A 49,673-nucleotide genomic window follows, 5' to 3' on the forward strand; every position below is an offset into this window, starting at 1 on the left:
TCAAGGGTATAGACAGTTAAAGCAGCCTCATAAAACTCGATTGCCCGTTCCAGATTTTCGGCCCGCGAACCGTTTATTCTGTTTCTGTAGGCCTCTCCTAGGTTATTTTGAGTATCTGCCCAATATTCAGGGAAATCCTCAAGGGTATAGACAGTTAAAGCAGCCTCATAAAACTCGATTGCCCGTTCCAGATTTTCGGCCCGCGAACCGTTTATCCTGTCACTGTAGGCAATAGCTAGGTTATATTGAGTCGTTGCCCAATCTTCACGGAAATCCTCAAGGGCATAGACTGTTAAAGCAGCCTCATAAAACTCGATCGCCCGTTCCAGATTTTCGGCCCGCGAACCGTTTATCCTGTTACTGTAGGCATTAGCTAGGTTATTTTGAGTTTGAGCAAACTTTTCGCTTCCCGGTTGCCGATTGTTTAAAACTATTTGATAACCAGTAATGGCAATTTCAATATTATTCGATCTACTGCCACGGGGAAATTTTTTAATATGAATACTCAAATTTTCAATGAGGGCGACAATTAACTCAATTGTTTCTAGATTTTGGGCAATTAAATTCTGGGCTACTTGCTGTAAAGTCTCGGCAAAACGGGCATTGAGGAGATGTTGCCGTTGAGCAAGCATTGAGTAAATTAATTGAATATCGCTATGTTGTTCTGCTTGCAATAATTCTAGGATGAATTTTGCATATTCTTGGGAATCTTCACCTGCGGAGTGGACTCGATCGCGGTTTTCGTCCATTGTGGGGAACTCTGAATAACACCGAATTTTATTTTATCATAGTTGGGATTGGTTTGATGGGTGGCAAGAAACCGGGTTTTTGCGAAGATATTCGATTTGATGCGAAGATATCGGAAAAAACCCGGTTTCTGAGATGGTGCGTGGTGGCGAGAAACCGGGTTTTTGCGAAGATATTCGATTTGATGCGAAGATATCGGAAAAAACCCGGTTTCTGAGATTTGGCAAAAGTGCGATCGACCGTTTTTTGAATTTTCCAACAACGGCGCTCGATCGTTGCTAAATCTGCAATAATTCAATGCTATTATCCGCGCCACAATTCCCACGTTCAGCCACGAGTCCGCCGGGGGTTGAAAACCCCCGTCTCATAGCGTAAGTCCTCTAAAAGAGGACTGAAGCATCTATTTTTTAATCAAAATTCTCATGATTTTATTCAGTCGGTTTCAACCGACTTGCGCTATGAGACGGGGATTTAAATCCCCGGCGGGCTTGAGGACAAACCGATCGATTCTAGGGGGCCAAACAACCGGCAAACCAATTTTACTACAAGTTAGTCAATACCGAGAAACCGGGTTTTTGCGAAGATATTCGATGCGAGGCGAAGATATCGGAAAAAACCCGGTTTCTGAGATTGTTAAAGCAGCCTCACATTAGGCATTAGCCAGCTTCTTTTGAATCATTGCCCAATATTCAGGGAAATCCTCACGGGTATATACTGTTAAAGCTGCTTCATAAAACGATCGCGCCTTTGCGAGATTTTCATCCCGCGAACCGTTGATTCTGTCATTATGGGCATTACCTAGGTTATATTGAATCATAGCCCAATCTTCAGGAAACTGTTCAGGGGTACGAACAGTTAAAGCAGCCTCAAAAAATGCGATCGCGCGATCGATATTTTCCGCCCGCGAACCGTTGATTCTGTTGGCGTAAGCAGCAGCTAGGTTATTTTGAGCCATTCCCCAATCTTCCGGGAAAGCCTCAAGGGTGTAGACTGTTAAAGCAGCGCCATAAAGGGCGATCGCCATTTCCACATTTTCCGCCCGCGAACCCTTTTTTCTGCTAATATAAGCAGCAGCTAAGTTGTTTTGAGTTTGAGCAAATTTTTCGCTTCCCGGTTGCCGATTATTCAAAACAATCTGATAAGCAGCAATGGCAATTTCAATATTATTCGCTCTATTCCCACCCGAAAAATTGCTAATATTAATCGTCAAGTCTTCAACGAGGCCGATCATTGACTCAATGGTTTGGGCATTTTCGCCACCAATTAACCTCTGCACTACTTGCTCTAAGATGTTAGGAAAACGAGCATTTAGGAGATGTTTTCGTTTGGCTAGCATGGGGTGAATTACTGCTGCATTGCTATTGCTAGCATCTTCTGCTTGCAATAATTCTAGGATAAAGTTTGCATACTCTTGGGGATTTATATCTTCGGAGTTATCGCCATCGTTGATGTCGATTAATTGTGATAGCTGACTAATCAGATTTCGCAGGAAGCTAGCGCCGTTTTCTCCTCCTTGCTGTGCCATTTTTTCTGCTACTTTCTCGCAAGTTTCCAGAAATTCGACATCCAACAATTCTATATTATCTTGCAATATCTGCGGTTCGTCTCCGCTGGCGCAATTCAGCAGGGTGTGAATTAGTTCTAGGTAGGCTTGGGCGCGGTTTTCTTCCATTGTGGGGAGTTGTGAATAAGATCGGATTTATTTTATCATGGTTGAGGGTTATTTTGTAGGGGCGGGTTCACCAACAATATATAACAATTATCAACCATTTAGATAAACCCGCCCCGCCACCACCGATAACCTACATTAACCTGAAATTTGCATCGCATCGCAAAAATGTACATGATGATTTATCGTTGGGTGGGGGCGGGTTTTTGAGATTGTTGGTTTCAGGCAATTATTGTTGGTGAACCCGCCCCTACAGGATGTATGAAAGAGATGGGAAAAAACCCTATATTTGTGCTTTGGTTAATATCTACGCAAACAATGTGGCTACTGACACGCTAAAATCTGGTAACAAAGGACTGCTTAAGTTATCTTCTTTAAATAAAGTCATCGCTAATTTCAAAACTCCGTTTTCCCGACGGTAAATTTCTACTTTTTGCTGTATGCGATCAAATATCCAATATTCGCGCACGCCTTGAACTGAATATAATTTTAGCTTGGATTGGCGATCGCGCTTTTCATTCTCTTCACCGGGAGACATCACCTCTACCACCAACTCCGGTGCACCCGCCAAATGTCCGGCTTCATCTAATATTTGTGCTAAACGTTCATAGCTTACCCAAACTACATCAGGAATCACATTATCACTATCGGTGAAGATCAGACCGGCAGTTGTTGCAGCCTTACCTAAACCTGTCTGTCTCGACCAAATGTTTAACTCTGCACAAACATTGTCAACAATATTTTGATGTCCCCAGTGAGGTGCTCTTGTCACAACCAATTCTCCTTCGATTATTTCATAACGGTTGCCGTTATCAGGTAATAATTCTAAATCAGCGCTTGTCCAGCGAACTTTTTCTGTGGTTGACATAGCTTTGACTCCACTCTGTTCTATTTTAATTATATACGAGTCTTTTCATAATTTGACCGCAGATGTTGGCGGATTTACGCGGATGGACGCGGATGAAGAATGGGTGGGTACCGAGAAACCAGGTTTTTGCGACAATCTTTGGTGAGATGCGAAGATATTGGAAAAAACCCGGTTTCTTAGATTGTTTCTAATGCCTGCACAATGCTACTTTGGGCATTAATCTATCTAATATTTGCCCGATCGCAATTACCGTCCAATCAATATCAGCTTCCGTGGTTTCGCGTCCCAGTGTCAAGCGAATTCCACCAACCGCGCCACTTTCATCATATCCCATTGCTAATAATATCGGACTGGGTGTGAGTTTGCCGCTGCTACAAGCCGCACCGGAACTAATGCCAATTCCGGCTAAATTTAGCTGTCTCACCATAGTTTTACCTGTAATTCTCTCTGTGTCTCTCTTTTGGTAAGGGCGACAGGATGGGGAGACGATGCAAAAACTGGTGTGGTGCGGCAGTCGGTAATATCGATCGCCCGTGGGGACTAAACTGGGTATGTCAGATAATTGGTCAAAAAGTCGATCGCGCAATGCAATTAACCTCGGCGTTTCCACATCCATTTCCTGCAAAGCCAACTCCGCCGCCACTCCAAAACCCACGATTGCGGGCAATGCTTGCGTCCCTGAACGCAGTTTCAACTCCTGCCCGCCCCCGCCGAACATTGGCACCAATTCGAGTCCTGGACGCACGTACAGCGCCCCTGCACCTTGCGGCCCGTAAAGTTTGTGACTGGAAAGCGAAAGCAAGTCTACGGGCAGTTTCTGCACGTCAATCGGTAATTTGCCGGCAACTTGAACTGCATCGGTGTGAAACAGGATATTGCGATCGCGCGCAATTTGTCCTAAAGTCTCTATTGGTTGCAGTGTACCAACTTCGCTTTGTCCGTAGATAATCGAAATTAGCACTGTGTGCGATCGCAATGATTCTTGCAAATCCAAAGGATGAATTCGCCCATATTTATCGACTGGTAATCGCGTTATTTCCCATCCCAATTCTTCTAGTTGTCGCGCCGTTTCTGATACTGCCGAATGCTCTACGCTGGAAATAATGATATGCTGCGGTTTTGTATAAAGACGGGCAACTCCCATAATTGCCAAATTGTCGGCTTCCGTACCGCCCGAAGTAAAAATCATCGATTCTGGTAGCGCATTAATCAAGCTAGCAACCTGCATTCTGGCTAATTCTAAAGCAGTCGCCGCCCTTTGTCCCCACTCGTGCAAACTAGAAGGATTCCCCCAATGTTGAGTTAGAGCTTTTTGCATAGCATCAATTGCTTCTGGGCGTGTGGGTGTTGTGGCACTATAGTCAAGGTAAATTTGCATGGCTTTAATTAAATGATGAACTAATAATGAATGACTACCTAATGAATAAGGCACTTATCCTAAAGGCATTAATGATTATTGACTAATGACTCATGATTGTTAAATTATGACTGATAACAACTGCCAAATGCCAACTCCCAACTCCCAACTGTCCACTATCCACCGTCAACTCCCAACTATCCACCGTCAACTCCCAACTGTCAACTGTCAACTATCAACTGTCAACTGTTTAATGACTTCCTGGTTTACAAACGTTGTACTCTTCGTGGGACAAAACTTTTTGGGGAATTAAGAAAGTGCCGCAATCTTCACAAAGCATTCTGTAGTTGCGTGTTACAGGAATACTCACAATCCAGCGGTTGTGACGCAGACGTTTGCCTCCGAAATCTCTGTAATTCTTATTTTCCCCCAAAGCTGCTATAATAGCGCGAGCTTTAGTAACTACATGGTCTGGCAGACCTCTGAGATCGATCGCATCTCTAGCAAATGATGCTTCCCTCTCTTGTTTTTTGGTTTGTTTTTCTGCCAGCATTTCAACATATTGCTGCTGCGCCATCAACTCTTGCGTGCAGCGATGGCACGCTTTACCATATCCTTTGTGACCGCAATCAAAAATTGTTTTTCTTTTAGCCATAAAGCAGCAGTATCGGGTTTGATCCACGCCCCTGAATGCTGCTACCCTACCAGTGATGCTTCCGGCATCGTGGCAGTTCTACAAGACGCAAAATCTATTCCGTTTCATAAATTTAATAGTTTTAACTTTGCTTGATCGAATATCTTTGAACTGTGAATAGACCGATGACCTCAATAAAATTTAAAATTTTTGTGACTGTACTTTATGATAATTTACCAGGTTTTTGCTGTGCTGGACTGCTGGCGATCGCCCTGACGGCCTGCGGACAAGCCAAGCATGACGTGCAGAATTTACCTCCCAGTCCGGCTCCGTTGCCTCAAGACCCCTTATTGCAAGTATACTTCAATCAGTCCCTCACTTCTAGTTATACGGAGCCTTATCGCGCGCAAACTAGACCTGGGGATGATTTAGAAAAGTTGGTCGCCGAGGCAGTAGCCAGTGCTGGATCGACGGTAGATGTGGCGGTTCAAGAGTTTCGCTTGCCCGGTATTGCGCGACAAATGGCCGATCGCGCGCGATCGGGAATTAAAGTCAGATTAATTGTCGAACATCTGTACAATCGTCCTTGGAGCGATTATACAGCCCAGGAGTTAGTGAAGTTACCCGATCGAGAGCGCGATCGCTACAGCGAATTTTTGCAACTCGCCGATACCAATAAAGACGGCAAATTAAGCCCGGAAGAAATCAAGCAAAATGATGCTTTTGTAATTCTCAAAGATGCCGGAATTCCTGTAATTGATGATACTGCTGATGGAAGTAAAGGTAGCGGTTTAATGCACCACAAATTTGTAGTAATTGACGGCAAAATAGTTATAGTAACTTCTGCTAATTTTACAACTAGCGATATCCACGGCGATTTCAAAACAGCAGCCAGTCGCGGCAATGCGAACAATTTGCTGCAAATTGCCAGCCCTAAATTAGCGCAAATATTTACTCAAGAATTTAACATCATGTGGGGTGACGGGCCAGGAGGTAAACCGGATAGCAAATTTGGGATCAAGAAACCGTTTCGCCCAGTCCAAAAAGTGATAGTTGGTAATGCAACTATTGCGGTGCAATTTTCACCAACAAGTGCGACTTTGCCTTGGGAACAAAGCGTTAACAGTTTGATTAACAAAAACTTGGGCAGTGCGAAAAAGTCGGTTAATTTGGCACTGTTTGTATTTTCTGCTCAACGGTTGTCAAATACTCTAGAACTTGAATCTAGGCGCGGTGTGGCGGTGCGAGCTTTGATCGACTCAAATTTTATTTATCGCCCTTACAGCGAAGGTTTAGACATGATGGGGGGGACTTTGATGCAAGATTGCCGGTTGGAATCTGACAATCGCCCGTGGAGAAAGCCGATCGCTACGGTGGGAGTGCCGCTGTTGCCAATGGGCGATCGCCTGCACCACAAATTCGGTGTGATCGACGGCAAAACGGTGCTTACAGGCTCTCACAACTGGAGTGAGGCTGCAAATCACGGGAATGATGAGACATTATTGGCGATCGACAGCCCGGTAATTGGGGCCCATTTTGACCGGGAGTTCGATCGGCTGTACAAAGGTGCAATCTTGGGAATTCCCCACCGCATCAAACAGAGAATTGACGCGAAAAAAAAAGAGTGCGAATCAGTGCAAGCAGCATCAAAATCTGCCGATGCTAAATCTCAAATTTCTGGCAAAAAGTTAGTTAATTTGAATAGCGCAACTCAGGAAGAATTAGAAACTTTGCCAGGAGTAGGCCCGAAGTTAGCCCAGAAAATTATTGCAGCGCGGGAAAAACAGCCTTTTCAGTCTTGGGAGGATGTGGAAAACTTGCCAGGAGTCGGAAACAAGACTGTAGACAAGTGGCGCGATTTAGTCGCATTTTAAACATTATAAAAGATTGCAAAAATAGCTAGGACGGGCAAGATGCCCATCCCACAAGATTTTTACATTAGGGGAAAATTTTTTAGGACGGGCAAGATGCCCATCCCACAATTTTTTTTCTTGTGGGATGGGCTTCTAGCCTGTCCCAAAATTTGATGCAAATAACTTCTACAATCTTGTCTATTACTTCAAGTAACTGGGTGAAAGTAAAATGCCGCAGCTAACACAATATATGTTGCTAAAAGTAGCACTCCTTCCAGCCAATTAGAACGTCCGTCGAGACTAATTAGATTAGCGATTGTCACAGCAATGGCAACCGCAACCACCTCAAACGGATTAAAGTTTAAATCCATCGGCTGATGAATCACTATACCGATAATCACCAACACCGGCGCTACCAGCAAAGCAACTAGCAAACTCGAACCCATTGCGACAGAAACTGACAAATCCATATTGTTTTTCATCGCAACTCCCACCGCAGTTACATATTCGGCCGCGCCGCCCACAATCGGCAACAAAATAACCCCTGTAAACAGCGGTGTCAATCCCAATCCTTTGGTAGTTTCTTCGACAACACCCACGAAAATTTCTGATTCAAAAGCAACGGCAATAGTTGAAGCAACTAGCACCCCTATCCACAGCCACAAATTCGGTTTGTGCGCGGTGGATTCATCATTTTGAGGATTTTCTGACTCTAGTTCTAGCAAGCTGACTTCGTAAAGATAGCTGTGAGTTTTTAAGGAAAATAGCAGTGTTAGCGCGTAAACTGCAATTAGGACGATCGCAGTTATCAACGAAAGATTCTGAATCGCTGCGGGTTCGACTCCATTGGATGTGTAAATTACCATTGTCGGCAGCAGAATCGCAATCACTGCGAGAGTCATGGTGGAACCGTTCACCCGCGCGATAATTGGCTTGAATTCTTGTTCTTTGTAACGGATTCCTCCTAGCAGCATGGAAAATCCCATAACTAAGAGTAAGTTGCTGATAATTGTGCCGGTGATGCTGGCTTTCACGATGTCAATTAAGCCAGCTCTTAGGGCAACTATGGCAATAATTAATTCCGTAGCATTGCCGAAGACTGCATTTAATAAGCCGCCTATGGATGGCCCTGTGACGATCGCCACTTCTTCTGTTGCCGTGCTCAACCAAATCGCCAGAGGTATAATGCCTAAAGCGGATGTGATGAAAACTGTGAGGGAACCCCAGTGCAAATACTCAGCGGCGATGGAAATGGGGATGAAAACTAACAGGGCTATGGAAAGAATTTTTTTGATTGACATAGCGCATCGGATGGTGTATTGAAGGGTGAGGTCGAGTTAAATTGGCGATCGCAAAATTGATTTTACACTATTCAACTATTTTCTGACAATTCTGGTGGCGAGTGCGATCGATAATTGGGAATTTTTAACCGCAAATGCACACAGATCGAGGCAGATTGAATATAATAGAATTATATCGACATCGGTGAAAAGATATGTCTCAATCTGTAGTGCCAGTTGTTGAATCAAAGCAAATTGATACTTCACCCACCTTGACGTTTGAAGAATACCGATTTTATCAAACTGATTCCGATTTACAATATGAACTGTACAAAGGCAAATTAATTCCGATGCCAACAGCAACAGTTTTACACATCAAAATTTGCGAATATTTAGTTTATAAGTTGCAGCGTTATCTAGCTGAACATAATCTTGATTTAGTAGCAAAAACAAGCTTGGGAGTGAGGACAGAAGAAGATAAATCCCGCATTCCTGATGTAGTTGTTTGCACTCAAACTCTTTTGGAACAAGCTGCTGCTAGACCAGGTGCTGGCATCCTCGATTTTGAAGAAAAGCCGCTGTTAGTGATAGAGGTAGTGAGTCAAAATCGGCGGGCAGATTATATTATTAAACGAGCCGAGTACGAACTAGCTAACGTGCCAGAATATGTGATTGTTGACCCGACACCTAACAAGCAAGTGGTGCGAGTTTTAGCCTTTATTGAAGGTGAAGAAATTTATACGCAAACAGATTTTGTGCCGGGGCAACAAATGGTATCTGTAGTATTTCCCGATCTGATATTGTCAGTGAATGAAATACTGTTTCCGCCATTAGTTGAAGGGTTGATTAAAGAAGAACAAGCTCGATCGCAGGAACTTGAACAGCAAGCTGCGGTGGAGCGCCAACGGGCTGACGAGCAGCGCCAACGGGCTGAAAGATTGGCGGCGAAGTTGCGAGAGTTAGGAGTCGATCCTGATATTATTTAGGATCAACGCTTTTCTGTGAGATCCCCGACTTCTTAAAGAAGTCGGGGAGGTGGGTATTCTGTTTGTTTAGCCGTTGCTCACTTGCTAACCATCGCATTAATTCCAGATTTATCGTTCGAGCCGCTGGCCGTCGCGGAACACTCCCGGAAAACGCTTGCCACGGGTATCAATAATTGTGCCTTTGCCGTGGGGCAATCCCTTCCGCAACTCTCCCTCGTAGCGAATACCATTAGAAAACGAACAAGTACCCCTAGCATCGAGTTCTTGACTAAAGAACTGTCCCGAACACCGGGTACCGTCGGCGCGGGTAAACACTCCTGCACCTAAAGGCTTGCCCCCCAAGAATTGACCGACAAATCGATCGCCATTAGCAAAAATGAATTGCCCCTGTCCAGTTGGCACACCCACCTTTCGATCGAGAGAAAACGGCCCAATATAGCGATCGCCATTAGTAAAAATAGCTGTCCCGGAGCTAACTTTGCCATCTCGGAAGACACCCTCGACGCGGGCATCGTCCTTAAAGATAAATTGTCCTCGACCGTTTGGCTGCCCCATACGGAACTGCCCCTCATAGCGATCGCCACCGGAGTATACATATACCCCAGTGCCGCTGGGCAAACCGTTCACGAAGCTTCCGATGTAGCTGTCGCCATTATCGTAATCGCACCTAACTCTACCCGTAGCGATCGCAGGCACACAACGACCGCTGTTAGCTCCTCCTCCTGCTTGCGCCATTGAAGGCAAGGGATAAGTCGCGTAACTACCAATTCCCAACACTGATGCAACTAATAGAGCGATTCCACTGGTTTTAAAAGGGGAAATCATTAATCAATTTTCTCCTATGCGTTTCTGGATATTATCTTGCTTTGTCCTTTGCCTTTTGTCTGATGTCCTGTCAAAACTTGCCTTGACAGCTCAATTTATCCTTTACGACAGTCCGGGTTTGCCGTTACGGAATACCCCTGGAAAGCGCCTGCCATTAACATCGATCATCGTCCCGACACCATGAGGCAGTCCCTTTCGCAATTCTCCTTCATAGCGCGTGCCGTTAGGATAATTGCAGGTAACAGAAGCATCAAGTTCTGGATTAAAAAACCTACCAGAGCAGCGAGTACCGTCTTTGCGTACTAATACCCCAGGCCCAAAGGGCGAGCCTGCAAAGAATTGTCCTTCGTAGCGATCGCCGTTAGAGTAAAAAAACTGACCCCGCCCAGCAGGTTGACTACTAATGACTTTAGTTGTCACGTTGATCACGACTGCGAACTCTCCAACGTAGCGCTCGCCGTTGGCAAAAACGACAGTCCCCGATCTCATCGTGCCGTCTTGGAACACGCCTGTGTAGCGGGCATCATCTTTAAAAATGAATGTCCCTCTACCATTAGGAACTCCATTCCTAAACTGTCCTTCGTAGCGATCGCCATTAGCGTATACATAGAGCCCCCTGCCGTCGGGCAAGCCGTTCACGAAGTCTCCCTCGTAGTTGTCGGCCCCCTCATAATTACATTTCACTCTCCCAGTAGGAGGGTTGCCTTGGCAGACGGGAGGGCGTTTGCCTTCTTCTTTTTTTGCTTCGTCTTTTGGTTGAGCCATTGAGGGCTGGGGATTAAAGAGATTAGCGACGCCGCCGATACAAGAAGCAACTAATATCGCCATCCCTAATTTTTGAATTGAACCGAGCATGGGAAATCTCCTTTGACTTCAAAATAGTAATAGAGATTTTAGAGAAGCTAAGACTTGCTGAAATATCCCATATTTTTTCATACCTAATGGTGATTTTTCAGAGCTTCACTAACTCTATATTAAGTTTACTTTCAGACTCGGATATCAGACCTGGATACAAAAAGGCAAAAATTAAGAGTTTTTGCCTTTAGCATTTTTCCGGCTCGATCGTCAATTTTTAGCGCCCCGTCACCTTATTAGCATTTGGCATACGGCTAATCACGGCATTCACAGGTTTTTGATCGCGACTTGGGGCTTTTTCCCCAACTGATTTGGCTACCTCAACGCCGTTTTGCTCCAGAATCACGATCGGATCTCCTCCTGACTTAAGATCAACCCGCTTCACCAAAACTTGCCCGTTAGACAGTCGTTGTCCTACTTTGACATATCGACTTGTTGGTTCACTCGGTACTCTAACAATCACTTGGGTCTCGTTCCCAACTTTTACTACCCCGCTGACTTCAGTACCTGTAGCGAGGTCGGTAGAAGGCGGTGGAGGAACTGCCGGCGCTTGCTGGATCGGAGGCGGATTGGGGTCTACCCACTGGGGCGGGCGCTTATCTACTGGCAGCGGTGGCAGATTCGGCACTCCTAGGGGTCTAGCTGCAATTGGCTGGGGCGGCCGCGGGGGTGCTGGACGGCGCGGATTCGTAGCGGTACGCGGATTCGTAGCGGTACGCGGATTTGTACCGGTACGCGGATTTGTACCGGCAGTTGTTGCTGGAGTTTGACGACGACTGCCCAAGTTCGGCGTATTTAGCCCCGGAACTTGGCGCGGCGAGCCTATTTGCGAGCCATCTCCTCCGGGCAGGCTAGGCTCGCCGGCGGCGCGACGGCCCAAATTCGGAGCATTCAGCGCTGGAACTTGGCGCGGCGAGCCAACTTGCGCGCCTTCGCCTCCCGGCAGAGAAGGATCTCCTAATTGTCTGGCTGCTATTAGCGGATTTCCTGCTGGGCGGCGTCCTACTGGCGGGGGGTTTAGCCCTGGTAGTTGTGGCAACGAGGCTACTTCCCGACCTAGGGCCTTCTCGCCTGCGGGCTCAGGATTTGTCGGGGTTTCGGATAGAACTGGCAGAATAGGTGCTTTTGCTATGGTTCGCCCCTCATAGTCTTGATCGCGGACGGCTGCATCAAGTCTATTCTTGCCCTGCCGCCAAACTGCTTGCAGCAAATTTATTCGCGTCACGCAGGACAGTTCCCCCCTTCTTTCTGTCGGCGGTCGATATACCTCAATTGCCTCTGCAATTTCGGGCACGATGGAACACCGGAGAGCATCAGCAGGTGATTTGTCTCCGTAAAGGTTCCACAACCTAGAGGCTGTCACATATTCATCCAGGGTCTTTTCTATTCTTCGGAAGAATGGCCGGTTAGTTAGGAGTAACTCTCGTCTGGTTGAATTCTTTTCTCCTTCTTTTCCGTAAATAGTCCTGACTAATGTCCCCAGATCCGTACCGTACTCAGAATATTTTGTGGTGTCATCCAGCAGAGCCTGAAGCGTCCTGAACTCGCTGACAACGCCTTTTGCTGTCGGGCTGAGATTGATTTGGGGAGCGGCCGGGCCTCTGAGCTTAGTTCCTCCAATTTGGACTGGGCGGGATAGCTCTGGCAGTGTAGGGATCGTGGCAACCAGTCGCTGTGGCAGTTTGGGCAACAGATTGACTGTCATCGGCCCTGCTGCGACTTCGGCAGATCCGGCTGGGTTTTGAACTGCGATCGGGGGAAGGACTGCAAAGGGGTCTGACAGACCGGTATTGGCTGGCGTCAATGGGCCTTGGGATAGGGGCTGACCAGCGGGTGTTTTTTTAGCCTGGTTCTTGTTGTCGCCAATGCCTGTTTGAGCTTGTCTGGCGCGTTCGTCGGGATTGGTCGATCGAATTAACCCTGGTGGCTGGGCCGCGACGATGGGGGACGAGAAAGTCTGAGTTCCTGGGGTGGGGCTGCCGGAGGCTGCCGGAGACGGAGAAGCTGTACTGGGACTGGGGCTGGGACTGGCTGTGTTGCTGCCCCCGTCGCCGCAGCCTCCGATCGAGAAAGCTAGTAGTCCTATAGTCGCAAAATATAAAAGTTTGTGCATTGCCGATCGCCCCTAAATGCTTAATTTCCGCGCCAACCAGACTCTACAATTAAAGCAGGTTGTCGTTTTAAGTTTATCTGTTCGATGTTATGCGATCACTTGAAAATTGCCAAGTTAATCTTGACGATTTGATATTGGAGGGGCGTTGGGTTTTTGCAACCGGTTAGGATTTTAATGCCGAGCGCTTTTCGACATTATTGAATCAATCAAGGCATTTCTATGGTATGAAAAGTGATTCTCCAGCGGATGAGCGCGATCGCCCAAATTATTTCTGCGGCCGCTGCGGTGGCAGTTGGCTCAGTGGGGCGGTGATGTGCAGGCTCAATCAAATCAGCCAAAAACTAAGTTGATGAAATTCTTGCCCGATGTGAGTTCTCAGCACCTCGATCGCATAACAGCATCGGAGTCAAAACAGGCAATTTGTAGTTGAATTTATTTCTTGAGGCAGTAGCAAAACGCAGCCAAGTGTGGTATCGTTTTGAGTGTTTCAAGACCCACAGACCGTTAAACTCTATGTGAAAATCCGCCCGCTGTTGATGCGATCGGGTAACAGTCTCAGAGTTTAGATTCACAGTTCAAGGCAAGGCAATCAATTAAACAAACAGCAAAGCAGCTTGAAATTAGTTCCCAAAATGCTGCGGCTGAGGGAATTTTGGTTGGGATTGTTGGGCCGAAGCGTCAAAAATCTGTAAACTGATGAGCGGAAGATGTTCCGCAAAATCGGAAATCATGACGATCGAGAAATTAATTATTGTAAATAGGTATTCGCATGGCACAAACCTCTGTATCTCCTGTAGTGCTGATTATTCTAGACGGCTGGGGTTATCGTGAAGCAAAAGACGGAAATGCGATCGCCTTAGCGAAAACACCCGTGATGGACAGTCTCTGGGCAGCTTATCCCAGAACTCTGATTCACACATCGGGCCGGGCGGTAGGGCTTCCAGACGGGCAAATGGGCAACTCGGAAGTCGGTCACTTAAATCTGGGCGCAGGCCGCGTGGTTCCTCAAGAGTTGGTAAGGATCTCGGATGCTGTCGAAGATGGTTCTTTGCTCGAAAACCGGGCGCTGGTTAAACTTTGCAAGGAAGTGCGCCGTCGGGGCGGCAAGTTGCACCTGACTGGTCTTTGTTCCGAGGGCGGAGTACACTCGCATCTGAGTCATATTTTGGGTTTGCTAAAGCTAGCAAAGGCACAGGGAATTTCTGAGGTTTGTATCCACGCGATTACAGACGGCCGCGATACTACTCCGAAAGAGGGCGTGGAAGCTCTAGGCAAGATTGAAGGTTATATCAAACAGGTAGGAGTGGGTAGGATTGCTACCATCAGCGGCCGCTATTACGCGATGGACAGGGACAAACGCTGGGATCGGGTGCAGCGGGCTTACGAGGTGATGACGATTGAGGGCGCACCTGATGGTCGATCGGCAGTTAATGTGTTGCAGGCATCCTATGCTGAAGGAGTGACCGACGAGTTTGCGATTCCGACTCGGATTACCCCAGGATCTGTGGCATCCGGGGATGGGATGATTTTCTTCAATTTTCGCCCGGACAGGGCTAGAGAGTTGACTCAGGCCTTTGTAGCGCCCGATTTCAATGGGTTTGAACGGCAGTTAATTGAGCCACTGGCGTTTGCGAGTTTTACTCAGTACGACCCAAAACTGTCGTCGGTACTCGTGGCTTTTGAACCGCAGAATTTGAACAATATTCTGGGCGAGGTGATTTCTAAGCACGGTTTGCGGCAGTTGCGGACGGCGGAAACTGAAAAGTACGCTCATGTGACTTATTTTTTTAATGGCGGTCTGGAAGAGCCTTTTGAGGGGGAAGACCGGGAGTTGGTGCAGAGTCCGATGGTGGCGACTTACGATGAGGCGCCGGAAATGTCCGCCGCTGAGGTGACGGATGTGGCGCTGGCGGCTTTATCCAAGGGGATTTATTCGTTTGTGGTGCTTAACTACGCTAACCCGGATATGGTTGGTCATACGGGGATGATCGATGCGACGATAATTGCGGTTCAAACTGTGGATAAATGTTTGGGGCGGCTGTTGACGGGCATTAGTAAAGCTGGAGGAACGGCAATTATTATTGCTGACCACGGAAATGCTGAGGTGATGTTCGACGAGAATGGGAATCCTTGGACTGCTCACACTACTAATCCGGTGCCGTTTATTCTGATAGAGGGCGAAGGTCTGAAGATTCCGGCTCATGGAACTGAGATTCCTCTGAGGGCGGACGGCTGTTTGGCTGATATTGCGCCGACGATTCTGGAGCTGTTGAGGTTGCCTCAGCCGCCGGAGATGACGGGACGTTCTATGATTGAGCCGGCTGAGTTTGAAGTTCGCGCTAATCGCACTCCGGTGCGGGTGCGGCTGTAGCAAGTCAGGATACACGCAGGGACACAGCACCGTGCCCAGAGGTGTCAAGTTAAGGCTGAAAACCTTTGTATCTCTGGTTTGTATCCAAGTCTAGATCCCCCTAAATCCCCCTTAAGAAGGGGGACTTTGAGAAAACTCCGGTTCCCCCCTTCTTAAGGGGGGCTAGGGGGGATCTGGCCTTGGCTGCGAACGAGATATACAAAGATTTCCAGGCGATTGTTGACACTTTCGGAAAGGCAGTGCTGTGTCCATAAGTGATGTTGTGTGCGATCGACCAAATTTGATATAATCATAGATTACCGATTACTAATTACCAATTACCCCGAATTGTCAGGAACTCAGGGCTAAAGCCACTGAGCTTGAAAGAGAAATCTAACAAGCTATTCTGACCAGCCTAAGTCTTAACTGACTACGTTATTTAGGTCACGACACCAGCGAATGCGAAGCTAGTTTTCTGCTCTGTCGCTTGTGATTAAACAGTTCTAAAGTCCCTGGAACAGTGTCACAAGCCCAACAAGCCCTTATAACATTGGCGAAGCTAACATCACCCCCGCAAGGGAGAGGCAGAAATGCCAAACATTATGCGTACAGGATTGGGAGATTTGAAACGGTAACTGTCCCGTTGAAAGTGTAGTACAAAAGCACACCGAACCAACCAATCCCAAGGCGGTAATGGAAAGATTCAACGCGATTGAAATCGCCGAGCCGCTTCCCTCTCAGGACTAAAGTCTCTGAGTTTCCCTCTCAGGACTAAAGTCTCTGAGTTTCCCACTTACCGAGTTTGTTTATGAATATTGTTGCTGTGTTACAAGTTATCTGGTCTTTGTCTGCTTTCGGACTTGTGATTTTGGTGTTGCTACACAGTCCTAAAGGCGATGGCATTGGAGGGATTGGTGGCCAAGCTCAATTGTTTACGAGCGCCAAGAGTGCGGAAACGAGTCTGAACCGAATTACTTGGGGTTTGTGTATTGTTTTTATGGGTTTGACTGTAATTTTGAGTGCTGGTTGGTTGACTCCTAAGTTGTAAGATTAGGATTTTTAACGGCAGATGTAGGCAGATAAACGCAGATGAACGCAGATGAAGTTGATATAATCTGAATTTATCTGCGTTTGTTTTTGTGTATCTGTGGTCATAAAAATGCGGTTGTGGAAAGTTACGATAAAAGCTCGATTGCTGCTCGGTTTTGGATTGGCTTTATGTTGTTTTAGCCTGATAATTTTTACTCAGGTTAATACTCTGGCGGTGAGTCTTTCTCCTCTGGCGAATAGTTGGCCGGCTGCACAGGTTCACGCTTTGCCGCCAATGCTGGCCAATTGGCAAGATGCAACGGATAGCGGTGATTATTTTGACCAGGTTAAACCGCCGACTGTCGGTCATTTGCTGTGGTCGAAGTTTCCGATTCAGGTTTATGTTGATCCGGTTGATGCTAATAAGTCTCAAGCATGGATAACGGCTGTTTTGGATGTTGTCCGGGAATGGGGGGTTTATTTGCCTTTGGAAGTGGTGGATAGTTCCGAGGTGGCTGATATTAGAATTTTACGTCAGGTTCCGCCTTTGCGTCAAGGGGTTTTGCGATCGCGCTCTGGGGAATCTACCTATGAGTTGTACAATCGTCGGGATGGGGATAAAACTGTTTTATCTCATCGGTTTTCGGTGTATTTGAATCCGAATCAAGTGGGTAAGTATGTTCCGGCGACGGCGCGGCACGAGTTGGGACACGCTTTGGGAATTTGGGGCCACAGTTTGCTGGAAACTGATGTGCTTTATTTTTCTCAGGTGCGGAATCCTCCGGCTATTTCTGCGAGGGATGTTAATACTTTGAAGCGGGTTTATCAACAGCCGACTAGGTTGGGTTGGGAATTGTAGTTTCGGGCGAATAGAATTCGAGACTACACACACGAAGTCCACATTCGCGGACTATAATAAGCACACGATAGTTAATAGGAAAGAGAAGAAAGATGAAAGATGAAGCTTTTGGGATTGTGCCAGTTTTTGCGACTGAAACTGATAGTTTATTTTTGTTGATTCAACATCAAGCCGGACATTGGGCGTTTCCCAAAGGTCACGCGAATCCGGGGGAATCGGCGCTAGAAACGGCGAAGCGGGAGTTTGATGAGGAAACTGGCATCCGCGATTGTGAAGTGCTTGAGGAGCCTAGTTTTGTGGAACGTTATTCCTTTGTTAAGGAAGGGAAGCCTAGTTCGGTGCAACATTATTCCTCTGCGAAGGAAGGAGAATCAATTGAAAAGACTGTTACTTACTTTTTGGCTTTTGTAAATTCAATGGAAGTTCAGTTGCAAGTAGAGGAAGTTAAAAATTCGGCTTGGACTTCCTTTGAGGATGCAGTTAAGCTGATTACTTTTGATGGGAATCGGCAAATTTTAAGGGAAGTCAAAGCATTTTTGGACGCGAGGAATGAGTGTTAATCAGTCTTGGACGCACTGTTTATGTAGAGGGCGCCGCACCTTAGGCTATAAGTAGTGTGTCAAAGCACTTTTTGCGTCCAGGATTGTTAAGAAATAGTCCGGTTATACGAGCGCCATTAAATTTGTACTAAGGACTTTAGTGCTGAGTGAATACAAGCTTTTAGAGAGGGTTCCAGTCCTTATTACAAAAAAATTGTTTTGTTAAATACCCGACATCTTCAAGAAGTCGGGTATCTAGGTATTCTGTGAGATTATTTGTTGGTTTTCTGGGCTTTGGCGTGCTGTTGCAGGCGAGAGAAAACGTTGTAGGCGTCGGGGCCTGGATTACCGTGTTCTACAGCGCCGTCGATGGGGCCGTCGATGGCTTTCCAAGCTGGAATTCCGCCTTTTAGTTCGGCGACTTTTCTAAAGCCGGCTGCGCGGAGAAGATTGGCTGCTTCTGCTGTTTGTTGGTCGGTTTCGCCGTAGATGTAGATGTCGCGAACTGGCTCTAGACTGGATTTTGCGCGCTCTACTAATTCGTCGATTGGCATCGGTACGGCGCCAGTAATGCGGCTTTTGTCGAAGCTTTCAAAGTCGCGGGCGTCGATGATTGTGAGTCCGGGTTCGCCCCAATCTAAGCGGGCTTTGAGGTCGTGGCTGGATACTTGGGCTGTTAAACCGGGTGGGGTGGGAGTCAAATCTGGCAGTTTTTCTTTGATGTCTGCAATTTGGTCGGGAATAGTTTTCATGGGTAAAGTGTTGTTGAATGTTTTGATTGCCATTGCAATGTAACGAGATGTGTTGGTTGAATGCGTCTTTCTAAAGACAGAATCGGGCATTGAACTAAAGTCGCAGTTAAGCTGATTTGCTGGTGGTTGACTGCGGTTGGGAGCGCTATTTTTGTTGAGGTTGCTAAGCTGTAGCCGGCTTGGATGCGGATTGTTTTGATTGAAATGTACGATCGATCTTATTGACTGTAGATATTTTGAAGTGCGATCGATCGCCCAACCAGTCATTGTATCAAATAAGCAAATTTTAGTCAATCCAATGATTTTTAAATGAAATTTGCTGTATGTTGTGCGCAGCCTCGTGCGTTATTTTGCTGAGAAGTTTAGATGTTTTTCAGCCAAATTTCTGGTAAAATTTGATACTAACAATAGATATTAGAAGGTATGAATATGTCTGAGAACAATGAAATTGCGGTGCCTAAAACTTTGACACCCCAAGAGCAAGCGGTTTGGGATGCGAAGGCGAAAGTTCGAGTGTTACTGAATTTGTGGGATTTGGGCGCAGGTCAAATTCCGGTTAAAAAGGGCGATTTGACTAAGCGGATTGTTCGCACTAATGAGACGAGTCAGAAATATCTGGGAGTGCTCGCGGAGTTGCAGGAAGCTGGGGCGATTGAGTATTCGCTGGTAAATCGGGTGACGCGGTTGGAGTTGAGCGCGAAGGGGAAGGAGGTTTTGGCGGATGGCCTGCAAAGTCCCGATTCTCTGTTTGAGTTTGATGGTTCTCAAATCGGTACTCGGCTGGGAAATGCTTTGCTGAAGTGGATTCGGCATCAGGATGGTGCGGCGGGTGTTGCTGTGGAGACGGGGAAGAAGGCTGGAGGGGCGATCGCATCCTATGACAATTTTAAGGCTTTGGCGATCGATGTGTACGACACCTTGAACCGGGATTATAACTTAGACGATTTAGTGCCGATTTATCGGATGCGGCGAGAAATTGGGGAAAGGGTAGGGCGATCTCAGTTCAATGAGTGGCTTTTGGAAATGCAGGCTCAAGATATTCTCCAACTTATAGGTGGCAGTGTAGAAGACAGCGCCCCCGACAAAATCGAAGATTCTATCACCACAAAAGTGAACGGTTTGCGCTGCTATGTCAAGCGTTTAACCTAATTAACTTGAGTTAGTAGTGCATTCGCTCCTTTATCTTCACACACGCACAAAACGATGAATGACTTTCACTCCTCAATCCCCGACCTCAATAAAGCTATTACAAGTCAAAACCCTTTTGACAGATCGTTAATAGTCAGGAGCAATGATATTTGGAAGCCAAGTTTTCCTGACGTTCCTTCTATCAATGCTCATGCCTCTGATGCTATCTTTCAGGCGATAGAGCAAATCCGCGCGGGGTATCGTACAGTTAGTGGCATCACGATCAAAGCTGAAAAAGGTCTAGGAAAAAGCCACCTAATCAGTCGGATTCGCAGCCGCCTTCTGGATGAAGGTGGTTCTTTCTTTGTTTATATGAGCGACGTAGACTATGGAAACTTAAACCGAGTCCACGCTAACTTTCTAAACACTTTGTCTTTAAGCCTGAAACAGATTGGTAACGAAGGCGTAATGCAGTGGCAAGAATTAGCAACTGCTTTGATAAATGAGGCATTAGGAAAAACTCACATACCTCAAAATTTAGTCAAGCAATTTTCGGGGGCATTAGCTAAAAATCCTAAATTAGTCGATCGTTTAACTGAAAAAGTGCTTCAACTGAAGTCAAACATCGAAAATCCTTATTTGATCCAGGCTATTCTGTGGACACTTGCTTCAGATAAGGTGAGCTTTGCAACCAACTGGCTGTCTGGAAAAGCTTTGGCACAAGCACAAGCTGATGCAATGGGTTTACCAAATTCTACGGAAGAGGATAAAGAAGGCGAAGCATTTCAGACTGTTTGCCAAATTTTAGACTTAATCGGTGATTACAGAACTCTAGTAATTGGCTTTGATGAGTTAGAGAGTGTAGATCGGAATGAAGCTGGTTTCAACAGGGCGCAGGTCGTCGCGCTCTTAGTAAAAGACCTGTACGGTAAAATTAAACGAGGTGTCTTAATGACAGCTATGTTTGATGAAACTTGGCAATTTCAAATTAGAGCATTACCCCAGGCTGAGTCAGTCACAGCTAGAATGGGTGAAAAGATTTTTGATTTACAGTATCTGAATGCTGATGATGTAGTGACTCTAGTTTCTCAATGGCTCAAAGAATTTTATGACAGTAAAGGTTTAACTCCACCTTATCCCGTTTATCCTTTTCATGAAGGTGAATTAAGAGAACTGGGAAAAGAAAAATTAATTGTCAGAAAGGTTTTAGAGGAGTGTGCTAAGAATTGGAAAGTACCTGACGATCCTACTCCACCGCCAAAAGCAGCAGATCCACTCCATCAAGTTGAACTTGCTTTTAACAACGAACTGAATGCACTTGAGGAAACAATCGAAAAATATTTTGACGATAGCGATATTTTAGCCGAGGCTCTATATTTCGCCTTCCTTGCAGTCAAAGGGGAGACTGTGGAACGAGTGCAAGTTGAGGAGATTGAAAAGGTACAAACTAAAGCTGTAGACAAAGGTTATCTCGATTTTAGAATTCGAGGCAAAGAAAATGGAAAGTCTGTCAAGATAGTAGTAGCAGTTGTCCAAGAATCTGGGGCAAAGTTTGTCAGTGCCGCATTAAAGCGATTAATTGAGTATCAAAAGTTTGATATGACTCGCGGTTGTTTAGTTCGTTCTAAAGATGTTAAACCGAAGACTGTAGGAAAACAGTGTTTGGATAAACTTCTTTCTCAAGAACTAGGTGGAGAATTTGTCAAGCTTGCAAGTGAAGATATCAAGCCTCTCTTAGCCATTTATTTGGTCAACAAAGCTCGCACAGAGTACGATGTAACCGAAGAGAAAATACGGGAGTTTATTGTTCAGAAAAAACTCGCGACTGAAAATTATATAATTTGTGAAATTCTTAGCGATCCATCGGGTCAGATTCCTGATGGGTTAGTTGATGAAAATGAGATAGCTGAAAGTACCTTCATATCTGATACAACGGAAATTAACAACCTCGACGAAGCACTTGATAAATTATTAGGTCAATAAGTGGATGAGTTATTCTGTTTTTGTTGATACGGCTTTGCAGTTACCTGCGCCAGATGTGGAAGCCTTAATCGAAGGGCGAGTGATTGCAGCCATGCCTCGCGTGTTCATCGAGCGTGGTCGGTCATTTGCCCTATATCCAGCCAATATCTCGATTAATTTGCTACCCCATGAGCAATACTACCGATCGAGTTTTTTACCAATTGCTAAAACCTCATTTTCTCAGTTAAGTTCTGAGACGGTTTTGATAAAAGCTTGGGCTAGGTGCGAATTTTGCCAAATACTAAACGATCCAGAATCATTAGAAGCTTTATCGCGGTTAACCATCTGGAAAACAGAGGCGCTACAGCAAATTCTCCAGCAGCGTCGTTATATTTTTCTAGCTCATCTTCGCGTTTATCTGCTACCTCAGCCGCTGGAAATGCCAGTGCATCCCAGCGGCAATTTTGTATCTTTGCCAAAATCCCTAACTGTGACTGATTCAACGCCTGTTTTGAGCGAATCTATCTTTGCTAAACGCCGTCAACAACTGGAAAAACTAGAGCCTCCCGAACATCCAGAATTGGAAGAGTTGCAAAGTGCATTAGTGCATTTATCCACCACCAACCCAAAAGCCAAACAACTAGATGCAGAACTCAAAATGTTTCTCGGTTGGTCGGAAAAATCACCAACAACACGACTCGATCCAGATTTAGGTTGGATTCAAACAATTTCACAAATCGGCAATTCTAGCGACGGTAACGGCTTTGAAAAATTAGTCCGCAAAGGTTTTATCAAGCTAGGTTTCGGAAATTCTAACAGCAAACCAGAAGCCAGTCTCGATCCTGAATCAACCGGCGGCGCTGGCGGCTTAGATTTCTACTGTGAAACTCCCTATCAGGTAGTGGGAGAATGCAAAGCTACCAAAAGTGAAACTGTAGCTGATGGAACGCCAGCGCAACTTATCAAGTTAGGACACAAGCATCTTCAGGAACAATACAACTGCTGTATTAAGATAATTATGGCCGCTGGTCAGTTAAATAGACACGCTAAACAAACTGCTATCGGAAACCACATGAATGTCATTCGCCCTGAAACATTGCAAAAACTTGTTGAATTGAAAGCTAAACACCCAGGAGCGGTTAATTTATTAGACTTAAAACCGTGTTTAGAGCAAGAACCGTTTGGCGAAGATGCTGATCTTAAAGTGAATCGTTATATTGAGCGAGTTTGGGAAAAGCTTAAAGTGCGATCGCACGTTCTGGATATTCTGAAAAAATATCACGAAAATACTGGTTCTGAACGAGCAAGTGTGGATGTTCTTAGCGGCGCGTATTCAATGTCTAACCCACCGCAGAAGTTGTCCCGCGAAGAGTTGCACGAAATGTTAGTAGAACTTTCTTCTCCGCTGACAGGTTATGCAGGGCGAATTAAAGGCGAGAATTTAGGGCGCGATCGCTTTTATTTCCTCCGCGACTTGCTGCTGGATGATTGAGATGCGTCAAGGGCGATTCATGATCCCGATAGCTGCGATCGCGCACTTTATCCAATATCCTACACAGAATCAGGATCTACGCCTAATTCCCGCAACCTCGCCGCCAATCTTTCAGCCTTCTGCAATCGCGCTTGTTCTTCCTTAATCAACCCTTCCACCAATGGCGGACATAATATTTCATTAACTGATAATCTCAGATTGGGAAATACTACAGATACCATTTCCTCACCAGGCAAATAATCTATCTGTGTGTAAGTTTCTTCACCTTCAGGAAATGCCGAAACTCGCACTCGCTGTCTGTTTTCTGTCGGGTCAACAATCACATATTCCGGCACGTTAGCTAGTTCGTACTCTCCTCGTTTAAGTACATAATCTGCGCGTCGATCTTTGCCAACTACTTCTATTAATAATAAAGGCGTTTCATCAAAGTCAAGGACGGCCCCTCCGGGTCTAGCAGCAACTTGTTCTAAAAGACTTTGAGTGCAAACAACTATATCAGGGATGCGGGATGAATTTTCTTCGGTTCTGACTCCTAAATTTTTTTTGACGACTAAATCAAGATTGTTTTTAGCTAGGTGACGCTGCAATTTATAAACCAAATACTCACAAATATTTCTGTGTAGAATTGTAATTGCTATTGGTATTAATTGACCTTTGTGCAGTTCATGTTTTACCTCGTCATCGACTTGATAAAATCGGTATTCTTCAAAGGTTAATGTGGGCGAAGTATCGAGCTGTTTTTCTTCGATTGCTGGCACAACAGATTGAGACATATATTTTTACCTATCTCGATAGTTTGCTATTCTACTCAATTTTAATTTTAACACTCAAGTTATTAGTTAGAAAAAGTACGGGATAGCTTTGTTGCGCGCACTTCATCCAATATCCTACACAGAATCAGGATCTACGCCCAACTCCCGCAACCTCGCCACCAATTTTTCGGCACGTTGACGCTCATCATCAGCCCGTTGACTCTCATCATTAGCCCGTTGACGTTCCGTTGCAGCCTGTTGACGTTCATCATCAGCCCGTTGACGTTCATCATTAGCGCGTTGACGTTCCGTTGCAGCTTCCTGTCCAAGTTCCAGTAACCGTGCTCGTTCTGCGTTAATTAACTCCTCTACCAAGGTTGGGTTTAGTATTTCATCCACTGATAAAATCAGATCGGGAAATACTACAGATACCATTTCCTCACCCGGCAAGTAATCTGTATATGTGTAACCATCTTCACCTTCAATCAATGCAAAAAGTCGGATTTTTTGCTTGCCATTTTTAGGGTCAACAATGCAATATTCCGGCACATTTGCTAATTCATACTCTCCCCGTTTGATCACGTAATCAGCCCGCCGATTTTCGCTGACAACTTCTACCACTAACAGTGGCTTTTCATCAAAATTGAGGATGCCTGCACCGGGTCGAGCAGCAGCTTGTTCTAAAAGACTTTTAGTGCAGACGACTACATCTGGGATGCGCGATTTATCTTCATCTGTTCTTACTCCCAGACCAGTTTTTACTACTAAATCGAGATTGTGAGCGGCTAGGTAACGCTGCAATTTGTAAACTAAATATTCGCAAATCTTGATGTGTAAAACTGTTGCTGTTGGCATCGGGATTAATTTGCCTTTGTACAGTTCATATTGTACATCTATATCTCCTTGATAAAATCGGTATTCTTCAAAGGTTAAAGTTGGGGAAGTATCAATTTGCTTTTCTTCTAAAACTGGGGCGATCGATTGAGACATAGGTTTTGGTATGAGTTTACTTTTATATAGTTACTATTGTAGATCAGATCACCATTTGGGCGATCGCCTCAATAGGGCCGTAGCTGCCTCACTGTTGAGAGGTCTAGAGAAAAAGTACCCCTGACCGTACTCGCAGCCGATCGCCCGCAGTTGAGCCAATTGAACGGGGGTTTCGAGACCTTCTGCGACTACCTCCATCCCCAAACTGCGCGCCAGCATGACGATCGCCCGCACGATTTCCAAATTTTCGCCCATTTCCCCGATGCGACTGACAAAAGAGCGATCGACCTTCAAAATATTAATCGGGAACCTGTGCAAATAACTCAGAGACGAATAACCAGTACCGAAATCATCAATACACAGCCCGATCCCCAACTCTCTCAACTGCAAAAGCATCGCCACCGCCGCTTCCCCATCTTCCATTACCACAGTCTCAGTAATCTCCAACTTCAAACAGCGAGCATCAACACCCGTTTCCTGCAAAACTTGCTTAATTTGCTCGATCGACTCCGGCTCCGAAAACTGCCTCCCCGAAAGATTTACTGCCACTGTCAGCCGCGAATTTCCCACTGGCAAATTCAAACTCTGCCATTTAATAATTTGGCGGCAGCTTTCGCTCAAAACCCACAAACCCAAAGGCAGAATTAACCCAGTTTCCTCCGCCATCGCAATAAATTCCATCGGAGAAACTAAACCGCGTTCCGGGTGCAGCCAGCGCACCAGCGCCTCAAATCCGATCACTGAGCCAGTTTTCAAACAAACTATCGGCTGATAATAAACAGTAAAAGGACATTCCAATTTAGGAGGATCAAATTGCAATTTTGGATGCCCCAACTTCCAGTCGATTTCGCTGATAGGTGAATTTTCCCCCACCTGGCCACCTCCGAAATCCACGATCGAATATTTCCAATTCAGTTCATCAACCGACTCCCGCAAATCGTGTTCCAAGTGCATCAAAGCCACCGCGCGAGTGTGCATCGCACTCGTAAACACTTCGTAGCGAGCTTTACCGAGAGCTTTTGCCCGGTACATCGCAATATCAGCATCGCGCAAAATATCTCCAGGTAACTGATATTTTTCGGTACTCAAAGCAATGCCAATACTAGCAGTAATTAAAACTTTATGACCTTCCAAAAAAAGTGGTCGTTCGATCGCCTTGTGAATTTCCTTTGCTTGGGCGATGGCTTCATCAACACCTTGAATTTCCTCCAGCAAAATCACAAACTCATCTCCCCCCAGACGAGCCGCCGTATCGCCAGGGCGCAAACAAGTCAAGAGACGGCGGGCCACAGCCACCAACAGCCGATCGCCCGTGCCGTGTCCCTGGCTGTCATTAATCACCTTAAACCTGTCCAAATCCAGAAACAGCACCGCAAACTGATAGCTCGGATGCCGTTTGACGCGGGCAAAAGCTTGCTCCAACCTGTCAGTCAACAAAGCGCGGTTCGGCAACTCCGTCAGCGCGTCGTGCAAAGCATCGTGCAACAATTGGTCTTCAGCTACCTTGCGTTCAGTCACATCATGACAGTTGACCACAATTCCCCGCACCGAAGGTTCGTCGAGCAAATTCGTCGCCACCGCTTCCAACGCGCACCAGGAACCGTCCTTGTGCTGCACTCGGTATTCCGCCAATCCCATGCCAACTTTGGGCATTTGGATGATACTTTTGAACACTTGAGTCACCATCGGCAGTTCATCGGGGTGAATCAAGTCAAATACAGAGCGGCCGAGCACTTCCGCCGTCGGGTAGCCCAAAATCCGCTCTAGCGAAGGAGAGACATAGCGGCAAAAGCCTTTGTCGTCGAGAATTACAATAATGTCTCTAGCATTTTCAATCAGCGATCGAAAACGCTTCTCGCTTTTCCGCAGTTCTTGTTCCGTGCGCTTGCGATCGGTAATGTCGGTATTCATGTAAATCAGACCGACAATTTTCCCTGTCGGGTCTTTAATCGCATCGGCCCGCAGCAGCACTTGCAAAATTTCGCCGCTTTTTGTGCGGTTGGTAACTTCACCAGACCAAGAATAACCTAGGGCGATCGTGTCGAGTACCTCCGCGATGACGGCAGAGTCTGCAAAAACTGCCGGTATACCTCCAGCTAGTTTAAATTCCTCTGCGGTGTCCCATTCAAATAGCTGAGAAAACGCTGGATTTTGATAGATGTGAGTGCCCGAAACATCGCTGATGCCGATCGCGTCGCTCGAACTTTCCACCGCCTTGCGAGTCAGCACCAGAGCTTCTTCTGCCAGTTTGCGCTCGGTAATATCAATTCCTACCAGACAAGCTGAATTGCCCCGATCGTACTTTTGAGCCACAATCAAATAATGTCCCGCCGACTGTCCCCCCTCCGTTTTCACCTTAACGCTGAGTTCTTTAACCGCTTCCGTAGCGTCGCCGGCAAAAAACTCCACCAAAAAAGAGTGAAAATCCTCGCTAGCGCCCAGAAAACCGATATCTTGACCGACAAAGGCCGACGGCGGCAAACCGTGCAGTTTGGCTAAGTGCTGGTTAGCCCCCAAATAGCGCAAATCTGAGCTAATCCAAGACACTGTTCCCGGAACTGCTTCCAAAATCGTTTGCAGTTGGTCGTTAGCTTGCTGCAAAGCTTCCTGGATTTCTATGCGCTCGGACAAGTCCGACTGAACTCCTACAAAGTGAGTCAAATTACCGCTGTCGTCTCGCAGGGGAGATAGGGACAATTTGTTCCAAAAAGGAGTGCCGTCTTTGCGATAATTTTTGATTGTTGCCTGGATTTCTCGACCTTGGCGCAAGGCGTCGCGGATCTTAGCTACGGTAGCGCGATCGGTATCGGGGCCTTGCAAAAATCGGCAGTTGCGCCCCAAGACTTCATCGGCGGAGTAACCCGTAAGCCGCTCAAAGGCCCGATTGCAATAAAGTATGGGACAGCCTGGTGCGATGGCATCAGCAATGATAATACCGCTGCTAGTCGCTGCCAAAGCTCGATCGCGCAGCCACAGTGATTCTGAAGTCGTATCGCGATCGGCTACGTCCCCCACTTCACCTAAATTATAAATTGACTGGTTATTCCGATTTCCCATCAGCCAAACTTTCAACTAAACCTTGACAATTTCCGAGTTGTTTATTACTTTAACGTTTTTCAGGACTCGCGAACGTAGATTGCATCTTGGCCTTTAACTAAGCGGGATTTCTCGTTAGTTGTTAGTTGTATTTTCTGCGCTTGCTGTGCCGACAGTTACAAAAAGCACATCTTCACTTCCGCAGTGAAAAACCCTCTATTCTTATCCCCCTCAGACTCTCTCCCCCTCTCCCCTTCTCCCCGCGAGCTGGCAATCATGATCCGCAGCAGCTTATTTAGCAGGAGTTGCAGCTTGAGAACTCGGCGGCGCAATATTAATTAACGGCAAAGTTCCCCCTCCTCCCATTACTGTCGGAAACTGGCCGTTCCATTTTTCAATCGCTTGCTGCTGCAAAATTTCGGCTGTTAAAGTTTGTCGCTGCAAGCGTTGAGCTTCAGCTTTGCCTTTAGCACGGTTAATTTCAGCTTGAGCATCTTGGGTTGCTTTTTTCACTGTAAATTCTGCTTGTTTGGCTTCTTGTTCTGCTATTTGTTTGGATTCGATGGCTTTGCTAAATTCTGGAGAAAAGCCAAAATCTATTAACGAAACATCTCTGACAATTACGCCGTAAGGTTCCAAGCGCTTTTTGAGGCTGTTGTCGATTTCTGTTTTAAGTTCGGTGCGCTTAGTGATAATTTCTTCGGCGGTTTTTTTAGAAGTTGCTGCTTTGAGAACTTCGGAAATAGCCGGGTTCAGAATGCTGGCAACAATTTGTTCTTCATCTCCTACTTGTTGGAAAATTTGATTAACTTTTGCGGGGTCAACATTCCAGTTGACTGCCAAATCTGTAGTAATGCTTTGCAAATCTTTGGATGCTGCATCTGCTTTCACATCGGTTTTTTGTACCCGCACGCTGAGAGTTTTGACAGAGGTGACAATCGGTAAAATCGGGTGGATGCCTTCATCTAAAATCGTGTCTTGAACTTTGCCGAAACGCATCATGACGCCGCGTTCCCCTGCGCCGACGATGGCAAAAGGTTTGAAAATTAAGGCGGCGATGATGAAGACGATGCCACCGACGATGTAGAGAGCGAGGTTGTACCGAACACTTGGCAGGGTTTTCATATGTTAATTTACCTATGTTGTGTTACATGATGTGAGTTGTCTCTTCGCTATTATCTAATATAATAACTTTATATTAATGGTGCAACAACTCATAAATTAATTTATTTGATTCATAAAACTCATATAAATTTCCCGGTCAGATAGCCTCTAAAATGCAAAAAGCATAATATTCCCGGTAGCTTGATGTTGTGATATTAATTATGGCACTTGTACCAGGTTTAATTTATTGATGAATAAATGTTTCAATGTCTTGACAACGGGAATAATTTTATATGAAAAACTGAATAGATAGCTCGATCGCTCTCCAACAAGCTATCAAAGGGCGATCGAAGCTCAAAAGCTTTTGGGAAAGCTCAAAAATCCGGCTCGAACAGGTAATTTTTGTGAATTTTTAGAGAAAAATTGGAGGTTGGCGCGGGTGAAACCGTATTGGGGTTGGTGCAAGCACCAGCGAAAAATAGAATTGCAGCCGGAGAACATCAGACTCTATTTGTAGAATCGGTCTGGGCCCGCCTTACTCAAGCCTTGCGAGTATAAAAAGAGACTCATTACACGAGTGGTGAATTTATAGCGACCAACGATCAAAATCCGAGATGAAAAATGGCAGAAAATAAGTTAAACTTAGATGAGAACGGTTGAATAAAGATATCTAATGTGGCAGCGACACCCTTGGCCCAAAACAATTGAAGAGGCGATCGCCATTCAAGAACAGCTCCGGTCATCGGTAATTACCGAAAATCAACTTGAGACAGTTCGGTATGTCGCAGGCGTAGATGTCGGCTACGACAGTGCAGACAGCGTATCGCTCGCGGCTGTAACAGTTCTGAGCTTTCCCGACTTGCAATTACAGCAGCAGTCTGTGGTTCGCAGTCCGACAGCTTTTCCTTACTTTCCCGGTTTCCTGTCTTTTCGAGAAGTGCCGGCAGTCCTCGATGCTTTGCAAAATATCAGTTTGAGACCAGACTTGATATTGTGCGACGGTCAAGGACTAGCCCATCCCCGCAGGTTCGGTCTTGCTTGCCATTTGGGAGTTTTGACAGGAATTGCCACGATCGGAGTTGCCAAAACTAGATTCATCGGAGAACATTCAGAAGTAGGGTTAGACCGGGGCAGTTGGCAGCCATTGCTGCACGAGGGATCAACGGTAGGTGCAGCGTTAAGGACGCAAACTGGGATAAAACCGATTTATGTATCGATCGGTCATCGGGTAAACTTGATAAAGGCGATCGAGTACGTCCTGCTCTGTGCGCCGAGATATCGCTTGCCAGAAACAACTCGATCGGCAGATCACCTAACATCGGGATAACTGGCGGGCCCGGAAGGCAGCAAAAAAAGGAAAAGTCAAAAGACAAAAAAGCATCCCTCTTTGGACTTTAAATTTTTGAAGTGTCCCCGTTAAGTCAAAAAATCCTGTGAGTCGATCGCCAATCAGCTTTCCGTTCCATCCTTCCAGCGAACCAAAGAATAACTATACCTGAGAAAGAGGTATAAAAGTTGGAAGGTTTGTAGAATGATTGAAAGACAGTAACCTGCTTAAACTTTGGCGGATCTAACTACAGTGTCCGGGCGTGAACTATTTTTAGTTCACATTTGTAAAAATTCAGAAAAACAACAAGGAGACAGTCATGGCTGAGAAAAGCAAACGCGGATTCGCATCTATGGACGCAGAAAAACAGCGCGCAATTGCTAGCAAAGGCGGCAAAGCTGCACACGCTAAAGGAACTGCCCACGAATTTACTTCGGAAGAAGCGAGAGAAGCTGGTCAAAAAGGCGGCGAAGCTGTCAGCAGAAATCGGGAACACATGGCTCAAATTGGTCGCGAAGGCGGCCGGAAAAGTCGCAAAAGCGAAGCTAATTAAGTCTGCGATCACTTCGCACAGTGGCTGAAATATCTGACACTGTGGGATTCTTAAGACGTTCTTAAGCTGTATCACGATCAAGATGTTTGTAAGCTTGTATTGCCTGCAAACATCAGTCTATCTCTTAAGAAAAGTCTATCCGATCGCAAAAAGCCCCGATTTCGGGGCTTTTTTGTTTGTAACACGAAATATTTGGTTAACGAATATAGTTCGCGATCGCACTTTTGACCTCAGAAACCGGGTTTCTTTGTAGATTTCTCGTTACCAAACCCAAAACTCGTAGAAACCAGGTTTCTGGGTAGATTTCTCGTTACCAAACCCAAAACTCGTAGAAACCAGGTTTCTGGGCCCAGGCGCATGAGTCCTGAAACTCTCTGAAGTCTTGATATAAATAAGTAAGATTTTTATATATTTCAGGAAACCATAGAACATGACAAACCAGCTCAATTTAACATGGACAGAGGCTGGGGTGCGTCAAACTCAGACGATTCAAAACGGACAGCCCAGCAAAAATCCGGGAACCGTCAGACTTGGGCGCGACCCAGCGAAGTGCGATATAGTATTTTCCGATTCCAGTGTATCGGGGTTGCACGTCGAAATATTTTTTAATCAGGAATTGCAGCAGTATGCAGTGCGGAATTTGCGCGCCAGCAATCCGCCCCTGGTAGACGGAAAAATTCTCGCATCGGGCGAAGCAACATTGAAATCCGACAGCCGTATCCATTTAGGCAAAGTGCATATCGAGGTGGTAGAGGTGACGGAGATGCAGGTAGCTGCGCCACTGACAGTTTTGCTGCCTGCGCTTCCGGTGCAAATTTCTTCCCCAGCGACGCAGCCTTCCACCTACGGTTTGCAGTGTCCCAAATGCAGCCGCGTTTCGCCTTACGCGCAGTTGAGTGCAGGGTGTCCGTGGTGCGGCACTTCTTTGGCGGCGGCGGTGAGTGTGGTGCTGTCTCCTTGAGGGGAGAAAAAAAGGGATAATTAGACGATCGCCCGATCGACAATCAAACATCGCTAATGCTAGGATTGTGCCATTTCCCGCGACTAATTTTCGCCTACACATTGCTACATCAAAACCCAAAAAACCGATTTTTTAACTTTGATTCAGGTTTTGAACAAAGTCAAGGGATTAAAAAACCCGATTTTGTCGTTCCCGATTGCATTCAATCCAAAATCTCAAATCAAATCTCTCAAATTCAAACATCTTTTTCGGCAGAAAGCTCAAAGCCGACGGCTGATGTTTAAAAAATAATAATGAATCCTCAACCCTTGCGCCTGCGACTGACTTGGAATGATACAGCTACGGGGGATTGTCGCTCCCCGATACTCGAATTGCCCATCGCTTTGGGACGAAATTTTGAAGCTATGCCCACCACAATTAACGGGGAACGAGTTTCTCGAATTCTCCTCAAAAGCAGTCAAGTTTCTCGGTTTCACGCTGTGATTGCCACCGAAGGCGACAGTATTATAGTCACTGATACGGGCAGCCGCAACGGTACTTTTGTCAACGGCACTCGCCAAACCCGGTGCATCCTAGCAAATGGGGATATGCTGCAACTTGGGCCCTGTGCGATCGCCATTTCATTTGCTGTTAATTCCGCAGAAACCCAGTCTGTCAATTCTCACATTTTTTTTAACCCGCAGACCAATGGGCTAGACCCCGCGTTGTGGCCACAAATCGTGTCGCCACTTCCTCAAACCAATAATAAGGGTAAGGGAGAATTTCCGCCGATCGCATTTTTGCACGCGAATCAAGTGACAATGCGATCGCTCCAATCGATGGGACTCCCTGTGGCAGAAGTTGATTGGGCTGCTGTTGGTGGTGGTTTGGGTAGCTTGATTTGGGTGGATTTGTTAAGAATTTGCGGTGTTAAGGTCGATCGAATTGCAGTTTTGGGCATGGAAGAGCAGCCTTACGCGCGCTACCGTCGGTTATGCTTAAATTCTCAAATTCCGCTGCACGAACGGCTGCGATCGAATTCTGATGCTTGTCCAGACAACATTTGGGGCTGGCCTCCCTATGCTTTGCGAGAAGCTTGGCAGGAATTGCTGAAAGGGCGGTTGATTGTGTCGCTAAAGTTGATGTGGCAGGTGTTTGCGGAACCGACTTTTGCCGAAACTTATACGCCGCGCGCCGGGAATGTGTTTGATTCGATTGACAGGGAAACTGCGCGTATCGGATGGAATCAGATGTTTCGCTACGGGAGAGTGCGGGGAATTCGGAAGACAGATGACGGCAGGTACGCGATCGCTTATTCTCGATCGAATGCCGATCACCGTGACCATGCTTTTTTAATCGCCAAATACGTACACTTAGCCACCGGCTATCCCGCCATTCAATTTTTGCCAGACTTGCAAGAGTATCGCGAAAAAACTCAGGATTTTGAGTCGGTTGTCAACGCTTACGAAAGCCACGACGGTGTTTACGAAAAGTTGGAAGCGAGGGGCGGCAGCGTATTGATTAGAGGGCGGGGGATTGTGGCTTCGCGGGTGGTGCAGCGGATTTATGAAGCGCGACAACGGAATACCAATATTCAAGTATTGCATTTGATGCGATCGGCCAAACCTCAAGGTAACAAATTCGATCGGGCTGAGCGACAAGTCGAAAATCACTATGAATTTCAACCTTTCAACTGGCCGAAAGCCTGCTGGGGCGGGGAGCTCCGCGTACTTTTGGAAAAAGCCAAACCCGAATTGCGCCCGCAGTTTCTATCCGACTGGGGCGGCACTACTACAGCCAATCGCAACGACTGGCGGCGTATTGTTAAAGAAGGTTTAAGTCAAGGATGGTATCAAATTACCTTCGGGGAAGTCGAGAAAGTCGATCGCGACAGTCAAAACCGCACGGTGACTTACATTGGGGAAAAGGATCTCAAGGGGCAAATTAAGTTAGAAGCTGATTTTATCATTGACGCGACGGGTTTGGACGCTAAGGTGAAAACCAGTCCCCTGTTAGAGGATTTAGTAGCCCACTACAATCTGCCCCTCAACGGTTTGGGGCGTTTGAGCGTGAACAACGATTTTGAAGTACCCGAATTGCGTAACACTTCCCCTCTTCACGGAGAAGGCCGGGTATACACAGCGGGCGCGATTACTTTGGGCGGGCCTTACGCGCCCGTAGACAGCTTTCTGGGATTGCAGTACGCCGCCCTGCGTTCCGTTGAAAGTCTGGCCGCTAATGGAGCTCCGGGTGTTGGAAAATTGAACGTTTGGCGATCGATCGTACAATGGTTAAAGTGGATTTTAAATAAATCTCCCGGCTAAATGGAAAAAGAAGGAAGAAGGAAGAAGGAAGAAGGAAGAAGGAAGAAGGAAGAAGGAAAGATTGGTAAAATTCCTTCGTAGTGCTGATTTTAATTGTCAAAGTCTTATGATAACTAACTTCGCCTTCAATCCACAATCTAAAACCAAAATTCTACAATTTACCCATTCAATCTAAAATTCAAAATTCAAAATATAAAATCGAATGACTCCCACCTTATTCGGCCGTTGGCAAACTCGGTTATTGCTATTCGCAACCGTAGGCATTTTAGTAACGCTACCCTTTTTTCTAGGTTTAATTACTTCCAAATCAGGCTCAAGTTTTTTCTTGATTTTAGGCTATTTAGCAATTTTTGGCATCGGCTGGGATGTCTTATATATCTACATCCAAAAGTTTCGCTGGGATCGAGATTGGCCAGGCGTGTTTCAATTGATCGCCGGGATTTGGGAAGCACTTTTTATGTTATTTTTAATCAAAATTATCGGTTTGCCCGGAATACCTGCCCAAGATTTTGACTTGGCAGCTTTTGTTTTACATTATAGTTTGGTATGGCTGGCTATTTATCTGGCATCGCAAACACTAATGCGAATTTTATTTCCCTACTGGCGCTTCCGAGGCGGCCAATGGTTGTAAAAATATTGTGTGATTTTTGTGATGCCTGTAAGGGCGGGTTTTACAGACAATCTGTGCCTAAGACCAATAATCTCATAAACCCGCCCCGGCCAATTACCAATTACCAATTACCGATTCCCAATGCCCAATTCCCCATGCCCAATTCCGTGTATATTCTCATTTTTTTCCGGTTCAGGATTCCTTGACCTCGGTTTTGAATTAAGCGGATTTAATGTAGCGTATGTCAATGAAATTTTCCCACCTTTCCTGCAAGCATACCGCTACTCTCGGCAGTGTCTAAATTTGCCACTACCAGAATACGGATACTGCGAAGCAGATGAAGCAGATGTCACTCAACTTGTAGCTGGAAAACCAGCTTCTCGTCTGCGGGAATTAATGCAGGATGCTCGGAAGAATCATGATATTGTGGGATTTATCGCGGGGCCGCCTTGTCCTGACTTTTCGATTGGTGGCAAAAACCGAGGTCAGGAAGGAGATAAAGGTCAACTTTCAGCTTCGTACATTGAATTGATTTGTCAGCAGCAGCCGGATTTCTTTTTGTTTGAAAATGTCAAAGGTTTGTGGAGAACCAAAAAACATAAAGCTTTTTACGACGAACTCAAACATAAGCTGGCTGATGCGGGATATTTTTTTGTAGAAAGGTTAATAAATGCGATCGAATACGGCGTCCCGCAAGATAGAGACCGAATTATTTTGATTGGCTTCAGAAAAAATCTTGTCAAAAATCTGGGCGTTTCCTTAGATGAAACCAGCCCAATGTTACCCGAAAGTTTATTTCCTTGGGAAGGTCAAATATTATATCCCAAATCAGAAGTTTTTACTTATCCTTGGCCTGAGAGAAATGCCTTTGCAGGCGATGGTTTCTTGGGTTGTCCCGATGGAATCCCCCAAGAGTTAACGGTTGAGTTTTGGTTCCAAAAAAATGATGTTCTCAACCATCCCAATGCTGAACATTATTTTCAACCGAGAGCAGGTATTAAAAGGTTTGCTGAGGTTGATGAGGGAGACGATTCAAAAAAATCTTTTAAGCGCCTGCACCGCTGGCGTTATTCACCGACTGCTTGCTACGGAAATAACGAAGTTCACTTGCACCCTTACAAAGTTCGCAGGCTTTCTGTGGCAGAAACACTGGCTATTCAGTCGCTGCCAAAAAAGTTTGCGCTGCCGGATCAGATGACGCTGACTAATATGTTTAAAACAGTTGGGAATGGGGTTCCTTATTTGGCTTCCCAGGCTATTGCTCAAACAATTTATAAATTTTTACAGACAAATTTTAGAGACAAAATAAATAAATAAAAAAGCGCAAAAATATCTCAGAAACCCGGTTTTTTGCTAGATTTGTCGTGACCAATCGCAAAACTCATATAAACCGGGTTTCTAGCCCCCCGTAACAGTTAATCGCCTTGCCTCACACACCTACAGGTTTGTGAAATTGGTTTTGTAAATGAACTGAGAAAAAGAAAAGTTCACAAAGGGTTTAGACTTGTTATATAATGGTTGGTTAAGGTTAAAAACTTAGATTTTTTATTTCCCTGCAATTCGCCATGACCGTTAAACCCCGCCGCTATCACATTACTACTTTCGGATGCCAGATGAATAAAGCCGATTCGGAACGGATGGCTGGCATTTTGGAAAATATGGGCTTTGAGTTCTCGGAAGACCCGAACGAAGCTAGTTTGATTCTCTACAATACTTGCACAATTCGCGATAATGCTGAACAAAGAGTTTATTCTAATCTCGGAAGGCAAGCTCATCGCAAGCGCAAAGAACCCGGTTTAACTTTAGTTGTCGCTGGATGCGTGGCGCAGCAGGAAGGTGAAGCGCTGTTGCGTAGAGTGCCGGAATTGGACTTAGTAATGGGCCCGCAACACGCTAACCGACTTGAAGATTTGCTGGAACAAGTTTTTCAGGGAAATCAAGTTGTGGCGACTGAAGCTGTTGAGATTATGGAGGATATTACTAAGCCTCGTCGCGATAGTAAGGTGACTGCTTGGGTGAATGTGATTTATGGCTGCAATGAACGCTGCACTTATTGTGTTGTGCCGAATGTTCGCGGGGTTGAACAGTCTCGAATCCCGGAAGCTATTCGCGCTGAAATGGAGGAGTTGGGCCGTCAAGGTTATAAGGAAGTGACTTTGTTGGGGCAGAATATTGATGCTTATGGTCGCGATTTGCCGGGGACAAAACCGGATGGTAGCAATCAGCATACTTTGACGGATTTGCTTTATTTTGTTCGGGATGTTCCTGGGGTCGATCGCCTCCGTTTTGCTACTAGCCACCCTCGCTATTTTAATGAAAGGTTGATTCGGGCTTGTGCGGAATTGCCACAGGTTTGCGAACATTTTCATGTGCCTTTTCAGTCTGGCGATAATGAGATTTTGAAGGCGATGTCTCGTGGTTATACTCAGGAAAAATATCTGCGAATTGTTGATATGATTCGCCGTTATATGCCGGATGCTTCGATTACGGCTGATGCGATTGTGGGTTTTCCGGGGGAGACGGAGGCGCAGTTTGAGAAGACTTTGAAGTTAATCGAAGATGTTGGTTTTGATTTGGTGAATACTGCGGCTTATTCGCCTCGTCCTGGTACGCCGGCTGCTTTGTGGGAAAATCAGTTGAGTGAGGATGTGAAAGCCGATCGCCTGCAACGCATAAATCATATCGTATCTACAACCGCTATGGAGCGCTCACAGCGCTATTTCGGGCGCATTGAGGAGGTTTTGGTGGAAGTTCAGAATCTCAAAGATCCAACTCAGGTGATGGGGCGTACTCGCGGTAATCGTCTCACATTCTTTAAGGGCGATATTGCACAATTGGCTGGTAAAATTGTTCAGGTCAAAATTACAGATATTCGCGCTTTTAGTTTGACAGGGGAAATCCTTTAAATAGCACCGGAATGAGAGAGGGGACGGCTTACTGGTGAACTTTTCTAAGAAGATGTGATTTTTTTACCGCAGAGAGCGCAGAGGACACAGAGGAAGGGTGGAAGGGTTGAGATAAGTAGTCTTAAAGCGGTTCGTATGTGCCTTAGTTGCGCTCTCTGCGTGTATATTTGTCAAAAAGTACCGGGAGTATGGAAAAATGACGAAGATGCGGATTGGGTTACTCTTCGGCGGGCGATCGGGCGAACATGAAGTCTCGATTAGTTCGGCGCGGGCGATCGCCCGCGCCCTCGCTGCTGACGAAAATGCCTCTAAATACGAAGTTCTGCCCTTTTACATCCAAAAAGACGGCCGCTGGCTGTCGGGAACATTACCTCAACAAGTCTTAGCCACCGGAAAACCTCTGGAAATAGAGGAACCAGGAAAAGGAAACGATTCTCCCCAATTTCCCAGTTTTAATGCAGTAGATGTTTGGTTCCCGGTTTTGCATGGGCCTAACGGCGAAGACGGTACGGTGCAAGGATTGCTGAAATTATTGCAAGTTCCTTTTGTCGGTTCCGGGGTTTTGGGTTCGGCGGTGGGGATGGATAAAATAGCGATGAAAATGGCTTTTGCTCACGCAGGTTTGCCGCAGGTAAAATACATCGCTGTCAATCGTTCCGAAATCTGGTCGAATCCTTGCGTTTTCCCCAAACTGTGCGACAAAATTGAAGCGGCTTTGGGCTATCCTTGCTTTGTCAAACCTGCCAATTTGGGCTCATCTGTGGGAATTTCTAAGGCTCGATCGCGCGCTGAATTAGAAGCCGCTCTCGACAGCGCCGCCAGCTACGACAGGCGGATAATTGTTGAAGCGGGTGTGGTTGCTAGAGAGTTAGAATGTGCAGTTTTAGGCAACGACAACCCCACAGCTTCAACCGTGGGAGAAATTACTTTTCAAAGCGATTTCTACGACTACGAAACTAAATATACCCAGGGACAATCCGAGTGTTCAATTCCGGCAAAAGTCAGCGGTGCGATCGTCTCGCAAATCCAAGAAATGGCTGTGCAAGCATTTTTGGCTGTAGATGCAGCAGGTTTAGCGCGAGTAGACTTTTTCTATGTTGAATCAACCGGAGAAGTTTTGATTAACGAAATTAACACTTTTCCCGGCTTTACAGCTACCAGTATGTATCCCCAAATGTGGGCAGCGGACGGCATTTCTTTCCCTGAATTAGTAGACCGTTTAATTCAATTAGCTCTCGAACGGCATGGGGAAAAAGCTTGATTTTTAAGCTGCAAACCGCTGTAATCTCAACAGCAAAAAATAAGTAAACCTCTTGCAAAAATAGCTAGGACGGGCAAGATGCCCATCCCACAAATTTTTTTTTCTTGTGGAATGGGCCGGAGAGCCCGTTCCAAAATTTGATTAAAAGGACTTTTGCAAGAGGTCTAGTTATTCCGCAGGTAATATATCCATCTCAGCGGAAACGATCTAATATGGTTGTGGCAGGCAATACCTGCCAGCAGCCCTATTTCCGATGTTAGTCGAGAAACTGGGGATTTTCAGCAGGCTGGTATAACTTAAATGCCCAATGAAATGGTTAACGGAGAACGGCGAATAGCAGCTTAACAGTTGACAGTTGACAGTTGACAGTTGACAGCGAAGTTTTCAGGCAGGGGATTTAAGCCCCAGCCTAAAAACAATCCACCTAAAGGTGGGGGCTTAAATCCCCTGTGCTTTGGTCAATCTCACATCTTGCATCTCACATTTTAACTCGGTTAACTTAGATGAAACGTTTGACTAAACTGCCGCAGTGGTGGACTTACGGATTGTTATTTCCGCTAGCGGTACTCAACTGTTGGTTAGCTCTCCTAGTATTTGAATATTTTCGCGCGCTGGTTACAGTTTTGGTAATCGCTACAGTGTTATCTTTTTTGCTAGATTACCCAGTGCGTTTTCTGCGCAAATACGGCTTGAAGCGCGATCGGGCTGTGTTGGCGGTATTGTTGGTAACTTTACTGATATTGGTGGTTTTAGGTGTGACTCTGGCTCCGATTTTGCTGAACCAAATCACTGAACTGGCGACTCGATTACCGACTTGGATAGTTTCGGGTACAGAACAGATGGAAGCGTTCCACAAGTGGGCGGAAAATCGTAATCTCCGCATTGATGTTAGGGGTTTGACTACTCAATTGAGCGATCGACTTTCAACTCAATTGCAGTCTCTCACTGGCGAAATACTCAAATTTGGCTTGGGTGCGGCAGACAGTCTGGTGAATTTTCTGCTGACAATAGTCCTAACATTCTACTTGCTCTTGCATGGCGATCGCGTCTGGGAAGGCTTGTTTAAATGGTTTCCCTCCAAACAGAGCCTGCAATTGCGACAGTTGCTGGCGCGAAGCTTCCACAACTACTTCGTCGGACAAGCAACTTTGGCGGGTTTGATGGGACTGTCGATGACTGTGGCTTTTTTAATTTTGCGAGTTCCCTTCGGGCTGCTGTTCGGTTTGGGTGTCGGTGTAATGACGATGATTCCCTTCGGGGCACCTTTTAGTATTTGCATTGTCAGTTTGCTGATCACATTAAACAACTTTTGGCTGGGCGTCACCGTTTTAGTTGTCGCTACAGTAATCGAGCAAGTAATTGAAAGTGGGATTGCTCCTCGGTTATTAGGCGGTTTTATCGGCCTCAATCCCGTGTGGATTTTAGTGGCGCTGCTGGTGGGGGTTAAGGTGGCGGGAGTAGCAGGTTTGTTAGTTGCTGTGCCGATGGCTGGTTTTATTAAGAATACTGTTGATACTTTGGAAATCTCAAGGAATAAGTCGAAGGAAATTGATGCGGTTAGTTCCATTGAGTCTAGGGAGCAATAATACTATTTTAGATTAACGTTAGTAGTGAGGACGAATTTGATTGCGATCGATCGGACATGATGGGCTGATTCTATAGATTTATTGCATAAGTTTTTGATTAATAGCTCAACAGCAGATCAAGGCAGATCAAGGCAGATGTCTTTCAAGATATTTTGCGCCTTTTGCAAGAGATATTATAGACCTCTTGCAAAAATAGGTAGGAACGGGCTCTCCGGCCCGTTCCACAGAAAAAAATATTTTTGTGGCACGGGCATCTTGCCCGTGCAAAAATTTGATTAAAAGGACTTTTGCAAGAGATATTATGAAGATTTTGCCAGAAATGCGGAATATCCGGTGCTGCTAGCGTAGTTTGTATTATCGCAGGCTGCGGCAATTCGCCAGTGCTGACAAAAGCTCGATCGCGCTTACCAGCTAAAATCAATAATTTGCCTGCCACAGTCCGGTTTTTACCCCACCGTGTAGGGTAAACCCCACCAGTCAAGCACATCTCACAAATGCTTGAATTAAAATTAAAGAACCTTGAGTTCTAATTTAATTACAGTAGGTGCTAAAAATGCCAGATCATAATTATAACTCTCGCCCATTTTCTCACCAAATTAATACTATGTCAACCCCCCAAAAGTCTAATCAAACTCAACCTTCTCGCGGTTTTTCTTTGCCTAAAAAACTTGCTTTTTTATCCCTAGTTTTGCTCGCATCCACCGCAACTGTCGGCTGCAACGCCCTAACTGCTCAAGTTCCTGGAAGTTCTAACGCCATCAAAGCTGAACCTTCAAATACAGCACCAATCTCAGCATTGCCTGCAAATATACTGCCCTCTCAAGACTCTAATTTTGTTACTAAAGTTGTGCAGGAAGTCGGCCCGGCAGTGGTGCGGATCAATTCGTCTCGGACGGTAAAGAACCAAGTTCCAGATGAGATCCCGGAGCAATTCCGTCGCTTCTTCGGTTCGGAATCTCCCATTCAACCGGGAAATCGGGTAGAACGGGGATCGGGTTCGGGCTTTGTTTTTGGTTCCGACGGCCGCATTTTGACTAATGCTCACGTTGTTGATGGCGCGGATACGGTGACGGTAAAACTGAAGGATGGCCGCGAATTTGTGGGCAAAGTTTTAGGCGTAGATACAGTTACTGATGTGGCTGTTGTCAAAATTGAAGCTACCAATTTGCCTGTGGTGAGTTTGGGCAAATCTGAAGAAATACAGCCGGGAGAATGGGCGATCGCGATCGGCAATCCCCTGGGTTTGGACAATACCGTGACTGTGGGCATCATTAGCGCTACAGGCCGTTCTAGCGCCGATGTGGGCGTTCCCGACAAGCGCGTCAGCTTTATTCAAACCGATGCTGCAATCAATCCCGGCAATTCCGGCGGGCCTTTGCTGAACCAGCGCGGTCAAGTTATCGGCATGAATACGGCGATTATTCAAGGGGCCCAAGGATTGGGTTTTGCGATTCCGATCGATCGCGCCCAACAAATTGCCAACCAATTAGCAACAACCGGAAAAGCGGAACATCCTTATCTCGGCATTCGGATGTTGAGTATTACTCCCGAAGTCAAAACAGAATTCAATAAAAATCCGAACCCAAAATTGAGGCTGACTGAAGATAAAGGCGTGTTAGTTTTGGGAATTGCCAAAGATTCTCCGGCGGCACAAGCTGGAATTCGCGTTGCCGATGTGATCAAGAAAATCAACGGTGCAGAAGTCAGCGATGCTGGCAGCGTACAGCAAATTGTCGAGAAAAGTACAGTGGGCAGCGATATGCAGCTTGAGTTGAACCGCGGCGGACAACCTGTGACTGTGGCGGTGAAAGCGGGTGCTTTTCCAGCGGGCCAGAAGTAGTAGTAGAATTGGAACTTTGAGTTGGTAGTATTCTGAGGAACGGGCATCTTGCCCGTTCCACAAGAAAGTTGAATTCTGGTGGGCTTCGACGCCGCCCCGAAAGCTGAATTATTGTGGGGTGGGCTTCGACGCCGCCCCGATCTTTTTCTATTGTGGACTTCTCGCCCTGATTTGTGATTAAAAGGTGAAAAAAATGGCTCATATAAATTTGCGTCGCCCCGAAAATATCAGCGGTAATTTTTATGTAGACAGTAGCTGCATTGACTGCGATACTTGTCGGTGGATGGCACCAGAAGTATTTACTCAAGCCGGAGAACAGTCTGCGGTTTACCAGCAGCCAACTAATGAAACTGAAGAAATGCGATCGCTCGCGGCTCTTTTGTCCTGTCCCACAAGTTCGATCGGCACTGTTGAAAAGCCGAAAAACATCAAAGAAGCTCAGCAAAATTTGCCCGCGTTAGTAGCAGAAAATGTTTACCATTGCGGCTATCATTCCGAGAAATCCTACGGCGCGGCTAGCTATTTAATTGTCCGCCCAGAAGGCAACATTTTAGTTGATTCTCCCCGTTTTGTGCCGCCGCTAGTCAAAAACATAGAAGCAATGGGCGGCATTCGCTATCTGTATTTGACTCACCGCGACGACGTAGCAGACCATCAAAAATACCGCGACCATTTTGGGTGCGATCGCATTCTTCATGCTGACGAAATTAACGCGGATACTCGCAATGTAGAAATTCAATTATCGGGCAGCGAACCGCATCAAATAGCAGATGATTTGTTGATTATTTCCGTACCTGGTCACACGAAAGGTCACACAGTTTTACTTGATAATCATCAGTTTTTGTTTAGCGGCGATCATCTGGCTTGGTCGGACAATTTGCAGCAGCTAATTGGTTTTCGTAATGCCTGTTGGTATTCTTGGACGGAACAAATTAAATCTATGCAAAATTTGGCTAATTATGACTTTGAGTGGGTGTTGCCTGGACACGGCCGCAGGTATAATGCCGATCGAGCAACCATGCGAAATCAAATGCAACAGTGTATTGCTTGGATGGTCGATGCTTAATAGTTTAAAACCCCTTTTATACTCGGCGGTTGAAACCGCTACTACACATACAAAGTCCGGATGGTGCGCGGACTAAGAATAAGAGGGGAGATTAAGCCTTGGGAATAGCCACCAAAGTCATAGAATTAGCCGGGTAAGTTGCCTGGAATCCAGTATCACTGACACCTAAATCGCTCTGACGGACGATCGCCCGCAAATTCGCCTCACTGTAATTGTAAACTTGAGCTGTGGCACCTGGGTTAAATCCTTTCAGACTCAAGTTGCTGGTCAAGTTTTGACTGGTTTTATTAATGATTACCAGCGTCAAAGCACCGTCGCTAGTGCGATCGGCTCCGTAGATTGACAAAAGTTCTTGATCTGTGCTGTGCGATCGCACCCAAGTATCGCCATACTTACCACCCTTGCCGTCATAATTCATGTAGATTCGGAAGGCATAGGAACCCGGTTCAGAAGACTTCGGAGACCCCCACAGCGTCGCTAAATCCAGTTGTTCCCGCCCAAAAATCCCCAGGATGTCGGCTTGAGTCAACGCGCCGTTTATCGACTCCAAACCGCCCCAATTGTATTCAGTAATCGCGACTTTTGTACCTGGATAATCCTGCTTTACCCACTCTCGAAACCGGGGAATAATTGTTAGGGGCGGATTGTATTTACCAATCCAACTTTCATCGGTGTAGGTGCTATCCCACAGAGAACGAGTCGATCGCAACCGGGCTGCTTGCGTCTTAGCATCGCCGGCGGGACAATTCGCGACACAGAGGTCATCGACGACAGGATAGTAGTGTTCGTCGAAATAGTCGAGAATCCGAACACCTTTTTGCTGTTCGTAAGCGCGCATTTGTTGCAAGTACCACCGCGCAAACCAGACACCGCCGTGTTTTTCCCGATCGCCCTTTACTCCCGAATCCAGATAAACAGGCCAGCCGAAATCCGAGGGGCCGAGTACCTTAGCGGTGGGATCTGTGGCTTTTACCATTGACGCATATTGGTAAGTGCGATCGCGCAATTCGTCATAACTAATCGGTTCTGGATGAACATCGCGGTGAGTGTTTCCCCAGCCGCTTGGTTCGTTATCCATTTGATAAATTTGCACGCCGCCTGATTCAGCAGTACCGTGGGTTTTAACTAAATGTTTAACCCAAGGTTTCTGGAAAGCTGGATTGCTAACAATACTAACATCAAGGCGGTTATTATTAGTAATTAAAGTGCCGTCGGGACGCTTCCCGTTGCCGCACTTATCGCCTTCGGGAAAAATGTAGGGATTTGTTTTTTCTTGCGCGCCGTATTTGGATACTCGAAAGCCGCAGTTCCAAGTGCTAAACTTATTTACATAGCCAATCATCGGGATGGTAACGATGCTTTTGCTACCGTTATTGCGGTTAGTTTTGACCATTTTGTCGCTCGAATCGCCGGGAATGGGCTTTTTATTATCGCCGCCACCTACGAAAAAAAAGTCATCGCCACTGTTGGAAGAATCGACTAACCAGTTGTAGCGGCTGGTTTGATTTCCTCCCCAACGTGCTACCGGAATTGCTAACTCTTTGGCGAGGGATGGATCAATCAAATCGTTCATACCGTAGATGTCGGGACTGATCGAATGTCGATCGGCTGTAACGTCTACAGATAAAGATACACTGTTTTGGGCGATCGCGCTTCTGAAGTAGGCGGCTGTTGCTGTCGCTGCCACAGTCGCCAAAACGCCTAATAATACTAGAATAATCCAGCGTGGTGTCTTGGAGGGCGATCGCCACAAAAATCTTGCATTCATTGGTTATTTTATTTGGGAATTTTTGGATTTTTATTAATAATTTTCCAGCGCGCTTGCGATCTCAGAAACCCGGTTTATTCGTAGATTTCTCGTGATTAAGCGTAAAATCTCATAGAAACCGGGTTTCTCGCCCCCCAGTTGAGTCTCTAACCCCCGTAAAAAAGGGACTTTGATTGCTTCCTGTGCCCCCCTTATTAAGGAGGGCTAGGGGCATCTAAGGCCTAATTTCGCACCCAAAGAGAGTTACTTAACCTTAAGTGTAAGCCTCCATTGGCAAACAAGAACAGACAAAATTGCGATCGCCAAACGCATTATCTATCCGGCCCACCGCAGGCCAGAACTTATATTCGCGAGTCCAAGCTGTCGGATAAGCAGCTTGCGCGCGAGTATAAGGACGATTCCACTCATCAACCATCAGAGATTCTGCGGTATGCGGCGCATTTTTCAAGACATTATTTTGCGCGTCCACATTACCATTTTCAATCTCCGCAATTTCGCCTCGAATCGCAATCATCGCATCGCAGAAACGGTCTAATTCCTGCTTCGATTCGCTTTCCGTCGGTTCCACCATTACTGTACCAGCAACTGGCCACGAAACCGTCGGCGCATGATAGCCATAATCCATCAACCGTTTAGCGATATCATCAACTTCGATCGCAGCAGATTTTTTGAGCGAGCGCAAATCCAGAATACACTCATGTGCTACTAAACCAGATTTCCCTTTGTACAAAACCGGGTAATACGATTCTAACCGATGCGCCATGTAATTAGCATTAAGAATTGCAACTTTTGTCGCATCAGTTAAACCGACTCCTCCCATCATCCGAATGTACATCCAAGAAATAGTCAAAATGCTAGCACTTCCCCAAGGCGCGGCCGAAACAGCACCTATAGAATTGCCATCTTTCACCCCGTTTGAATCTCCCGAAACATCAGGTAAGAAAGGCACTAAATGAGACATGACTCCAATCGGGCCCATGCCTGGCCCGCCACCACCGTGGGGAATACAGAAAGTTTTGTGCAAATTCAAGTGACAAACATCAGCACCAAAATCACCGGGGCGACACAATCCAACTTGAGCATTCATATTTGCGCCGTCCATATAAACTTGTCCGCCGCAGTTGTGGACAATTTCGCAAATTTCTTTAATTTCTGACTCAAAAACGCCGTGGGTAGATGGATATGTTACCATCAAAGCAGCGAGTTCATTCTTGTGCTTATCGGCTTTCTTTTGCAAGTCGGCGACATCAATATTTCCCTGAAAATCGCACTCGACAGCGACTACTTTCATCCCCGCCATTACGGCGCTAGCTGGATTTGTGCCGTGGGCTGACTGCGGAATTAAACAGATATTGCGGTGAGATTCGCCTCGGTGTTCATGGTATTGGTGAATTACTAATAATCCCGCGTATTCGCCTTGGGAACCAGCGTTTGGCTGCAAGGAAATTCCGGCGAAACCGGTGATTTCTGCTAGCCACTGTTCTAGTTGCACGAACATCATTTGATAGCCGCGAGTTTGGTTGCGGGGTGCAAAGGGATGTATGTTACCAAATTCCGCCCAAGTTACCGGCAGCATCTCTGATGTTGCATTTAGTTTCATTGTGCAAGAACCCAAGGGAATCATCGATGTATTTAGCGATAAATCCTTGGCTTCTAAACGGTGCATATAGCGCAACAGTTCAGTTTCGGAGTGGTAGCTGTTGAAAACTGGATGGGTGAGATAGCTGGTTGTGCGATCGCAAAAATCAGGTAACATCATATAGGAAGTGAAAGCGTCTGCATTCAGCGGAACGCTCAGAGAATTCTCGCCGTCACCCCTGATATAATCCTTCTCCCGTGCAAAAATTTTCCACAACTCTTTGACATCTTCAGCCGTGACAGTTTCATCGAGAGTAATTCCCACGGTTGTTTCATCAAACACCCGTAGATTAATGTGGCGATTTTGAGCGGCTTGTAGAACTTCCGATAGTGGTTTATCTCCCAATTCTACCCGCAGAGTATCGAAGAAAGGTCGATCGCCAATTTCGTATCCAAAACTGGAAAGACCAGATGCTAAAATTGCAGTTAAGCTGCGTACTTGTTCAGCAATTTGTCTAAGTCCAGACGGGCCGTGATAAACAGCATACATACTCGCCATCACTGCTAGCAAAACTTGAGCAGTACAAATATTGCTAGTTGCTTTTTCGCGGCGGATGTGCTGTTCGCGAGTTTGCAGGGCCAAACGTAAAGCAGATTTGCCGTTGACATCTTTAGAAACGCCGACAATTCGCCCCGGAACTTGCCGTTTAAACTCTTCTCGCGTGGCGAAGTAGGCTGCGTGAGGCCCTCCGAATCCCATCGGCACTCCGAAGCGCTGGGTGCTTCCTACGGCTATGTCTGCGCCGAATTCGCCGGGGGGTGTGAGCACGCAAAGGCTCAAAATGTCGGCGGCTACTGTGACTAATGCGCCGACTTGGTGTGCCGATCGAATAAAATCGGTATAGTCGTAAATTGCGCCGTCGGTTGCTGGGTATTGCAGGAGTGCACCGAAGATTGTACGATCGCACTCAAAGCTTTGATGATCGCCGACAATCACTTCAATTCCCAGGGGTTTAGCGCGAGTTTGCACCACTTCGACGGTTTGAGGGTGACAATCTTGGGAGACAAAAAACGCTTTTGCTTTATTTTTATTAGCGCCGTAACTCACCGCCATCGCTTCCGCCGCCGCCGTCCCTTCATCCAGTAAGGAAGCGTTGGCAATTTCCAAACCCGTGAGCTCGATAATCATGGTTTGGAAGTTCAGCAAAGCTTCTAATCGCCCTTGGGCAATTTCGGCTTGATAGGGAGTATAGGCTGTGTACCAGCCGGGATTTTCCAGGATATTTCGTTGGATGACAGGAGGTGTGATGCAGTCGTGATATCCTGTGCCGATGTACGATCGAAATACCTGATTTTTTGCAGCAATTTCTTTCAATTCTGCCAAAGCAGCGTACTCGCTTTTGGCTGCGGGAAGCTGTAGGGGTTGAGAAATGCGAATCGCCGCTGGAATCGTTTTGTCAATCAAGTCATCAAGGCTGGAAATGCCCAAAACATCTAGCATTTGCTGGATTTCGCTGGGGGAAGGGCCTATGTGTCTTCCCGCAAAACCATCGATGGGGGAAAGGTTTTGCTGCTGGTTGGGTTCAAGTTGCGGGCTGTAAAGTACCAAGGCTGATTCTCCTGAATGGATTTCTTATTACTTTGTAACATTTCGCAAAGGAAGTTCGGCAACAGATTTTGTCACGGATTTAACGGATGTGGCGGTTCCGCAACGGATTTTGTAGCGGATTTAAGAGATGTAGAGGATTTGGGGGATTGATTTTGAGGTTTGAGGTTCGAGGGAAGAAGGAAGAGAAAAGATTTTCCCCCTCTCCCCCTCTCCCCCTCTCCCCCTCTTTTTTATTCCCCTTCCACCATTTGGCGATACGCTTCGACGGACAAAGCATCATCGACTTCGCTGGCGTTGTTAACGCGGACTTTTAGCAACCACCCAGCGCCATAGGGGTCTTCTGCCAAGTTTTCGGGAGACTCTATAATGTCATCATTGCGTTCTACGACTGTACCGGTAACAGGCGCTTTCAAGTCTTCAACGGCTTTCACTGACTCGACTGTACCGAAAGCTTCGCCCTTTTCCAAACCTGCACCGACTTCGGGCAAATCTAGAAACACAATATCACCGAGTTGGTCAACTGCAAAGGCGCTAATGCCGATGGTGGCGATTTCCCCTTCGAGTCGGATGTATTCGTGAGTGTCTAGGTATTTCAGGTCATCGGGGTATGTTAGTGTCATGTCAATTCCTTGCCGTAAAAAAGTATCAGTTAAATCTTATTAAACTATGGGCATTTAGTGATGGTGAACTGGAATAAGAAAAATATCAAACGTTTACTTTTTGGGGAATTTTCTCTCAAACGAGTCTTGCGTTCGGCAATTTTTATCTACGCTTTTCAGTGTTTTTACGCTGTCTTCTTTTCAGGCAGGTTGATTTTTCAACCTCTCGCTGCTGGCTACCAGGATACTAGCGAAATTATTAAACTTAGCTCAGCTAATGGGATGAAAATTTCTGCTGTTCATTTTCCTAACCCCCAAGCTCAATATACCATACTTTATAGTCACGGTAATGGAGAGAATTTGGGATATATTTGGTCGGTGTTGCGAGAGATTCGAGACAGCGGGTTTGCTGTATTTGCTTACGATTATCAGAAAATTGGGTAAAAATTCCGTAAGGATTCAGGTCTAAGATTGGGGAATTAAAGAAGGCATAAATAAGTCACAAAAATGGGCAGATATAGCATCA

Annotated in this window: 39 protein-coding genes; 22 read left to right on the forward strand and 17 right to left on the reverse strand. The window is 46.1% G+C overall.

The genetic code is table 11. The features are described 5' to 3' along the window. From QUB52_RS16305 to QUB52_RS16325, 5 genes are all read right to left on the reverse strand, one after another. A partial coding sequence (locus QUB52_RS16305; protein ID WP_332976212.1) for a tetratricopeptide repeat protein occupies positions 1–749 on the reverse strand: 749 nt, incomplete at its 3' end. 647 nt (positions 750–1,396) lie between these two features. Then, positions 1,397–2,419 carry a hypothetical protein gene (locus tag QUB52_RS16310; RefSeq protein ID WP_332973985.1) on the reverse strand — a complete coding sequence of 341 codons (1,023 nt, stop codon included), beginning with the start codon at positions 2,417–2,419 and terminating at the stop codon, positions 1,397–1,399. Positions 2,420–2,723: 304 nt separating this feature from the next. After that, a complete protein-coding gene (locus QUB52_RS16315; RefSeq protein WP_265234181.1) occupies positions 2,724–3,284 on the reverse strand; it encodes a Uma2 family endonuclease in 561 nt (186 codons plus the stop codon). Between the two features lie 187 nt (positions 3,285–3,471). Beyond that, complete coding sequence (locus tag QUB52_RS16320) at positions 3,472–4,662, reverse strand: cysteine desulfurase family protein (protein WP_332973983.1); 1,191 nt, start codon at positions 4,660–4,662, stop codon at positions 3,472–3,474. A 229-nt stretch (positions 4,663–4,891) separates the two neighbouring features. Continuing rightward, entirely contained in the window at positions 4,892–5,296 is a 405-nt protein-coding gene (locus QUB52_RS16325; protein ID WP_265234179.1) for a DUF7682 family zinc-binding protein, read from the reverse strand. 164 nt (positions 5,297–5,460) lie between these two features. On the opposite strand from QUB52_RS16325, the gene QUB52_RS16330 reads away from it, so the two are divergent. Beyond that, complete coding sequence (locus QUB52_RS16330; RefSeq protein WP_332973982.1) at positions 5,461–7,149, forward strand: DUF655 domain-containing protein; 1,689 nt, start codon at positions 5,461–5,463, stop codon at positions 7,147–7,149. 185 nt (positions 7,150–7,334) lie between these two features. Here QUB52_RS16330 and cax read toward each other — a convergent pair whose 3' ends face one another. Next, positions 7,335–8,429, reverse strand: a complete 1,095-nt coding sequence (gene cax, locus QUB52_RS16335; protein WP_265234177.1) for a calcium/proton exchanger — start codon at positions 8,427–8,429, stop codon at positions 7,335–7,337. Positions 8,430–8,623: 194 nt separating this feature from the next. On the opposite strand from cax, the gene QUB52_RS16340 reads away from it, so the two are divergent. Further along, entirely contained in the window at positions 8,624–9,394 is a 771-nt protein-coding gene (locus QUB52_RS16340) for a Uma2 family endonuclease (protein ID WP_332966924.1), read from the forward strand. Between the two features lie 108 nt (positions 9,395–9,502). Here the strand turns inward: QUB52_RS16340 and QUB52_RS16345 are convergent, their stop codons facing one another. The 3 genes from QUB52_RS16345 to QUB52_RS16355 form a co-directional block, all read right to left on the reverse strand. Continuing rightward, complete coding sequence (locus tag QUB52_RS16345; protein ID WP_332973980.1) at positions 9,503–10,219, reverse strand: MORN repeat-containing protein; 717 nt, start codon at positions 10,217–10,219, stop codon at positions 9,503–9,505. A 102-nt stretch (positions 10,220–10,321) separates the two neighbouring features. Beyond that, positions 10,322–11,074 (reverse strand): MORN repeat-containing protein, encoded by a 753-nt coding sequence (locus tag QUB52_RS16350; protein ID WP_265234173.1) that lies wholly within the window; start codon positions 11,072–11,074, stop codon positions 10,322–10,324. A 217-nt stretch (positions 11,075–11,291) separates the two neighbouring features. After that, positions 11,292–13,187, reverse strand: a complete 1,896-nt coding sequence (locus QUB52_RS16355; protein WP_332973979.1) for a hypothetical protein — start codon at positions 13,185–13,187, stop codon at positions 11,292–11,294. A gap of 224 nt (positions 13,188–13,411) precedes the next feature. On the opposite strand from QUB52_RS16355, the gene QUB52_RS16360 reads away from it, so the two are divergent. The 5 genes from QUB52_RS16360 (at position 13,412) to QUB52_RS16380 (ending at position 17,985) form a co-directional block, all read left to right on the forward strand. Next, positions 13,412–13,537: a hypothetical protein gene (locus QUB52_RS16360; RefSeq protein WP_332976214.1), complete on the forward strand. Its 126-nt coding sequence runs from the start codon at positions 13,412–13,414 to the stop codon at positions 13,535–13,537. 419 nt (positions 13,538–13,956) lie between these two features. Next, positions 13,957–15,558 carry a 2,3-bisphosphoglycerate-independent phosphoglycerate mutase gene (gpmI, locus tag QUB52_RS16365; RefSeq protein WP_332973976.1) on the forward strand — a complete coding sequence of 534 codons (1,602 nt, stop codon included), beginning with the start codon at positions 13,957–13,959 and terminating at the stop codon, positions 15,556–15,558. 787 nt (positions 15,559–16,345) lie between these two features. Next, positions 16,346–16,585: a preprotein translocase subunit SecG gene (secG, locus tag QUB52_RS16370; protein ID WP_332973975.1), complete on the forward strand. Its 240-nt coding sequence runs from the start codon at positions 16,346–16,348 to the stop codon at positions 16,583–16,585. A gap of 111 nt (positions 16,586–16,696) precedes the next feature. Continuing rightward, positions 16,697–17,425 (forward strand): peptidase, encoded by a 729-nt coding sequence (locus QUB52_RS16375; protein WP_332973973.1) that lies wholly within the window; start codon positions 16,697–16,699, stop codon positions 17,423–17,425. Positions 17,426–17,517: 92 nt separating this feature from the next. Next, entirely contained in the window at positions 17,518–17,985 is a 468-nt protein-coding gene (locus tag QUB52_RS16380) for a bis(5'-nucleosyl)-tetraphosphatase (protein WP_332973971.1), read from the forward strand. A gap of 251 nt (positions 17,986–18,236) precedes the next feature. On the opposite strand, the gene QUB52_RS16385 is transcribed toward QUB52_RS16380, so the two are convergent. Continuing rightward, a complete protein-coding gene (locus QUB52_RS16385; protein ID WP_332973969.1) occupies positions 18,237–19,010 on the reverse strand; it encodes a rhodanese-like domain-containing protein in 774 nt (257 codons plus the stop codon). Between the two features lie 135 nt (positions 19,011–19,145). Between QUB52_RS16385 and QUB52_RS16390 the strand changes: the two genes are divergently transcribed. The 3 genes from QUB52_RS16390 (at position 19,146) to QUB52_RS16400 (ending at position 23,298) form a co-directional block, all read left to right on the forward strand. Then, the gene (locus QUB52_RS16390; RefSeq protein ID WP_332973967.1) at positions 19,146–19,865 is read left to right on the forward strand and encodes a hypothetical protein; all 720 of its coding nucleotides are present in this window, start codon (positions 19,146–19,148) and stop codon (positions 19,863–19,865) included. A gap of 447 nt (positions 19,866–20,312) precedes the next feature. Further along, positions 20,313–21,827, forward strand: coding sequence for a hypothetical protein (locus tag QUB52_RS16395; RefSeq protein ID WP_332971228.1), 1,515 nt, complete (start codon positions 20,313–20,315; stop codon positions 21,825–21,827). Positions 21,828–21,831: 4 nt separating this feature from the next. Further along, positions 21,832–23,298 (forward strand): DUF1802 family protein, encoded by a 1,467-nt coding sequence (locus tag QUB52_RS16400; protein WP_332973964.1) that lies wholly within the window; start codon positions 21,832–21,834, stop codon positions 23,296–23,298. A gap of 59 nt (positions 23,299–23,357) precedes the next feature. Here QUB52_RS16400 and QUB52_RS16405 read toward each other — a convergent pair whose 3' ends face one another. From QUB52_RS16405 to QUB52_RS16420, 4 genes are all read right to left on the reverse strand, one after another. Continuing rightward, on the reverse strand, positions 23,358–24,071 hold the full coding sequence (locus QUB52_RS16405; protein WP_332973962.1) for a Uma2 family endonuclease: 714 nt from the start codon (positions 24,069–24,071) through the stop codon (positions 23,358–23,360). 114 nt (positions 24,072–24,185) lie between these two features. Beyond that, complete coding sequence (locus tag QUB52_RS16410; protein WP_332973961.1) at positions 24,186–25,040, reverse strand: Uma2 family endonuclease; 855 nt, start codon at positions 25,038–25,040, stop codon at positions 24,186–24,188. A 48-nt stretch (positions 25,041–25,088) separates the two neighbouring features. Continuing rightward, on the reverse strand, positions 25,089–28,097 hold the full coding sequence (locus tag QUB52_RS16415; protein WP_332966915.1) for an EAL domain-containing protein: 3,009 nt from the start codon (positions 28,095–28,097) through the stop codon (positions 25,089–25,091). 270 nt (positions 28,098–28,367) lie between these two features. After that, positions 28,368–29,201, reverse strand: a complete 834-nt coding sequence (locus tag QUB52_RS16420; protein WP_265234162.1) for a prohibitin family protein — start codon at positions 29,199–29,201, stop codon at positions 28,368–28,370. Positions 29,202–29,853: 652 nt separating this feature from the next. Between QUB52_RS16420 and nfi the strand changes: the two genes are divergently transcribed. From nfi to QUB52_RS16475, 11 genes are all read left to right on the forward strand, one after another. Further along, the gene (nfi, locus tag QUB52_RS16425) at positions 29,854–30,507 is read left to right on the forward strand and encodes a deoxyribonuclease V (RefSeq protein ID WP_332973960.1); all 654 of its coding nucleotides are present in this window, start codon (positions 29,854–29,856) and stop codon (positions 30,505–30,507) included. A 319-nt stretch (positions 30,508–30,826) separates the two neighbouring features. After that, positions 30,827–31,060 carry a KGG domain-containing protein gene (locus QUB52_RS16430; protein WP_265234159.1) on the forward strand — a complete coding sequence of 78 codons (234 nt, stop codon included), beginning with the start codon at positions 30,827–30,829 and terminating at the stop codon, positions 31,058–31,060. 430 nt (positions 31,061–31,490) lie between these two features. Continuing rightward, positions 31,491–32,021 (forward strand): FHA domain-containing protein, encoded by a 531-nt coding sequence (locus QUB52_RS16435; RefSeq protein ID WP_332966913.1) that lies wholly within the window; start codon positions 31,491–31,493, stop codon positions 32,019–32,021. Between the two features lie 293 nt (positions 32,022–32,314). Further along, entirely contained in the window at positions 32,315–34,324 is a 2,010-nt protein-coding gene (locus QUB52_RS16440) for an FHA domain-containing protein (RefSeq protein WP_332973959.1), read from the forward strand. A gap of 202 nt (positions 34,325–34,526) precedes the next feature. Next, positions 34,527–34,955, forward strand: a complete 429-nt coding sequence (locus QUB52_RS16445) for a hypothetical protein (RefSeq protein ID WP_332973958.1) — start codon at positions 34,527–34,529, stop codon at positions 34,953–34,955. A 120-nt stretch (positions 34,956–35,075) separates the two neighbouring features. Then, on the forward strand, positions 35,076–36,251 hold the full coding sequence (locus tag QUB52_RS16450; RefSeq protein WP_332973956.1) for a DNA cytosine methyltransferase: 1,176 nt from the start codon (positions 35,076–35,078) through the stop codon (positions 36,249–36,251). Positions 36,252–36,499: 248 nt separating this feature from the next. After that, positions 36,500–37,840 (forward strand): tRNA (N6-isopentenyl adenosine(37)-C2)-methylthiotransferase MiaB, encoded by a 1,341-nt coding sequence (gene miaB / locus QUB52_RS16455; protein WP_332973955.1) that lies wholly within the window; start codon positions 36,500–36,502, stop codon positions 37,838–37,840. A gap of 196 nt (positions 37,841–38,036) precedes the next feature. Next, a complete protein-coding gene (locus QUB52_RS16460) occupies positions 38,037–39,101 on the forward strand; it encodes a D-alanine--D-alanine ligase family protein (RefSeq protein ID WP_332973953.1) in 1,065 nt (354 codons plus the stop codon). A 503-nt stretch (positions 39,102–39,604) separates the two neighbouring features. Further along, a complete protein-coding gene (locus QUB52_RS16465) occupies positions 39,605–40,687 on the forward strand; it encodes an AI-2E family transporter (RefSeq protein ID WP_265234152.1) in 1,083 nt (360 codons plus the stop codon). Positions 40,688–41,240: 553 nt separating this feature from the next. Then, a complete protein-coding gene (locus tag QUB52_RS16470) occupies positions 41,241–42,527 on the forward strand; it encodes an HhoA/HhoB/HtrA family serine endopeptidase (protein ID WP_442923197.1) in 1,287 nt (428 codons plus the stop codon). Between the two features lie 193 nt (positions 42,528–42,720). Next, positions 42,721–43,593 carry an MBL fold metallo-hydrolase gene (locus QUB52_RS16475; RefSeq protein WP_332973951.1) on the forward strand — a complete coding sequence of 291 codons (873 nt, stop codon included), beginning with the start codon at positions 42,721–42,723 and terminating at the stop codon, positions 43,591–43,593. A gap of 91 nt (positions 43,594–43,684) precedes the next feature. Here QUB52_RS16475 and QUB52_RS16480 read toward each other — a convergent pair whose 3' ends face one another. The 3 genes from QUB52_RS16480 to gcvH all read right to left on the reverse strand — a co-directional run bounded on the left by QUB52_RS16480 (position 43,685) and on the right by gcvH (position 49,168). Further along, complete coding sequence (locus tag QUB52_RS16480) at positions 43,685–45,361, reverse strand: glycoside hydrolase family 44 protein (RefSeq protein WP_332973950.1); 1,677 nt, start codon at positions 45,359–45,361, stop codon at positions 43,685–43,687. Between the two features lie 253 nt (positions 45,362–45,614). Next, the gene (gene gcvP / locus QUB52_RS16485; RefSeq protein ID WP_332973949.1) at positions 45,615–48,548 is read right to left on the reverse strand and encodes an aminomethyl-transferring glycine dehydrogenase; all 2,934 of its coding nucleotides are present in this window, start codon (positions 48,546–48,548) and stop codon (positions 45,615–45,617) included. A gap of 230 nt (positions 48,549–48,778) precedes the next feature. Then, the gene (gene gcvH, locus QUB52_RS16490) at positions 48,779–49,168 is read right to left on the reverse strand and encodes a glycine cleavage system protein GcvH (RefSeq protein ID WP_332971227.1); all 390 of its coding nucleotides are present in this window, start codon (positions 49,166–49,168) and stop codon (positions 48,779–48,781) included. Positions 49,169–49,228: 60 nt separating this feature from the next. On the opposite strand from gcvH, the gene QUB52_RS16495 reads away from it, so the two are divergent. Continuing rightward, complete coding sequence (locus tag QUB52_RS16495; protein ID WP_332966901.1) at positions 49,229–49,591, forward strand: hypothetical protein; 363 nt, start codon at positions 49,229–49,231, stop codon at positions 49,589–49,591. Positions 49,592–49,673: the final 82 nt, after the last annotated feature.

The organism is Microcoleus sp. A6-C6 (genome assembly GCF_036705955.1).
Classification (GTDB): Bacteria; Cyanobacteriota; Cyanobacteriia; order Cyanobacteriales; family Microcoleaceae; genus Microcoleus.

Coding starts and splice junctions, on each gene's coding strand:
- QUB52_RS16310 (WP_332973985.1), bottom strand. CDS start 2,419: ATGGAAGAAAACCGCGCCCAAGCCTACCTAGAACTAATTCACACCCTG.
- QUB52_RS16315 (WP_265234181.1), bottom strand. CDS start 3,284: ATGTCAACCACAGAAAAAGTTCGCTGGACAAGCGCTGATTTAGAATTA.
- QUB52_RS16320 (WP_332973983.1), bottom strand. CDS start 4,662: ATGCAAATTTACCTTGACTATAGTGCCACAACACCCACACGCCCAGAA.
- QUB52_RS16325 (WP_265234179.1), bottom strand. CDS start 5,296: ATGGCTAAAAGAAAAACAATTTTTGATTGCGGTCACAAAGGATATGGT.
- QUB52_RS16330 (WP_332973982.1), top strand. CDS start 5,461: ATGACCTCAATAAAATTTAAAATTTTTGTGACTGTACTTTATGATAAT.
- cax (WP_265234177.1), bottom strand. CDS start 8,429: ATGTCAATCAAAAAAATTCTTTCCATAGCCCTGTTAGTTTTCATCCCC.
- QUB52_RS16340 (WP_332966924.1), top strand. CDS start 8,624: ATGTCTCAATCTGTAGTGCCAGTTGTTGAATCAAAGCAAATTGATACT.
- QUB52_RS16345 (WP_332973980.1), bottom strand. CDS start 10,219: ATGATTTCCCCTTTTAAAACCAGTGGAATCGCTCTATTAGTTGCATCA.
- QUB52_RS16350 (WP_265234173.1), bottom strand. CDS start 11,074: ATGCTCGGTTCAATTCAAAAATTAGGGATGGCGATATTAGTTGCTTCT.
- QUB52_RS16355 (WP_332973979.1), bottom strand. CDS start 13,187: ATGCACAAACTTTTATATTTTGCGACTATAGGACTACTAGCTTTCTCG.
- QUB52_RS16360 (WP_332976214.1), top strand. CDS start 13,412: ATGAAAAGTGATTCTCCAGCGGATGAGCGCGATCGCCCAAATTATTTC.
- gpmI (WP_332973976.1), top strand. CDS start 13,957: ATGGCACAAACCTCTGTATCTCCTGTAGTGCTGATTATTCTAGACGGC.
- secG (WP_332973975.1), top strand. CDS start 16,346: ATGAATATTGTTGCTGTGTTACAAGTTATCTGGTCTTTGTCTGCTTTC.
- QUB52_RS16375 (WP_332973973.1), top strand. CDS start 16,697: ATGCGGTTGTGGAAAGTTACGATAAAAGCTCGATTGCTGCTCGGTTTT.
- QUB52_RS16380 (WP_332973971.1), top strand. CDS start 17,518: ATGAAAGATGAAGCTTTTGGGATTGTGCCAGTTTTTGCGACTGAAACT.
- QUB52_RS16390 (WP_332973967.1), top strand. CDS start 19,146: ATGTCTGAGAACAATGAAATTGCGGTGCCTAAAACTTTGACACCCCAA.
- QUB52_RS16395 (WP_332971228.1), top strand. CDS start 20,313: ATGCAGTGGCAAGAATTAGCAACTGCTTTGATAAATGAGGCATTAGGA.
- QUB52_RS16400 (WP_332973964.1), top strand. CDS start 21,832: ATGAGTTATTCTGTTTTTGTTGATACGGCTTTGCAGTTACCTGCGCCA.
- QUB52_RS16405 (WP_332973962.1), bottom strand. CDS start 24,071: ATGTCTCAATCTGTTGTGCCAGCAATCGAAGAAAAACAGCTCGATACT.
- QUB52_RS16410 (WP_332973961.1), bottom strand. CDS start 25,040: ATGTCTCAATCGATCGCCCCAGTTTTAGAAGAAAAGCAAATTGATACT.
- QUB52_RS16415 (WP_332966915.1), bottom strand. CDS start 28,097: ATGGGAAATCGGAATAACCAGTCAATTTATAATTTAGGTGAAGTGGGG.
- QUB52_RS16420 (WP_265234162.1), bottom strand. CDS start 29,201: ATGAAAACCCTGCCAAGTGTTCGGTACAACCTCGCTCTCTACATCGTC.
- nfi (WP_332973960.1), top strand. CDS start 29,854: ATGTGGCAGCGACACCCTTGGCCCAAAACAATTGAAGAGGCGATCGCC.
- QUB52_RS16430 (WP_265234159.1), top strand. CDS start 30,827: ATGGCTGAGAAAAGCAAACGCGGATTCGCATCTATGGACGCAGAAAAA.
- QUB52_RS16435 (WP_332966913.1), top strand. CDS start 31,491: ATGACAAACCAGCTCAATTTAACATGGACAGAGGCTGGGGTGCGTCAA.
- QUB52_RS16440 (WP_332973959.1), top strand. CDS start 32,315: ATGAATCCTCAACCCTTGCGCCTGCGACTGACTTGGAATGATACAGCT.
- QUB52_RS16445 (WP_332973958.1), top strand. CDS start 34,527: ATGACTCCCACCTTATTCGGCCGTTGGCAAACTCGGTTATTGCTATTC.
- QUB52_RS16450 (WP_332973956.1), top strand. CDS start 35,076: ATGCCCAATTCCCCATGCCCAATTCCGTGTATATTCTCATTTTTTTCC.
- miaB (WP_332973955.1), top strand. CDS start 36,500: ATGACCGTTAAACCCCGCCGCTATCACATTACTACTTTCGGATGCCAG.
- QUB52_RS16460 (WP_332973953.1), top strand. CDS start 38,037: ATGACGAAGATGCGGATTGGGTTACTCTTCGGCGGGCGATCGGGCGAA.
- QUB52_RS16465 (WP_265234152.1), top strand. CDS start 39,605: ATGAAACGTTTGACTAAACTGCCGCAGTGGTGGACTTACGGATTGTTA.
- QUB52_RS16470 (WP_442923197.1), top strand. CDS start 41,241: ATGCCAGATCATAATTATAACTCTCGCCCATTTTCTCACCAAATTAAT.
- QUB52_RS16475 (WP_332973951.1), top strand. CDS start 42,721: ATGGCTCATATAAATTTGCGTCGCCCCGAAAATATCAGCGGTAATTTT.
- QUB52_RS16480 (WP_332973950.1), bottom strand. CDS start 45,361: ATGAATGCAAGATTTTTGTGGCGATCGCCCTCCAAGACACCACGCTGG.
- gcvH (WP_332971227.1), bottom strand. CDS start 49,168: ATGACACTAACATACCCCGATGACCTGAAATACCTAGACACTCACGAA.
- QUB52_RS16495 (WP_332966901.1), top strand. CDS start 49,229: ATGGTGAACTGGAATAAGAAAAATATCAAACGTTTACTTTTTGGGGAA.